This is a genomic window from Mycobacterium shottsii (assembly GCF_010728525.1).
GTDB lineage: Bacteria > Actinomycetota > Actinomycetes > Mycobacteriales > Mycobacteriaceae > Mycobacterium > Mycobacterium marinum.
The window spans coordinates 4,843,789-4,901,459 of the sequence record NZ_AP022572.1 but is presented as its reverse complement, the minus strand read 5'-3'; the positions used below and the strand labels follow the sequence as shown (position 1 = coordinate 4,901,459).

Genomic DNA, 57,671 nt, shown 5'->3' with positions numbered 1-57,671 from the left:
CACACCCCCCAGCTTGCCACGCCGGATCGGGTGTGCCCCGTGGCGTACGGTCGGAAAAATGAGTGCTCACAGAGCGAAAGCCATGGCCGCAGCATCCGCAACGTTGACCCTGGGTGGCGACCTGACCGTCCACCGGCTCGGGTTCGGCGCGATGCGCCTTACCGGCGACGGCGTCTGGGGCCCGCCCGCCGACCGTGCCGAAGCCGTACGGGTGCTGCGCCGGGCCGCCGAACTGGGCGTCAACTTCATCGACACCGCCGACTCTTACGGCCCCTATGTGTCCGAGGAGATCATTCACGAGGCGTTGCACCCCTACACCGGGCTGGTGATCTCCACCAAGGCCGGGCTGCTGCGAACCGGCCCAGGCGTGTGGGTGCCGCTGGGCAATCCGAGCTATCTGCACCAGGAATGCGAGATGAGCCTGCGGCGTCTGGGCGTGGACACCATCGACCTGTTCCAGCTGCACCGCATCGATCGCAACTATCCACTCGCCGACCAGGTGGGCGAGCTGCTCGCCCTGAAGAGCGAAGGCAAGATCCGCCACATCGGGCTGTCCGAGATCGACGTCGACCAACTCGAGGCGGCCCAACAGATCACCGAGATCGTGTCGGTACAGAACATGTACAACCTGGCCGCTCGTGGCGCCGAACCATTGCTGGAGGCGGCCACCAGCCAGGGCATCGCATTCATCCCATGGTTCCCGCTGGCCTCGGGCCCGCTGGCGGCTCCGGACGGTCCGTTGCGCAAGATCGCAGACGATCATCACGCGACGCCGTCGCAGCTCGCCCTGGCGTGGCTACTCAAGCGGTCGCCGGTGATGCTGCCGATTCCCGGCACCTCGCGGGTAGCGCACCTGCAGGAGAACGTCGCCGCTGCCGAAATTGTGCTCTCTGACCAGGAGTTCGAAGCATTGTCGGTGGCCGGCGCCGCCCACGGCGGGTAGGGGCGGGCGGCGACCCGCGAGCCCGGCTAGCCAGTCTCAGCCGCGGTGTCGCCCACTTGGCTGGCGGCAGGCAATACGGTGTTTGGGTGACCCGCGAACAGTCGCAACACCCTGGCGGCGGCTTCAATCCGCCGCAGCCAACCGACAAGGGCGGACCGGACTACGGCAGGTTCATTGATGCGGTGCGCAAGGTGCAGGACCACGCGCGTGCCGCCGACGCGCCTGACGAGGTGATCACCCAGGCCGCCGACCTGCTCGAACGGGTCTCCATACTGCTTGCGCCATTCGACGCCGACGAATGGGAGTCACCATCGGGGCGCCGAATGGACTTGCCGATGCGGGGCAACGTCACGACCATCCCGATGTCGGCGCGCAAGACGCAAGACGGCCGGATCGGTGGCTGGGCCCGCTTCGCCCGGTTCCACCTCGGACGCAATGGCGCGGTCCATGGTGGTGCGTTGGGCATGTTGTTCGACACGCTCCTGGGCTTGACGGCGTCGGTGCTCACCGGCAGTCGGCGCCAGCGCACCGCCTACCTCAAGATCGACTATCGCAACATCGTGCCCATCGAAAAGGAGCTGCAAATCGACGCCGGAGTGGACCGGGTGGACGGGCGCAAGATCTTCGTGTCCGGCCGGTTGAGCGACGGCGAGACCCTGCTGACCGAGGCGGATGCGTTGTTTGTGCGGCTCAAGCCCGGCCAGCCTTGATCCGGTTTCGGCCAAGATGCCGACCCAGACTTAGCACGCGGCTTGGGTTCGACCAGCTCCGCCCCGATAGCATGGTCGCGTTCCATTCGACATGCCCATTCACTCGCGAAACTTGGAGACCACCCCGATGAGCGTCCCCGCACAACCCGCCCCAGGAGCCGACGGCGATGACCCGCGGCAGCCGATCCGGGTTCCTGCCGGGACCACCGCGGCCGCCGCAATCGGTGAGGCGGGGCTGCCCAGGCGCGGCGCGCCGGACGCGATCGTCGTGGTGCGAGACGCCGAAGGCAAGCTGCGCGACCTGAGCTGGGCGCCCGACGCTGACGCCGAGGTCACCCCGATCGCGGCCAATACCGACGACGGTCGCAGCGTTATCCGGCACTCGACCGCGCATGTGCTCGCCCAAGCGGTTCAAGACCTCTTCCCACAAGCCAAACTGGGCATCGGACCGCCCATCGCCGACGGCTTCTACTACGACTTCGAAGTGCTCGAGCCGTTCACCCCTGACGATCTTCAGGCGCTGGAGAAGCGGATGCGCCAGATCGTCAAGGAAGGGCAGCTCTTCGACCGCAGGGTCTTCGAATCCAAGGATCAGGCGCGCGAGGAGTTGGCCAACGAGCCCTACAAGCTCGAACTCGTCGACGACAAATCCGGGGATCCCGATGTCATGGAGGTCGGTGGCGATGAGCTCACCGCCTACGACAACCTCAATCCCCGCACCCGCGAACGAGTCTGGGGTGACCTGTGCCGCGGACCGCACATCCCGACCACCAAGCACATCCCGGCGTTCAAACTGACCAGAAGCTCGGCGGCCTACTGGCGGGGCGACCAGAAGAACGCCAGCCTGCAGCGGATCTACGGGACGGCATGGGAGTCGCAAGAAGCGCTTGATACGCACATCGAGCTCATCGAAGAGGCACAGCGCCGCGACCATCGCAAGCTCGGTGTGGAGCTGGATCTGTTCAGCTTCCCCGACGAAATAGGCTCTGGCCTGGCGGTTTTCCATCCCAAGGGTGGGATTGTGCGGCGCGAGCTCGAGGACTATTCGCGTCGCAAGCACACCGAAGCCGGCTACCAGTTCGTCAACAGTCCGCATATCACCAAGGCCCAGCTGTTTCACACCTCGGGGCACTTGGACTGGTACGCCGACGGCATGTTCCCGCCGATGCAGATCGACGCGGAGTACAACGCGGACGGTACGGTGCGCAAACCCGGCCAGGACTATTACCTCAAGCCGATGAACTGCCCGATGCATTGCTTGATCTTCCGGGCGCGCGGTAGGTCCTATCGCGAACTGCCGCTGCGGCTCTTCGAGTTCGGCACCGTCTACCGCTACGAGAAGTCCGGTGTGGTGCATGGGCTGACCCGGGTGCGCGGATTGACCATGGACGACGCGCATATCTTCTGCACCCGCGAACAGATGCATGACGAGCTGCGTTCGCTGCTGCGGTTCGTGCTCGATCTGCTCAGCGACTACGGACTGACCGACTTCTATCTGGAACTGTCCACCAAGGATCCGGACAAGTTCGTCGGCTCCGATGAGGTCTGGGAGGAAGCCACCAACGTGCTCGCCGAGGTGGGCGCGGAATCGGGTCTGGAGCTGGTGCCCGATCCCGGTGGCGCGGCGTTCTACGGGCCCAAGATCTCGGTGCAGGTCAAGGACGCGCTGGGCCGTACCTGGCAGATGTCGACCATCCAGCTCGACTTCAACTTCCCGGAGCGATTCGGGCTCGAATACACCGCCGCCGACGGGACTCGCCAGCGCCCGGTCATGATCCACCGTGCCCTGTTCGGGTCGATAGAGCGGTTTTTCGGCATCCTCACCGAGCACTATGCGGGTGCCTTCCCGGCGTGGCTGGCGCCGATTCAGGCGGTCGGCATCCCGGTTGCCGACGAACACATCGCCTACCTGGAACAGGTTGCCGCACAGTTGAAGTCACATGGGGTGCGGGTCGAGGTGGACACCAGCGATGACCGCATGGCCAAGAAGATCGTGCACCACACCAACCAGAAGGTGCCGTTCATGCTGCTGGCCGGCGACCGCGATGTGCAGGCCGAGGCGGTGAGCTTCCGGTTCGGCGACCGCACGCAGATCAACGGCGTGCCACGCGAGGCTGCGGTAGCTGCGATCGTGGACTGGATATCCCGGCGCGAAAACGCCACTCCCACAGCTGAACTGGTCAAGGTGGATAGCGGTGAGTAACGGTGACTAACGAGGAAAGCGCGCAGCCGCAGGACAGCACCATCCTGGACCGCGGCGTCGGCGAGCGCGACCACCTGGAGCGGCTCTGGACGCCGTACCGGATGAACTACCTCGCCGAGGCTCCGCTCAAGCGGGAAGACTCCGCGCGCTCGCAGCCGTTCACCGAGATCCCGCGGCTGTCTGATGAAGAAGGTCTGGTGGTTGCCCGCGGCGAGTTGGTCTACGCCGTGCTCAACCTGTACCCCTACAACCCCGGCCACCTGATGGTGGTGCCGTATCGGCGGGTATCGGAGCTCGAAGACCTAACCGAGCCGGAGAGCGGCGAGCTGATGGCGTTCACCCAGAAAGCGATTCGCGTCATCAAGAACGTCTCGCGGCCACACGGCTTCAACGTCGGCATGAACCTGGGGACATCGGCGGGCGGATCGCTGGCCGAGCACCTGCATGTGCACGTTGTTCCGCGCTGGGGCGGGGACGCGAACTTCATCACCATCATCGGCGGATCCAAGGTCATCCCACAGTTGCTGCGCGACACCCGGCGGCTGCTGGCGACCGAATGGGCTCGGCAATCATGAGGCAACGATGAGCAAGGCGCCCTTCTTGTCCCGGGCGGCATTTGCTCGGGTCACCAATCCGCTGGCCAGGGGCTTGCTCCGGATCGGTCTGACCCCCGATGCCGTCACCATCATCGGCACCACCGCTTCGGTGGCGGGCGCGCTCGTACTTTTTCCGATGGGCAAGCTGTTTCCCGGCGCGTGCGTGGTCTGGTTCTTCGTGCTCTTCGACATGCTCGACGGAGCCATGGCACGGGAACGGGGCGGCGGCACCCGATTTGGCGCGGTGCTGGATGCGGCCTGCGATCGCATCAGCGACGGCGCGGTGTTCGGTGGGCTGCTGTGGTGGGTCGCGTTCGGCATGCGAGACCGATTGCTGGTGGTGGCGACGTTGGACTGCCTGGTCACCTCGCAAGTGATCTCCTATATCAAGGCCCGGGCGGAAGCCAGCGGGTTGCGTGGTGACGGCGGCATCATTGAACGACCGGAGCGGCTGATCATCGTGCTGGCCGGTGCGGGGGTGTCCGATTTTCCGTTCATCGCCTGGCCGCCGGCGCTGCCGGTGGCGATGTGGCTGCTGGCGGTGACCAGCGTGATCACCTGCGGACAACGGTTGTACACCGTGTGGACCTCACCGGGGGCCACCGATCTGCTGGTTCCCAGTGCGCCGGTGCGCGACGACGACGCGCAGTGCCATCCGAGGTCGGGTGACCCCGGAAAGACGCAGCGGTGATCTCCACCCCGGCCGGCCTGCGGTGGGTCAGGGCTCCGCGGCAGCTCCTGGTCGGCAACGCGACGGACTTGGCGTATGCGGCGGGATGGCGGATGGTGCGGGCGCTGCCCGAGTTCGCCGCGCGCAACGCCTTCGACGCCGGGGCGCACTACGCGGCCCGCCACGGCGGGCCCGAGCAACTTCGCAAGAACCTGGCCCGGGTAACCGGGGTGCGGGCCGGCGCGGTCCCGGACTCCCTGATGCGCGCGTCGCTGGAGTCCTACGCCCGCTACTGGCGGGAGGCTTTTCGGCTTCCGTCGATGAACCTGCGCAAGGTTGCCGCCCAGATTGACAGCTCCATCGGGGGCAAAGATCACCTCAATGCCGGGCTGGCCGCGGGACGCGGTGTGGTGCTGGCATTGCCACACAGCGGCAACTGGGACATGGCCGGGGTGTGGCTGGCGCAGCGGCACGGCACCTTCACCACCGTCGCCGAGCGGCTCAAGCCCGAGTCGTTGTACCGGCGATTCATCGACTATCGGGAAACCCTTGGCTTCGAAGTACTTCCGTTGTCGGGCGGTGCGGAGCCGCCCTTCGAGGTGCTGTGTGAGCGACTGCGGGACAACCGGGTGGTGTGCCTGATGGCTGAGCGTGATCTGACCCGCACCGGCGTTGAAGTCGATTTCTTTGGCGAGCCCACCTGGATGCCGGCGGGCCCGGCCAAACTCGCGATCCAAACGGGAGCCGCCCTGCTGCCGACCCACTGCTGGTTTGAGCCCAAGGGCTGGGGGTTTCAAGTCTATCCGGCCCTGGATTGCAGCAGCGGTGATGTGGAAGCGATCACCCAGGCGCTCGCCGATAGGTTCGCAGCCAACATCGCGGACCATCCCGAGGATTGGCACATGTTTCAGCCACAATGGTTGGCCGACTTGTCCGATGCCCGCCGCGCGCGGCTGAGGGAGCCCTGATGCGGATCGGAATGGTGTGTCCCTACTCGTTCGACGTGGCGGGTGGGGTGCAGTCACACGTCTTACAGCTTGCCGAGGTGATGCGGGCCCGCGGGCATGAGGTCAGCGTGCTGGCACCGGCGTCGCCGCACGCGGCCCTGCCGGACTATGTCGTCTCCGGCGGCAAGGCCGTTCCCATTCCCTACAACGGGTCGGTGGCGCGGCTGCGCTTCGGCCCCGCCACCCATCGCAAGGTCAAAAAGTGGCTTTCCGAGGGCGATTTCGACGTCCTGCACCTGCACGAGCCCAACGCGCCGAGCCTGTCGATGCTGGCCCTCAACATTGCCGAGGGCCCCATCGTGGCAACGTTTCACACCTCGACCACCAAGTCGCTGACGTTGACCGTCTTCCAGAGCATCTTGCGGCCCATGCACGAGAAGATCGTCGGTCGCATCGCGGTGTCCGATCTGGCCAGGCGTTGGCAGATGGAGGCGCTCGGCTCGGACGCGGTCGAAATTCCCAACGGTGTCGACGTCGGTTCTTTCGCGTCCTCGTCGTGTCTGGACGGATACCCCCGCCCCGGCAAGACGGTGCTGTTCTTGGGCCGATACGACGAGCCCCGCAAGGGGATGAGTGTCCTGCTCGAGGCGCTGCCCAAGCTGGTGGAGCGCTTCAGCGACGTGCAGCTGCTGATCGTGGGCCGCGGTGACGAAGACGAACTACGTGATCAGGCGGGTGAGCTGGCCGGGCACATGCGTTTTCTCGGTCAGGTCGACGACGCGGGCAAGGCATCGGCGATGCGCAGTGCGGACGTCTACTGCGCACCCAATACCGGCGGCGAGAGCTTTGGCATCGTGCTGGTTGAGGCCATGGCCGCCGGCACCCCGGTGGTGGCAAGCGACTTGGATGCCTTCCGGCGCGTACTGCGCGATGGCGAGATCGGGCGCCTGGTTCCAGTCGATGACAGCGACGCGCTGGCGGCCGCGCTGATCGAGGTGCTTGATAGCCAGGAGCTGCGAGAGCGCTATGTGGCGGCGGGCACCGAAGCGGTTCGCCGCTACGACTGGTCGGTGGTGGCCAGCCAGATCATGCGGGTCTACGAGACCGTCGCCGGGGCCGGGGTCAAGGTGCAGGTGGCCAGCTGATGACGTGGTTGCTTGTCGCCGGCATCGTGCTGCTCGTCGTGCTGGTCGTGTTCGGGGCCTGGGGATACCAGCGCGCCAACCGGCTGGATCGATTGCACGTGCGCTACGACTTGTCCTGGCAGGCGCTCGACGGTGCTCTGGCGCGCCGGGCCGTGGTGGCGCGCGCCGTCGCGATCGATGCCTACGGTGGCGCGCCCCAGGGCAGCCGGTTGGCGGGGCTGGCCGACGCCGCCGAGCAGGCGCCGCGACACGAACGAGAGAATGCGGAAAACGAACTGTCCGCCGCGCTGGCGATGGTTGATCCGGCGTCGTTGCCGTCGGCGCTGGTGGCCGAACTCGCCGATGCCGAGGCCCGGGTATTGCTGGCCCGCAGATTCCACAACGACGCCGTGCGCGACACCCTGGTGCTGGCCGAGCGGCGCATGGTGCGCGCCTTCCGTCTTGGTGGGCGAGCTCCGCGGCCGGCCTATTTCGAGATCGCCGAGCGGCCGCAGGCGCAGGCGCACAGCGACGACGGCGATATCGGCCGGCGTACCTCGGCGCGGGTGGTGCTGCTCGATGACCGCGGCGCGGTGCTGCTGCTATGCGGTTCGGACCCGGCCGCCGCGGCGTTCGACGAGGGCGGCGCGCCTCGGTGGTGGTTCACCGTGGGCGGCGAGGTGGGCAAGGGGGAGCGTCTGGCCCAGGCCGCGGCGCGTGAGCTCGCCGAAGAGACGGGTTTGCGGGTCGACCCCACCGACCTGGTGGGACCCATCTGGCGACGTAACGAGGTCTTTGAGTTCAACGGTTCGAAGCTCGACAGCGAGGAGTTCTATCTGGTGCAGCGCACCAGTCGGTTCGAGCCGTCCCTGGATGGCCGGACCGAGCTGGAACGGCGTTATGTTCACGGGGCCCGCTGGTGTGATGCCAGCGACATCGCCGCGCTCAACGCCTCCGGTGAGCAGGTCTACCCGCGCCAACTCGGGGAGCTATTGTCCGAGGCCAATCGCATTGTCGACGCCGCTTGCGGCGGCGCGGGAGGCGACCACGGTGTCCGCACCGCATATGTTCCCCGATCGATTCGCTAGTCGGAATATCGGGCGGGATTGCGGTCACGCAAACTTGCTTGTGGTTCCCATTAAAGTAAGACTCCAACAGTTGAAGGAGAAAGACAGTGGACAGCGCTACCCAGCCCAGTGGGGACCGGCCAGATCCGGCATCGTCCAAGCAGGCTCAGTCGGGTTCGAGCCAGACCGGAACGGCGAGGGTCAAGCGTGGCATGGCCGAGATGCTCAAGGGCGGCGTCATCATGGACGTCGTCACCCCCGAGCAGGCACGCATCGCTGAAGGGGCCGGCGCCGTCGCGGTCATGGCCCTAGAGCGGGTGCCCGCCGACATCCGCGCCCAGGGCGGGGTGTCGAGGATGAGCGACCCCGACATGATCGAGGGCATCATCGAGGCGGTCACCATTCCGGTAATGGCTAAAGCGCGTATCGGACATTTCGTCGAGGCGCAGATCTTGCAAAGCCTCGGGGTGGACTACATCGACGAATCCGAGGTCCTCACGGCCGCGGACTACACCCACCACATCGACAAGTGGAAGTTCACCGTGCCGTTCGTGTGCGGGGCGACGAATCTGGGCGAGGCGCTGCGGCGCATCGGCGAGGGGGCGGCGATGATCCGCTCCAAGGGTGAGGCCGGCACCGGTGACGTTTCCAACGCGACGACGCACATGCGCTCCATCGCCGGCGAGATTCGCCGGCTGACGTCGATGTCCGAGGACGAGTTGTTCGTCGCGGCAAAGGAATTGCAGGCGCCCTACGAACTGGTCGCGGAGGTGGCCAGGGCGGGCAAGTTGCCGGTCACCCTGTTCACGGCCGGCGGTATCGCCACTCCTGCCGATGCCGCGATGATGATGCAGCTCGGCGCCGAAGGCGTCTTCGTGGGCTCGGGCATCTTCAAGTCCGGCGCCCCGGAGCACCGGGCCGCCGCGATCGTCAAGGCCACCACGTTCTACGACGACCCCGATGTGCTGGCCAAGGTGTCACGCGGGCTGGGCGAGGCAATGGTGGGCATCAACGTGGAGGAGATCGCGCAGCCGCACCGCCTGGCGCAGCGCGGGTGGTAAGAATCTTTCGTGGCAATCGAGGAGATTCTTGATCTCGAGCAACTCGAGGTCAACATCTATCGCGGTAGTGTCTTCAGCCCGGAATCAGGCTTTCTGCAGCGCACATTCGGCGGGCATGTGGCCGGGCAGTCACTGGTGTCGGCGGTGCGCACGGTAGACCCGCGCTATCAGGTCCACTCGTTGCACGGGTACTTTCTGCGCCCCGGGGACGCCCAGGAGCCCACGGTTTTTCTGGTCGAGCGCACTCGCGATGGCGGATCGTTTGTGACCAGGCGGGTCAACGCCGTTCAGCACGGCGAGGTCATCTTCAGCATGGGGGCTTCGTTTCAGACCGCGCAGAACGGCATCAGCCACCAGGACGCGATGCCGGCGGCACCACCGCCCGACGAACTACCCGGATTGAGGTCGGTGCGGGTCTTCGACGACGCCGGGTTCCGGCAGTTCGAGGAGTGGGATGTGCGCATCGTGCCGCGGGACCTGCTCGCGCCGCTGCCGGGTAAGGCATCCCAGCAGCAGGTGTGGTTTCGCCATCGTGACCCGCTGCCCGATGACCCGGTGCTGCACATCTGTGCCTTGGCCTACATGAGCGATCTGACCCTGCTGGGTTCGGCGCAGGTCACCCACCTGGCGGAGCGTGAGCATCTGCAGGTGGCGTCCCTGGACCACGCGATGTGGTTCATGCGGGGGTTTCGGGCCGACGAGTGGCTGCTCTACGACCAGTCATCGCCGTCGGCAGGCGGGGGTCGCGCACTTACGCACGGCAAGATCTTCACCCAGGGAGGCGAGTTGGTGGCCGCGGTCATGCAGGAAGGGCTGACCCGCTACCCAAGCGGATATCAGCCGGGCGAAAAGTGAGCGGGTTGTGAGTATTCCGAGGGTTGGGGTGCTGGCGCTGCAGGGCGATACCCGCGAGCACCTGGCGGCGCTGGGCGAAGCCGGCGCCGAGCCGATGACCGTGCGCCGCCGCAGCGAACTCGACGCGGTGGATGGGTTGGTGATTCCGGGTGGCGAATCCACCACCATCAGCCACCTGCTGTGCGGGTTCGATCTGCTCGAGCCGTTGCGTGCCCGATTGGCTGCCGGGCTTCCGGCCTATGGCGCGTGCGCGGGGATGATCATGCTGGCCAGCGAGATCCTCGACGCCGGTGTCCGAGGACGCCAGGGGCTGCCACTGCGCGGGATCGATATGACGGTGCGGCGCAACGCTTTCGGACGCCAAGTCGACTCTTTTGAAGGCGATATCGCGTTCACGGGTCTTGATCATCCGGTGCGCGCGGTGTTTATCCGGGCGCCCTGGGTCGAGCGCGTCGGGGAGGACGTGCAGGTGTTGGCCCGGGCAGCGGGCCACGTCGTCGCGGTGCGCCAGGGGTCCGTGCTGGCCACCGCGTTTCACCCGGAAATGACCGGAGATCGGCGCGTTCATCGGTTGTTCGTCGACATCGTGTGCGGTCGGCACTGATCCCTTATTCAGCACGGGCCCAGAACCGCTCGTCGGCATACCCGTAGACTCGGCAGGCGAACTTTCGAGCAAACAGAAGAGGTAAGAGACTTCGATGAGCGGCCATTCCAAGTGGGCCACCACCAAGCACAAGAAGGCCGTCATCGACGCCCGCCGCGGCAAGATGTTCGCACGGCTGATCAAGAACATCGAGGTCGCGGCTCGCGTCGGTGGCGGTGACCCGGCGGGAAACCCCACCCTCTACGACGCCATCCAAAAGGCCAAGAAAAGCTCGGTGCCCAACGAGAACATCGAGCGGGCCCGCAAGCGCGGTGCCGGTGAAGAGGCCGGTGGGGCGGACTGGCAGACCATCATGTACGAGGGTTACGCGCCCAACGGTGTGGCCGTACTGATCGAGTGTCTGACCGACAACCGCAACCGCGCTGCCAGCGAGGTGCGGGTGGCGATGACGCGCAATGGCGGCGCCATGGCTGATCCGGGGTCGGTGTCCTACCTGTTTTCCCGCAAGGGTGTGGTGACCCTGGAGAAGAACGGTCTGACCGAAGACGACGTGTTGGCGGCCGTGTTGGAAGCCGGCGCCGAGGACGTCAACGACCTCGGGGACAGCTTCGAGGTGATCTCCGAACCGGGTGAACTGGTCGCGGTACGCTCCGCGCTGCAGGATGCCGGCATCGACTACGAATCGGCCGAGGCGGGCTTTCAGTCGTCGGTGACCGTGCCGGTGGACGTCGACGGGGCCCGCAAGGTTTTCAAGCTGGTCGACGCGCTGGAAGAAAGCGACGACGTTCAGAACGTGTGGACCAACGTGGACGTGTCCGACGAGGTGCTGGCGGAGCTCGACGAGGAGTAATCCCGGTGCCCGGGCTTAGGTGATGGCCCGAAGGGAGTCGCCATTCCGATCGCTGCGCCACTGTAGGACTTCCAGTGCCACGGCAATGTGAACGATGTTTGCCTCGACCGGCTGGGGCAGGAGTCGGTGCGCGGTCTCGAGCCGGTGGACCAGCGTATTGCGGTGGATGTAGAGGGCCTTTGCGGTGCGTGCGGCATTGCATTGCTGGTTGATGTAGGTCAGCAAGGTGGCGTGCAGTACCGGGCTGGCCGACTGGAATTCCCCGAGCGTGCATTCGATGAACTCGTCGACACCCTCTAGGTCTTGGGTGAGCAACTCGACCATTTGGGTGTCCGCAAAGTGGGCGGTGCGCTGGGGTGCCCCGAGCCGGGTCAGCATGCGCTGCGTCGTCTCTGCGTCGCGGTGACTGCGTCGGAACCCCTCGATTCCTCGCCTGGTGTTGCCGACGGCAAGCCGTACCGTTGGCGCGTCGGTGAGCACCTGTTGGATCCGGTCTCCGACCGGGGTGGCGGCGTCGCTCACCCATACCCAACGAGTCGCGGAATTGGTGACCACGATCAGTGGTGCCCGACAGCCGAGCGCCGTGCAGAACGCGTCGGCAGCCTGGTCCAGTTGGCCGTGGTCGCCGTCGGGCTCGTCGGACCAAACGATGGCGGCGGTATGGGCGCGATCCAGGAGATAGCCCAACTGCGCCTCGGCGCGTTCCCGGTTGACGGGGGCGCCGCTGAGGATCTGTTCGACGACTTTGCGGCGCTGGGCGCTGACTTCGCGGGTCAGCGCATCGTATTCCAGGGGTAGCTGTGCGGGGATGCCGGCAATGGTGGCGTCGATGAAGTCGTTGGATGAGCGGAACGCCACATCGAGGAGGTCGCGCAGTTCTTGGGGGTTGGACGTCAGGCCGAACGCGATGTCGGTCCAGCGCTCCCAGGCCACGTTGTGCGCGATTCGGTAGATGTCGGCGGCGAGCGCCTCCAGGCCGCGGTTGAGCAGCTCTTGGGCCATCCGCAGCGGTTCGGGCCCGAAGTTTGCTGGCACCGGGCCGCCGGGATCGCGCAAGATGGCAACGGCGAAATGGATCAGGTTGGCACGGTTTGCGCGGCTGATGATTTCGACCAGGGCGGGATCATCGGAAAGGGCCGGATTGGCGGCCAAGGTGGTGCGGTCGAGTTCATCGAGCCATTGCTGGGTGGGGTTGAGAGCGATGCGCGCGGTGTGGCGGATCAGCTCGCGCATGCGTGGGGAGAGTGATGGATTGCTTGGGCTCGCCACGGTCCCGATGGTAGGGGAGAGCGGGGCTTGACACAGTCGCAGCGATCCGTGGCTGACGGTGCCCGCCGGGGGCTGCCGCCGCATCCGAGGTTGTTTAGCGGCACGTTTGTTGTTTGCGGGACGGCCGCAGATATCCACGCCGGTAATTCGTGCCGGGCGAGGCTTGTTGGACTCGGGTCCGCCACTAGCACGTAGCCGCGTGAATTGGTAGGTGCACTTCTGCCGGTCTTCTACGGCCGGTTCGGAGTTTTTGTCCATTGGGCTGCACTCGAGCAACCGGGATCGTTGGGGGCGCAGGTCGTAGGTCGCCAGCTCTACAGGGTCTTGAACTGGCTGTATAGCTTTCGCACTTCCCTTTGTCGGCAACCGCTGGCAAAGGGTTGATCGGCGTGGGTACTGGTGGGTTAACGGGAGGGTGGGGCACATGTCATTTGTCAGTGTGACGCCGGAGCTGGTGGTTGCGGCGGCTTCGGACTTGTCGGGAATCAATTCGGCGATAGCCCAGGCGAATTCGGTTGCTGCGGCAGCGACAACAACGGTATTGCCGGCCGCCGCCGATGAGGTGTCGGCGGCGATCGCGGCCTTGTTTGGCACCCACGCACAGCAATACCAGGCGATCAGTGCAGAGTTGGCGGCCTTCCATGACCGATTCGTGCAAAGCCTGAACACCGGCGCCGGTTCGTATTTGCGGGCCGAGGCGGCCAATGCCGAGCAGGGTTTGCTGGGGTTGGTGAATGCCCCGACCCAGGCGCTGTTTGGACGTCCGCTGATCGGAGACGGCGCCAACGGGGCGCCCGGTAGTGGCCAAGCCGGTGGAGCCGGTGGGTTGCTGTACGGAAACGGTGGTGTCGGTGGCTCAGGCGGGGTTGGTCAAGCTGGCGGGGCCGGTGGAGCTGGCGGTGCCGGCGGCTGGCTCTACGGCAATGGTGGCGCCGGCGGGGTGGGCGGTGCCGGCGCGGTCGGTGGGGCCGGTGGCAACACCTGGCTCTGGGGTAATGGGGGTGTCGGCGGAAGCGGTGGTGTGGGCAGCGGCTCCGGTGGTGCCGGTGGCTCCGGTGGCTGGCTGTATGGCAACGGCGGCGCGGGTGGGACCGGTGGGGTCGCTGACGGCGTGGGTGAGGGCGGCGGCCACGGTGGCGCCGGTGGTAGTGCCCGGCTGTTGGGCACTGGCGGTGCCGGCGGTGACGGCGGGGCCGGGTTGGCTGGCGCCTCCGGCATTTCGGGCATCGCGGCCGGCGAGGCCGGAACGGGCGGCGGTATCGGCGGTGACGGCGGTGTTGGCGGTGACGGCGGGGCCGGCGGGTGGCTGTTCGGCAATGGTGGCGCCGGTGGAATCGGCGGCACGGGCGGTGCGGGTGGTGCGGGTGGCTTCGGTGCCTCGGGTGACCTCGCCATCAACCAGGGTTCGGGCGCCGATGGCGGTGCCGGTGGAGCGGGTGGTGCCGGCGGCAGTGGCGAGGCCGGTGGGTGGCTGTTCAGCGCTCACGGGGCCGGCGGGGCCGGCGGCACCGGCGGGACCGGCGGGACTCCTGGTGATGGAGGCGGCGGCGAGCACGGCTCCATGGCGGTGAACCCGGGTGGCGGATTTGGTACCGGCGGTAACGGCGGAACCGGCGGTGACCCCGGCGCCGGCGGCGCGGGCGGGACCGGCGGTTCCGGCGCTGGCGGCAGTCGCGCCTCGGCTGGCGCGACCGGATCTACCCCGAGCAGCGGTGGCAACGGTGGCGTCGGCGGTGCTGGTGCGGACGCGATCACTACCGGCGGCGCCGGTGCGGCCGGCGGCACCGGCGGTGATGGCGGTCTGGTCGGCGATGGTGGCGCGGGTGGTGACGGTGGTGCCGGACTGGGTGGAGTTCCGGGAACATCGGTGATTTTCCCGGGCGGACAGCCCGGGAGCTCGGGCGGTGACGGTGGTGCCGGTGGCGCCGGCGGCGCTGGCGGTGACGGCGGATTGGACGCTGGAAACGGTGGTGCCGGCGGGGTCGGCGGAATCGGTGGCGCCGGTGGGTCCGGCGGTGATGGTTCGGTCGGTGTCGATGCCACTGGCGCGGGCCAGGATGGCGGGGTCGGCGGAGCCGGTGGTGCCGGTGGCGCCGGCGGCGCCGGTTGTGATGGTGGCGCGGGCGGTCACGCGTTGGCGGCCGGCTATGCCGACGGTAGCCAGGGTGCCGGCGGTGCCGGCGGTGCGGGCGGGATTGGTGGTGACGGTGCGGTCGGAGGCAAAGGCGCCGAGGGGTCGGCGGCCGCCGGTGCTGGCGCGGATGGCAATGATGGCGGCAATGGCGGCCGAGGTGGAGCAGGCGGTCGTGGCGGTCATGGTGGTGTAGGCGGGGCCGGACCGGAGGGCCAGACCGGGACGCAAGGGGTCGGCGGCGACGGCGGCGATGGAGGTCTGGGCGGACAGGCCGGTAACGGTGGCGACGGGGCCGACGCCATTGTCGGCGGTGGCAACGGCGGCGACGGTGGTGACGGCGGCGACCCAGGTCTTGGAGGCGCTGGCGGACAGGGTGGCGCCGGCTCGACCGCGGGGATGGAAGGCCTCACCGCCGGCGATGACGGGCCGGGTCACGGCGGCGATGGCGGGGCCGGCGGCAACGGCGCGGGCGCTGTCACCACCGGCAGCACCGGCGGTGACAGCGGGGCCGGCGGCGACGGCGGTCTGGTTGGTGACGGTGGTGTCGGCGGGAACGGGGGTGCCGGCGCAAAAGGTAGCCCCGGCATTACGTTCATCAGCCCGGGTGGACTCTCCGGCACCGACGGCGGTGCCGGGAGCATGGGCGGAACTGGCGTTGCCGGCGGTGCCGGCGGCCTGCACGCCGGTGATGGTGGTGCCGGTGGCATCGGTGGCATCGGTGGAACCGGAGGCGACGGAGGCCACGGCGGCAGCGGGTCGGCGGGCGCCGATGCCACCGTAGCTGGAGCGGCCGGTCAAACCGGTGGTGACGGCGGAGACGGCGGGGCCGGCGGGGCCGGTGGCGCCGGTGGGCTGGCGCAGGCGACCGGGTACCTGGACGGCAGTCACGGTGCTGGCGGTTCCGGCGGTGCCGGCGGGCAGGCAGGCAACGCCGGCGACGGCGGCGACGGTGCCGATGCCACGGGTGCCGGCGGCAAGGGCGGAGCCGGCGGCAACGGCGGTGACGCAGGCGTTGGAGGCAGTGGTGGCCTCGGCGGCGACAGCGGCAATGGCACCCACGCCGCCAACGGCGCATCCGCCAACGCATACGGAACCGGAGGTAACGGTGGGGCTGGCGGCGACGGTGCCGACGCCACCGCTGCGGGGCAGGCCGGCGGCGCCGGCGGCGCCGGCGGGGACGGTGGGGTGGTCGGCGATGGTGGTGTTGGCGGTGCTGGTGGTGATGGCAAGGCCGGTGTGGACGGCACCTCGGCCGTGACTTCCGGGGCCTCGGGTGCTGACGGTGGTGAGGGCGGTGCTGGTGGTGTTGGCGGTGCTGGTGGTGACGGCGGGGCCGTTGCCGGTGACGGTGGCCGCGGCGGTGCTGGTGGCGACGGCGCGATGGGCGGGGACGGCGGTAGCGGCTTCGACGGACTTCACGGCACCACTCCAGGTGCGAATGGCCAATACGGCGGGGATGGCGGCGAGGGCGGTCGCGGCGGGGCCGGCGGGGCCGCGGTTGCGGGCCAGACGGGTAGCCAAGGTGACGGTGGCAACGGCGGTGACGGAGGTCACGGCGGTACTCCCGGCAATGGTGGTAGCGGTGCCGATGGCGCAAATTCCGCTATCGGCGTCAGTGCCGGGGACGGCGGGTACGGCGGAGCTGGCGGCAATGCCGGCGCTGGCGGGCTCGGTGGGGCAGGCGGTGCCGGCTCAACCTCGGGCACATCTGGACTTGACGGCAGCCGGGCCGCGGGCGGCAACGGTGGCTTCGGTGGAACCGGTGGCCTCTTCGAGGCCGCAGGGTCCGGCGGCGCGGGTGGCGTGGGCGGAGATGGCTCCCAAGGTGGCGACGGCGGGGACGGCGGTCTCGGCGGCAGCTCTCCCGGCGCTACGGGAGGCTGGGGCGGCCAGGGCGGTCTCGGCGGCGTAGGAACGGCCGGGGTGGGCGGCCACGGAGGAGACGGAGGCGACGCCGGTGACTCCGGCAGCTCCGCCTTTGGTGTGGGCAGCCCGGGTGGGGGCGGCGGTCAGGGCGGCTTTGGTGTCGCCGGCGGCGGAGACGGCGGCGACGGCGGGAACGGCGGGGCCGGCGGGTTTGGCCAGAATGGGGGTCCCGGCGGCGGGGGCGGTGGGGGCGGCCACAGTCTGGTCGGCCCCGGCGGGGATGGCGGGGTGGGCGGCACCGGCGGCAACGGTGGGAACGGCTCCCAACCGCCTTTCGGTTCCACTCCGGCCGGCAGCGGCGCTGACGGCGGAAATGGCGGTAACGGCGGGTCGAGCGGGTTCATTAGCGGCCAGCCGGGAACCGACGGCCAAGACGGCGGCAACCCCAGCGGACAGTTTGGCGGAACCGGCGGAACCGGCGGCGTCGGCGCCGGCACGTGATCACCACGCGCGTCGGCATCAACCACTTCAGTATCTTTGACCCCACCTAGCGCCTCTGTGCATTCGGGACGACGGCACGGTCGCGCTCGGTTTGGTCGGCCTGCCTTCGAGGCACCTAAGCACGCCATGAGGACATTACGCCGGAAACCCGCAGCAGGCACACGGAGTGAGGAAGATAGAGATGTTTACGATTGCCGCAGTTCTCGTTGCGGTGGTCGGCGGCTTCGTCCAGAGCTGCGCAGCAAGGACCGACTGGTCGCCGACGTTCACATGGTGTGGTGGATGGTTGCGGTGGTGGGGTTCAACTCACTGTTGGGAGCCGGCTTTCACGTCCTGGATGTCGCCCACATCGCCACATTGATCGGATACACCCGCGGTGACGGCGGCTTCCAGTGGGAGAACGCCATGGGTGACCTGGCGATCGGCGTGGTGGGGATCATGGCGTACTGGTTTCGAGGCCACTTCTGGCTCGCAACGATCGTGGTGCTCAGCGTACAATACCTAGGCGATGCCGCCGGACACATCTATTTCTGGATTGCTGAGCACAACGTCGAGCCGGACAACATCGGGGTTCCGCTGTGGATCGACGTTGTGCTGCCCATCATCGTGTGGGCGCTGTATGTCGGGTCCCGACGACACGGTGGTGACGCTGTGCCCGACCGGCCGGTACTCGGCTAGGCCGCACCCAACCTTTTCCGGCAAGCCCCGCGTGGGCATTTGTGCACATTGCCATTGGTAGGCGCATTGGTTAGGGGGATTTTGCCCTTGGCCGCCCGTAACCCGAGCAGCAACCATGGCGCGGTGTTGTGTCGCCTGACACGGCTTTGACGTGTCGGTGACCGCTGGCCAGGGGCGGGTTGCGGGAAGGTGCGAGATGTCTTTTGTGGGTGTGGCTCCCGAGATGGTGGCGGTCGCGGCATCGGATTTGGAGCGGTTGGGGTCGACGATCGGCGCGGCCAATGTGGCGTCGGCGGGGTCGACCACGACCATATTGGCCGCCGGCGCCGACGAGGCATCAGCGGTGATCGCGGCGTTGTTCGGCACGCACGCGGTGGAGTACCAGGCGATCAGCACGCAGCTCTCGGTCTTTCATGAGCAGTTTGTGCAGACGCTGACCGACGGTGTCGGCGCCTATTCGGCCGCCGAACTGGTCAACGTGTCGCCGCTGCAGAACGTCGAGCAAGACCTGCTGAACCTGATCAATGCTCCCACCCAGGCATTGTTCGGGCGGCCGCTGATCGGCAAAGGTGCTGACGGGGCCGCAGGGACCGGGCAGGCCGGTGCGGCCGGGGGCATCTTGTGGGGCAACGGCGGTAGCGGTGGCTCGGGTGCGGTGGGCCAGGCCGGCGGGGCCGGAGGGCGTGGCGGGTTGTTTTACGGCACCGGCGGCGATGGCGGTGCCGGTGGCACCGGGACAGGAACTCCGCCGCCTTTCGGCACGGGTGCCCCCGGCGGAAGTGGTGGCACGGGCGGCCATGGCGGCGAGAGCGGCTTTGGATGGTCCGGCCAGGTCGGCTCTGCGGGCGCCGGCCCCAACGGGGTCATCGGTGGCAGCGGTGGCGGTGGCGGAACCGGGGGCGGCTGAACACGTTGCGGCCGCCGCGAATTCTAGAGCCGGCCGCGATCTACCTATATCCCCGGCGCATGTCCTCGACGATGCGCGGATTGTCCAGGGTGGACGGCTCGAGCATGGTGGGTCCGACGTCGCTGGAGAACACGGTGGCGGCGTTGAGCACCGGCTGGTTGAGGAAACGCAGCGACGGCGCGTCGGCCGGTACGGCGGGGATGGGCGCGGTGCCGCCGCGCCTGGCCAGGGCGAATCCCCAGTCGCCGAAGGTGGGCACGTGGACGTGGTAGGGCGTGACCGCATATCCGGCGGCCTTGATGGTCGAGACGGTGCGCCAGAACGCGGTCGGGGTGGAAAACGGGCTGCCGGCCTGCACCACCATCAAGCCATCGGGGGCAAGGGCGCGGGCGGCAAGCGCATAGAACTCGGCGGAATACATCCGCCCCAACGCCGGAGTATCCGGATTGGGCAGTTCAACGATGATCGTGTCGAAGCGGCGGGACTGGCCCGAGTCAGTCCCGCGCAGCCATTTCATCGCGTCGCCGATCACCACCTGCACGCGCGGGTCATCCAGCGCACCACCGTTGGCCTCGCGCATGGTGGTGCGCGCCAGCTCGATGACCGCGGGGTCCAGTTCCACCTGCACGATCCGCTCGATGCGGGGCAGGCGCAGCAGTTCACGGGCCGCCAGTCCGTCACCGCCGCCCAGCACCAGCACCGAGCGGGCGCCGTCACCCAGTGCCGGGTAGACCAGGCTTTCGGTGTAGCGGTACCCGTCTCGGGTGGAGAACTGTAGCCCGCCATCGAGGTACAGACGCAGGTCGTTGCCGCGCCGGGTCACCACGATCTCCTGGTAGGAGGTGTGCCGGTAGGCGATGATCGGGTCGGCGTAAAGCTCTTTGCGGCTGGTGGTCTCGATGTCGCGGGCATGGACCAGCAGCGTGATCAGCAGCCCGAGCGCGGCAAGCAGACAGCACAGCGCCATCGCCAGCTGCCGGGTAGAAACGACCTGACGGAGCAGGAAGATCGACACGACGGCCGCCGCCACCAGGTTGACGATGCCGGTGGCGGCCGCACCGCGGATCATCCCCAGATGCGGCAGCAGGACGAAAGGCCAGACCAGTCCACCGATCAGGGCCCCCAGGTAGTCGGCGGCGTTGAGGTTGGCCAGGGTGCGGCCGGTGTCGGCCGCCCGGGCCAACCGGCCGCGCTGCAGGAGCGTCATCAGCAGTCGGACCTCGGCACCGACCAGTCCGCCGATCAGGGCGGTGCCCAGCGCAAGCACCCAGGTCGACCCATCGATGAAGGCGAACGCCACGTAGAGCGCCGCCGCGGACAGCCCGCCGATGATGCCCAGCAGGACTTCGACCGCGATGAAGGCGATGGCCGCGTGCGCCAGCAGCGGTTTGACCAGCAAGGCACCGGCACCCAGCGCGGCGATGTAGCCGGCCACGATCAACGAGGTGGCCACGATGCCGCCACCATCCAGGCTGGTCGACAGCGTGAGCAGCGCGAGTTCGTAGATGATGCCGCACGCCGCACATGCCGCGACGGCCGCCAGCAGCAGTGCCCGCCAGCGTCCCGAGGCCGTCACGGTCCCGACGGTGTCGGGTGCCGGTGCGTGATCAGTCGCGGTCATGACAGCGCGGCAGGGATCACACCTCCCACCGACAGCAGCATCACCGCGGTGGCAAAGGCTGCTGGATGCAGTTGGGTCGCCTCGATGTGACCCCGAAAGCGGCCCGGCACTGCAATTTCGAGGACTACCAGCGCCGCCCCTTGCAGGGCGACGCCGACGAGCCCGTAGAGCGCGACCCAGAGCAGGCCCTCGCCGAGCTGGTTGGAGCTGGTGAAGATGGCGCTGATGATGACCAGGGCCAGCGCGGCGTACATGGAGCAGGCCAGCACGACCGCGTTGGGGCGACGTTCGACGAACACCAGGGTGCGCAGGTTTCCCGGGGTCAGCAGGTTGACCATCACGAAGCCGACGATCAGGATGGCGAAGGCGACCAGGAAGTACAGAACGCTGGCGACCACGCCCCGCAGGAGCGGATCGACGCTGAGGGTGCCGAACTGGACTCCGGCCTGGTTGATGGCCTGGTAAATGGCTGTCTCCTTTGCGTGTGCGCCAAGTGGATCTTACTTGCTGCCGCCCGGGCCGCCGGGGCTGCCGGCCGAACCACCCGACGGAGATCCGGGATAGAACCCGGGGCCGAGAAAGATGTACGAGTCGTGGTTGTATCCGGCGCTGAGGTTTTCGACTTTGATGATGCACGGATGGGTGCCAGCGGGGCCGACGCTGACAATGTTGTGCCGGTAGCGCAGGTAATCGGTTTCGCCATAAGACGCGCGCGCGGCCGGTGACTTGTATCTTGACAGTGTGTTGGCCACCTGCTTGGGCGATCCTTCGCAGAGGTAGCGCGTTGCGTTGACGTCACGTGATTCTTACTGATAGTGCGAGGCGATATAGGAGCCGATGTTGCGGTTCAACAGGGATACTCCGAAAACCATGGCCACCAAGGCGGGGACGGCCAGCGCGCTGGCGATGACGAACAACCGGTTGCGGCTCATGGATGCCACCGACTCGTAGTGTGCACGACGGTCCCGCCGGATCCGCCGGGGTGCAGCGGGTACAGATGCCAGGTATGCCAGCGCCAGCCCTTGCCCTCGGGTTCGGCGCGCAGTGCGGTCAACGCGGCCTCGTCGCCGGGAAACACGCCGCCCAGCCAACCGTTGTCGCGGCTGCAGCGCTGTCGCAGGTCGTGCGCAAGGCTGCGGAAGCTCGATTCATCGTGCGTCTCGGTGCGCGATTCCAGGAGATAGCCGGGCGCCTCGGTGCGCTCGGGAAGGCTTTCACCGTGGCCGCCAACCGCGCAGGAGACCTGTTCGGAAAAGTCGCCGTCGCGGTGCGCCACGGTGATGACGTGTGATGCGCCCAGCACACCGAGCAGCAACGTACCCCCATCGGGGTGGTCCATCCGGCAGGTAGCCAGCGGCGGCGGCGCGGGCACGTTGAGCGCAAGCCCAAGGCGCGCCCCGGATACGTCGGCCGGAACCACGGCGAGCTGATGAAGCGGCACCGATCTAATCCCTAGCCGGCGGCCGGGGGCGCGGGGTAGACGGTCAGCTCGCCGGTCAGCACGGTCTTACCCGTGGAGATCTCCCACGGCATGTCCGGGGCCCAGCGCTCGAAACCCAGCAGCGCGGACTCGTCGGCACTGACGTAGTCGACATAGTCCATGTCCCCGCCGGCCGGCAGCCCTGTCGTTCCCTCGGTGGTGTAGCCGGCACGTCCCCGCTCCTCTTCCCGGAACGTGACGCCGTCGACCACGTGAACGCCGCTGGGCTGCAACGCAAGATCGGTGCGCTTGGTCCACATCGCGAGCTCCAGCCGCCCCTCATCCTCTTCGACACTGAACCAGATCGGCTCGTCGCCGCCTTCGAGCAGATGCTCCCACCACACGAAGGGGCCCTCGCGGAACGTCACCGATCCGCGCACCACATAGTCGACGCCGCCGTAACTGACGATCGCACCCGGGCCCAGTTGCCGTGGTCCGAACTGCGGCATCGCGTTGAAGGCGAGCGGATCTTGGCGCTGGCCGGGTTTGGCTGGTGTCTTGGGCCGCCGCAGCGCCACCGTGAGAACGATGATGGAGGCGATGAATAGCATCACGGCCAGCAGAACCAGCAGAGTTCCCACGCATACCCTCCAGTACCGCGCTGCCGTGCAGTGGTTTGCCAATCACGGCGCATCGATGGTGCTTAAACGTAACAGCTTCGCCGGGGCCGGGTGCAGCCAAACCGCATTGATCGGGTGAGCAACTCGCGCGTGTCCTGCCGGCCGGTGTCGCGGCCAGCCGCTAGGCTATCGAACAATTGTTCGGACTCGGCAGGGCGGAAGGCGGGAGCATGCAGTGCGGGTGATGGGCGTCGACCCCGGGTTGACGCGGTGTGGGCTGTCTCTGATCGAGAGCGGCCAGGGTCGGCAGCTCACTGCGCTGGACGTCGACGTGGTGCGCACGCCGTCAGATGCCCCGTTGTCGAGTCGGCTGCTGGCCATCAACGAGGCCGTTGAACACTGGCTGGAAACGCATCGTCCGGATGTGGTTGCGATCGAGCGGGTGTTCTCCCAGCAAAATGTGAAGACCGTGATGGGCACCGCGCAGGCCGGCGGCGTGGTCGCACTGGCGGCGGCCAAGCGCGGTGTGGAGGTGCACTTTCATACCCCGAGCGAGGTGAAGGCGGCGGTCACCGGCAACGGTACTGCCGACAAGGCGCAGGTCACCGCGATGGTCACCAGAATTCTTGCGCTGCAGACCAAACCGACGCCGGCCGACGCCGCCGACGCACTGGCGTTGGCAATCTGTCATTGCTGGAGGGCGCCTATGATCGCCCAGATGGCCAAAGCACATGCGCTGGCCGAACAACAACGGCGCAGCTATACCGCCAAACTCAAGGCCGCCCGATGATCTCGTCGCTACGTGGTGAGGTACTCGAGGTGGCACTCGATCACGTGGTCGTCGAGGCCGCCGGTGTCGGCTACCGGGTGAACGCGACGCCGTCGACTCTGGCGACGCTGCGGCAGGGGACCGATGCCCGCCTGATCACCGCGATGATCGTGCGCGAGGATTCGATGACCCTGTACGGCTTCGTTGACGGTGAGACCCGCGATCTGTTCCTGACACTGCTGTCGGTGTCTGGAGTGGGGCCCCGGTTGGCGATGGCGACGCTGTCGGTGCACGACGCCAACGGGCTTCGGCAGGCGTTGGCCGACGGCGATGTCACCGCGCTGACCCGGGTACCCGGAATTGGTAAACGCGGCGCCGAGCGCATGGTGGTGGAGCTGCGCGACAAAGTCGGTCCAGCGGGCTCGGCCGCCACCGCGCCCGCGGCAAACGGTCACACCGTGCGTGCTCCGGTGGTCGAAGCCCTGGTCGGCCTCGGGTTCGCCGCCAAGCAGGCCGAGGAGGCCACCGACAAGGTGTTGGCCGGCGACGGCGAGGCGACGACATCTAGCGCGCTGCGTGCCGCCCTGTCGTTGTTGGGGAAGGCCCGATAGCCGATGAGCACCGATCCCGATGAGCGCGAGGTCTCACCGGCGCTGACCGTTGGCGATGGCGATGTCGACGTCAGCCTGCGGCCGCGCTCATTGCGTGAGTTCATCGGCCAGCCACGGGTGCGCGAACAACTTCAGCTGGTGATTCAGGGCGCCAAGAATCGCGGCGGCACACCGGATCACATTCTGTTGTCCGGTCCGCCCGGGCTCGGGAAGACCTCGCTGGCGATGATCATCGCCGCCGAGCTTGGTTCCTCCCTGCGGATGACATCGGGTCCCGCGCTCGAGCGGGCCGGCGATCTGGCCGCTATGTTGTCCAACCTGGTCGAGCATGACGTGCTGTTCATCGACGAGATTCACCGCATCGCCCGGCCCGCCGAGGAGATGCTCTATCTGGCCATGGAGGATTTCCGGGTCGACGTGGTGGTCGGCAAAGGGCCGGGGGCGACATCGATTCCGCTGGATGTTGCGCCGTTCACCCTGGTCGGTGCCACCACCCGATCCGGCGCGTTGACGGGTCCGCTACGTGACCGGTTCGGTTTCACCGCGCACATGGATTTTTATGAGCCAGCCGAGCTGGAGCGAGTGCTGGTCCGTTCCGCCGGAATTCTGGGCATCCAACTCGGTGCGGACGCGGGGGCCGAGATCGCCCGCCGATCACGCGGGACGCCGCGGATCGCCAACCGGCTGCTGCGCCGCGTCCGTGACTTTGCCGAGGTTCGTGCCGACGGGGTGATCACCCGTGATGTCGCCAAGGCGGCGCTGGCGGTTTACGACGTCGACGAGCTGGGCCTGGATCGGCTGGACCGTGCCGTGCTTTCCGCCCTGACCCGCAGTTTCAGTGGCGGTCCGGTCGGTGTGTCGACGCTGGCGGTGGCGGTAGGGGAGGAGGCCAGCACCGTGGAGGAGGTGTGTGAGCCGTTCCTGGTCCGTGCCGGCATGGTCGCGCGGACTCCACGCGGCCGGGTGGCCACCGCGTTGGCCTGGACCCACCTGGGGATGACGCCACCGGCGGGAGCGAATCAGCCGGGGCTGTTCGAGTAGCGAGTGGGCCGGGCGGCGGTGCTGGCTAGGGAGAGCCGTTCGTCCCATCGGTGCCGATCAGCGTACCGCCGCTGCCGCCGGTACCGCCGGTTCCTCCATTGACGCCGTTGCCTCCGTTGCCCCCGTAGCCCACGGGTGTCGGGGTAAACGAGCCGTCGGAAATCACCCCGACGCTGCCGCCGGTGCCGCCGTTGGCCGCCCCCACGCCACTGCCGGCGTTGCCACCGTGTCCACCGGCGCCGATGCCGAACAACGCGCCCGCGTTGCCGCCGTCGCCGCCATTGCCCACGGCGTTGACGGTTGCCGAGCCGCCGTCGCCGCCCGCACCGCCGAAGCCCGCGCCGATGAGCACGGCGCCCTGACCGCCCTGGCCACCGGCGCCGCCGAAGTCGTTGGCGAATCCGCCGATGCCGCCGGCGCCGCCGACGCCGACGCCGACGAGTGCGACACCCTCACCGCCGTCGCCGCCGGCACCCGCGGTGGAGTTGGCGGCCCCACCGATGCTGCCGGCGCCGCCGACGCCCAAGCCCATCACGGCCGCGCCGGAACCACCCGCGCCCCCGGCGCCGCTGGTGCCGTTTGCGAAGCCACCGATACCACCGATACCGCCGACGCCGACACCGACGAGTGCGGCTCCTGCGCCGCCCGCACCGCCCGCGCTGGCGGCGGCGTTGCCGGCGCCGCCGATGCTGCCGGCGCCGCCAACTCCGACACCAAGCAGCGCTGTGGCGTCACCGCCCTGGCCGCCCAGGCCGCCGGTGTCGTTGGCGAAACCGCCGATGCCGCCGGTGCCGCCCTGGGCGTAGCCGAACACGGCGCCGCCCTCACCGCCCACACCGCCGGTACCTCCGGTGTGGCGGGTAACGGCGGTGGCTGAACCGCCCATGCCGCCGGCGCCGCCCAGGCCATAGAACAGACCGCGCCCGGCGCCGCCAGCGCCGCCGTCCCCTCCGGCCACGCCGCCGCTCCCGCCGGTTCCGCCGCTGCCGCCGACGGCCGAGAGCGCGCCGCCGGCTCCGCCGGCGCCGCCGATACCGCCGGTGCCCTGGGGAGCGTTGCCGCCGACCCCGCCGTTGCCGCCCCAGCCCAGCAAGGGCGCGTTGCCGCCGGCCCCGCCTGCACCCGCGATCTCGCCGATGCCGCTCACCGAACCGCCGGCACCGCCGTTGCCGCCGCTGCCGGCGAGCCAGCCGCCGCTGCCACCGGCTCCGCCGGTCCCGCCGAGGAAGCCGTTGCCGCCGTTGCCGCCGTTGCCGATCAATCCGGCCGAGCCGCCGCTGCCGCCGTTTTGGAGCCCCCCGCTGGTGAAGCTGTAGCCGTTGCCGCCGTTGCCGTACAGGATGCCGCCGGCACCGCCGTTGGGGCTTGTCGCGGTTCCGTTGGCGCCGTTGCCGATCAGCGGGCGTCCGAACAGCGCCTGGGTGGGTGTGTTCACCGCGTCCAGCACGGTGGATTCCAGGGTCTGCAGTGGGGAGGCGTTGGCGGCCTCTGCGCTTGCGTAGGCTCCGCTGGCCGAGTTGAGCAGCTGGACAATGCGCTGGTGTACCTGGGCGCCCTGGGCGCTGAGCGCTTGGTATTGCGCTCCGTGATTCCTCAGCATTGTGGCGATGGCGTGCGACACATCATCGCCACCCGCTGCCAGCACGCTGGTGGTCGGTGCTGCGACGGCGGCGTTGGCCGCGCCCAACGATGTGCCGATGTTTGCCACATCTTGCGCCGCCGCGCTCACTAGCTCCGGAGTCGCGAACACAAACCCCATCTAGGCCTCCACCCAAGTCAGGTCACCCGCACCAACAAGCTAAAGAAGCCATTTTTACTGAACTTGGTTGGGGTTGCCTTCGTTTGGTGAGACTTTTTGTCTCAGGTTTTGTGCCGCCCCGGCCGACCTGGGTCAACCGGCGCTTTTGTCCGCCAAATGGGTGTGACGAGTGGCCGCAGCGGGGTGTCGCGTGTGTCCGCGCGCCGCGGCCAGCCCGATATCAGGATCCGTTCGTCCCGTCGGCGCCGATCAATATGCCGCCGGTGCCGCCGGTGCCGCCGTTGCCGCCGGTGCCAGGGGTGCCGCCGTTGCCACCGGTGGCACCGGCATTGCCGCCGTTGCCGCCGTCCCCGCCGCGCCCGATGTTGAACAGTCCGCCGCCGTTGCCGCCGTCACCGCCGTTGCCGCCTGCTCCGACGAAACTGTTGCCACCGACAGCACCGTCGCCGCCGAAGCCCGCGCCCCACAGCGCGGCGCCTTGGCCGCCCGCACCGCCGTCCCCGCCAGTGGCGGTGCCGAATCCGCCAACTCCGCCGATGCCACCGACGCCCAGTCCCGTGAGTGTGACGCCCTGGCCGCCGACACCGCCCGCGCCACCGGTTGTGCCGGCGCCGCCCATCCCGCCGAACCCTCCGACACCCGCGCCGACGAGCACACCGGCCACGCCGCCGTCGCCGCCGGTGCCACCGATGTCGCCGCCGTAGCCACCGATGCCGCCGGCCCCGGACTGGGCGTAGCCGATGATCACGCCGCTCTCGCCGCCGGCCCCACCGGAGCCGCCCAGGCCGAACAGCAGGCCGCCGCCCGCACCGCCGTCGCCGCCGACACCGCCGGAGGTTGTGCCGGTTCCGCCGGCGCCGCCGGCGCCACCCAGACCAAACAAACGACCGGATCCTTCGCCGCCGACTCCGCCGTCCCCTCCGGCAGTAGCGCCGGTCCCGCCGGCGCCGCCGGCCCCGCCGGCGCCCTGAGTGGAGTCACCGCCAGCCCCGCCATTGCCGCCCCAGCCCAGCAAGGGGGCGCTGCCGCCAGCCCCGCCTGCGCCGCCGATCTCGCCGACGCCGGTCACCGAGCCCCCGGCACCTCCGTTGCCGCCGCTACCGGCGAGCCAGCCGCCGCTGCCCGCGGCTCCGCCGGCCCCGCCGAGGAAGCCGTTGCCGCCGTTGCCGCCGTTGCCGATCAGTCCGGCCGAGCCGCCGGTGCCGCCACTCTGGGTGCCCCCGCTGGCGAAGCTGTAGCCGTTGCCGCCGTTGCCGTACAAGAATCCGCCGGCACCGCCGTTGGGGCTCGTCGCGGTTCCGTTGGCGCCGTCGCCGATCAGGGGCCGTCCGAAGATCGCCTGGGTGGGTGTGTTCAGTGCGCCCAACACGTTGGATTCCAAGGTCTGCAGTGGGGAGACGTTGGCGGCTTCTCTGCCGGCGTAGGCTCCGCCGGCAGAGTTGAGTAGCTGCATGAAGCCCTGGTGGAACTGCGCGGCCTGAGCGCTGAGCGCTTGATATTGCGCGCCGTGACTACTCAGTAGTGCGGCGATGGCCTGCGACACGTCATCGGCGCCCGCCGAGAGCACGCTGGTGGTCGACGCCGCGACGGCGGCGTTGGCCGCGCCCAACGAGGTGCCGATACTCGCCACGTTCTCGGCTGCCGCGCTCACCAGCTCCGGGGCCGCGATCACAAACGCCATTTGAACCTCCACCTGTGTGATGTGCCTTACACATAATAGGAATGCCTGGGCCTTTTGGGGCGGCGTTGCCCGATCTGCTCCCAACCTGGCGTTTCGAGCCTGGTCCGGGTCGGTATGGTCGCGCATACCCGACTCCACCCGCCGGGTGAACCGAGCCGGTGCCGTTCGAGTAGTTCGAGTGGAAGGCCGTGATGATGATCATCGCCGGGTTGATATTCGCCGCGCTGGCGGGACTACTGCACGTCTACATCTTCACCATGGAGTCGCTGACCTGGACCTCGCCGCGCACCCGCGCGACGTTTGGCACGACGGCGGAGGAAGCTGAAACCACCAAGCTGCTGGCCTTCAATCAGGGTTTCTACAACCTGTTTCTGGCGATTGTCAGCGGATTGGGCATCGCTGGTGTGGCCATGGGCCACAACGGGATCGGAGCCGCACTCATCTTCGCCGGCATCGGATCGATGGCCGCGGCGGCGGTCGTGTTGTTGATCTCGGCGCCGGACAAGGCACGAGCCGCGGTGACACAGGGCCTGTTCCCGGTGATCAGCCTGGTCCTGCTCGGGCTCGGGCTCGCGTCGTAGTGTGATTCGCTGCTGCCTTGATTCTGTGACGGGTGTTACATCGCCTCGGCTTTCGGGTACCCGAAAAGGTATCGGAAGAGGAGATTGCGATGACGCACACAGAAGATCGCCCCGCCCGGTTGGGCATGCCACGCTCACGCGGCGCGGTGACCGGGATACTTCTAGTGGTTCTGGGCGCCTGGGGAGCGCTGATCCCATTTGTCGGGCCTAGCTTCGATTTCGGCTATACCCCTGGCCACGCGTGGACCGCCGCCCGAGGTTGGCTGGAGGTGTTGCCTGGCATCGTGACCGTGGTCGCTGGGCTGCTATTGATCATTTCCACAAACCGCGCCAGTGCGGTGTTCGGTGGCTGGCTGGCCGGTCTTGCCGGAGCCTGGTTTGTGGTCGGCGTGTCGCTGGCCCCACTGTTGAGGATCGGCTCCGTTGGTGACCCGGTCGCGGCCACGAACTTCAAACGCGCCCTCATCGAGGTCTCGTACTTTTCGGGCCTGGGTGTGGTGATCGTGTTCTTGGCCGGTGCCGTCTTGGCAAGGCTGGTGGCGCGATTGGCGCGCGATGTCCAACCGGTACCCGCGCCGGCCGAGGCGCCGGCCTATGCGGCCTACGCGCCCGAGGCGGACCAGACAGCCGAGGAGGAGCCGCAGGACGAGCCCGAGTCCAAGGATCCCGAGTCAAAGGACGAGGCAACGGAAGAGGAAGCGCCGAAGGAACCCGAGGAGAGCGAGGCCGGGACCGAGCATCACGGCCTGGCGTTTCACCCGTTCCGGCGACACCGCGCCGGCGTGTAGCCGGCGGTTAGAGCGACCTGGCCGCCGGCCGGCGCCGGTACTAACCGGACTGGCCGGCGCCGCCCGCGGCGCTGGGCACAAATTGGAAGGAATTGCCGCCCTGGCCGCCCGCGCCCGCACCCGTGCCGCCCGAGCCGCCGCTGGTGGTGTCCGTTCCTCCGTTGCCGCCGTTGACTCCATCGGCGCCGTTACCAGCGTCAAGGCTCAAGGTGGAGGCCAGGGGACCGCCGCCGCCACCGCCGCCGGTGCCCCCGGGAGCCCCGGTGCCTCCGGAGCCGCCGAAGGCGCTGCTGAAGGTGGTGCTGCCGGCGAACGCTATGGCGTTGCCTCCCGCGCCTCCATTTCCGGCGGTGCCACCGGCGCCGCCGGCGGCGCCTCCTCCGCCGCCGCCCCCGCCGACGGCACCCGTCCCGGCGGCGGCACCCGCGCCGCCTCCTCCTCCGCCGCCGCCGGTACCGCCTCCGCCGGTACCGGCGCTGGGGGTCGGGCCGGTGTTGCTACTGGATGCCGTGCCGCCGGTGCCGCCGGTGCCGCCGGTGCCGCCTTGGCCGCCGAGGGCACCGTTGCCTCCGCCGTTGCCGCCGTGGCCGCCCGCGCCACCTCCTCCGCCACCGCCGGCATATCCGACGGCGGTATCGATGCCAGAGGTGTTGTTGCCGCCATTTCCGCCATTTCCGCCAATACCGCCTTGGCCGCCCTGACCGCCGATGGCGTTGGCGGCCCCGGGCGGCCGCCGGCCCCGCCGTTGCCGCCGGTACCGCCGCTCGCGCTGGCGGTGCCGCCGGTGCCGGTGTTGATACCGCCGTGGCCGCCGGCGCCACCGTTGCCGCCGAGACCGCCGTTGCCACCGGACCCGCCGCCGACCCCACCGATGCCGGCGCCGCCAGCGCCTCCGTCACCCCCGGCGCTCCCAGCGCCACCGGGGCCGCCCGTGGTCGGCGATGTGCCGTCGGTGCCGGTGGTGCCGATGCTGCCGGCCCCACCGTTGCCGCCGAGACCGCCGTTGCCGCCGGTACCGATGTCGCCGTCGGAGCCGGCATGCGCCAAGAAATTGACTGGTACGGTCACGGCGCCGGCGGCCCCCGCGGCGCCGGCGGCGCGGCCGGTGCCGCCCATTGCGCCGTCGCCACCGGTCATGCCAAAGCCCGTTGCGACGCCGCCGTTGCCGCCCAGGCCGCCGGCCCCGCCCAGGCCCCCGGCCCCGCCGCCACCACTGGACCCACCGATCAGCGACTGGTCGGCACCACCGGCCCCGCCGGTCCCGCCGGCCCCACCGAAACCACCGATTTGTCCGGTCACGCCGGCTGAGCCCAACGTTCCCGCGGCTCCGTCCGCGCCGGCCCCGCCGGCCCCGCCGGCCCCGCCGGCCCCGCCAGCCCCGCCGGCCCCGAACAACGACACCAGTTGCCTATTGGCCCCACCGGCCCCGCCGTCACCGCCAGCCCCACCCGCTTGCGCGGTGCTGCCGACCGCACCGGCTCCACCGGCCGCACCCGCTCCACCGGCGCCACCGACCCCGCCGTTGCCGCCGCCGATGAGCCCGTTGGCGCCGCCGGTCCCGCCGGCTCCGCCAGCCCCGCCGGGAGTGGTCGCGCTGCCGCCGGCGCCGCCGGCCCCGCCGGCACCCCACAGGCCCGCTGATCCGCCCGCGCCGCCGGCCTGCCCGGGCGCGCCCGACCCGCCGATGCCGCCGTTTCCTACCAGCCACCCGCCGTCCCCACCGGCCGCCCCGGTGCCGTCCACCCCATTGGCGCCGTTGCCGATCAGCGGGCGCCCGGTCAGCATTTGGCTGGGGGCGTTGATGCCCGCCAGCAGGTCCTGCTCCAGGGTTTGCAGCGGCGAGGCGTTGGCGGCCTCAGCCCCCGAATAGGCTCCTGCGCCGGTAAGTAGTGCCCGGACAAAGTCGGTATGGAACTGCTCCATGCGCGCGCTGAGCGTTTGAAATTCTTGCGCGTAGGCGCCAAACATTCGGGTGACAGCCGCTGATACCTCGTCGCCGGCCAGTGGGGCTATCGCCGTGGTCGACGGCGCCACTGCCCCGGTAGCCGCCCGCACGGCATCCCCGATCCCACTCAAATCGTTTGCTGCCGCGGTCAAGAACTCAGGTGTTGCGATTACAAAAGACGACATCGTCGGCGCTCCTGCGGTAGGGCGGTCAGTCTCCTATAAGAATGTGACACCCGCCTCACGCGCAGCGCATAGAAAATTCACATTGTTAGCAAAAAATTTGCAAACACCGCCCAGCTCCACGATGGGTTCGGGCCGTTGGACTTCTTCCCGCCCTCAGAGCAGGCTGAGTAGGCGCAGGTCGCTGACGTACTTCACGATGATCGGCGCGCCGACGTGCGGAATGTCTTTTTCGGGGCCGATCTTCGCCTCTTGCACCGCCGCCCGGAAGCGATCGGTAGGGGCGATCGACCCGCGGACGGGCCGCTCCGGCTGCCGATAGTTGTGCAACAGCGGCAGCAGTGAGCTGTGCCGCTGCCGATCGGGCAGCGCGCGCAGTGCGGTTTCGAAGCGCTGCAGCCAGTCGCCATAGTCAGCGATGCGCTGGATGGGGCAACCGGACTCGTTGAGCCAGTCGACGAACTCGTCGAGTCCGATGCCGTCGTCGTAGGGGTTCATCACGTGATACGTGTGGAACCCATCCTGGCTCTGCGCACCCAAAGTCGAAATCGCCTCGGCGATGAACTCGACGGGCAGACCGTCATAGTGGGCGCGTTGCCGGGCGCCGTCGGCCGCAAGCTCATAGAACGAACCCGGCGCGATACCGGTGGCCGCCAGGCTCAGGATCATCCGGGTGAACATGTCCGGCACATTGAGCTGACCCGCCCATGTGGTGTCGGCCAGGATCATGTCGCAGCGGAACACCGCAACCGGCAGGCCACACAGGTCATGCGCCTCGCGCAACAGCACCTCGCCGGCCCACTTGCTGTTCGAGTAGCCATTGGCGTAGCTGTCGTCGACCGCGCGGGTGGCGCTGATGACCCGGATGTCGGCGTCCTCGGTGAACGCCGACGGCGGGATTTGGTCGGCGACACCGATTGTCGAGGTGTAGCTGTAGGGCTTGATCTTGGAGGTGAGCGCCAGCCGCAGCAGCTCGGCGGTGCCCAGCGCGTTGGGCCCGAACAGCTGGCTGTATGGCAGTACGTGGTTGACCAGGGCCGCGGGGTCGACGATCAGGTCGACGGTGTCGGCCAGGCGTTGCCAGGTCTGTCGGTCCAGTCCGAGGTCGGCTTCGCCCTTGTCACCGGCGAGCACCTCGAGGTGGTCGGTGGCCAGTGCACGGTAGTGGGCCAGCAGTTCGGGGTCGCCGCTGTCGAACGTCTTGTCCAGCCGCGCCCGTGCCTCGGTGTCGGACTTGGCCCGGACCAGGCAGATCAGTTTGCCGTCGACCAGGTCCATCCGCTCCAGCCATTCCAGGGCCAGGTAGCGCCCGAGGAAGCCGGTGGCGCCGGTCAGCAGAACGGTGCGCACTTGGGCGTTTGCGGCGGGCAGCCGGGGAGCTTCGGCCAGGGTTGCGGCATCGATGAACTTGTCCAGGGATAGGTCACCGGCATGCACCTGGGTGACCTGCTCATTCGAGGCGCCGTGGACTGAGGCGAAGGTCGGCCGTGTCGAGCCGGGTTTGCGAGCCGCCTCGACGTAATCGGCCAGGGCCTGCAAGTCGTTGGCGGGGCTGACGATGACGCCCACCGGCACTTCGATGTCGAAGATCTCGTGCAGCAGGTTGGTGAACGACAGCGCCGACAGCGAGTCGCCGCCCAAATCGGTGAAGTGCGCATCGGGCTGGACGTCAGAGGCGCTGCCGCCCAACAGCGCGGCCGCCGCACGGCACACCGTCACCAGCACCGGCGCATCGGCACCGCTTTGGCGCAGCGAGCGCAGTTCGTTGGCCTGGCCGTGTGCCAGGTCCGTGTAGATCTGCTCGAGAAGCTCGCCGTAGTGCTTCTTCAGCTGCGGCCGGGCCAACTTGCGGATGCCGGTGAGCAGGCCGTTCTCCAGCGTCCATGGCGTTGTCTCGATGATGAAGTCGCGCGGGATCTCGTAGGACTGCAGCCCGGCGGCCTTTGCGACCTCTTGCAGCGAGTCGCCCAGCCGCGCCTTGAGCTCCTCGACGGGCACGGCGTCCAGCGCCTCCTGGGTAGGGACGATCACCGCCAACAGGTAGGCACGGGCGCTGTTGCCGTAGATGTAGATCTGCCGTACCAGTGGGCTGTCGCCAAACACCGCTTCGAGTTTGGAGATGGTGACGAACTCGCCCTGCGACAGCTTCAACACGTTGTTGCGACGGTCGAGGTACACGAACTGTTCGGGGCCGACCTCGGCCATGATGTCGCCGGTCCGGTAGAAGCCGTCAGCATCGAACACGTCGGCGGTGACTTCGGCTCGCTGATAGTAGCCCGGGAACAAACTATCGGTCTTGACCAGCAACTCGCCTCGCGGATGCGGCCGGTCGGTCAGGAAGTAACCCAGGTCGGGAACATCGACCAGCTTGTAGTCGAGTACCGCCGGGCGCCGAATGGCTCCGTCGATCAGGATCATGCCGGCCTCGGTGGAGCCGTAGCCCTCGACCAGATGCATGTCGAGCAGCTCCTCGACCCACGCCTTCATCTCGTCGGAGATCGGGGCGGAGCCGGTCAGTGCGCTGGTATACCGTCCACCGATCACGTCGTTGCGTATCTCGGCCTTGACCCGGGCTTCGAGCGCGACCCGGTCGGTGCCGTCGACCAGGCGGCGGTCGACCTCACTCTGGAACTCGTCGAACACCATGTCCCAAACGCGTGGCACAAAGGTCAGCTCGGTGGGCCGCACCAGCGCCAGGTCTTCGAACAAGGTGGAGAGATCGCTCTTGGCCACGAAGTAGGCGGTGCCGCCATTGCACAGCGTCCCGTACAGGATTTGGCGGCCCATGACGTGACTCATTGGCATGAAGTTCAGCGTGATCGACGGCTCGTAGCCGCCTTCGAACCAGGTGCGCTTGCGCCAGAAGGTCGCAACGTTGCGTCGGGGGTACATCGCGCCCTTGGGCGCACCGGTGCTGCCCGAGGTGTAGATCAGTAGCGCGAGCGACTCGTCGGACACATCGGTGCCGGGCGCCGAACCGGCGGACGCACCGCGGGACGCGTCGCCGCGCGTGATGGCCTCGGCCAGGGTTTCGACGACCGCCGAGCCGGCCAGGCGCTCCCGGGCGGATTCGACCGCTGCGCGGTGTGCGTCAACCTGCCGGTAGTGGTCGAACACCAGGACTCGGGTAGCGGTCTGACCGGACAGAGCCAATTCGGTGGCGTCATCGAGTGCGTCGACGCTGGCCGCGATCATGGTGGGCTGGGTCTCGGCGACGATCGGCCGCAGCTGGGTTATCGCCGCGCTGGTCTGCAGCGGTACGGCCACCGCGCCCAGTCGCGCCAAAGTCATGTCGATCGTGGCGTAGTCGACGCTGTTGAAGCCCAACAAGCAGACCCGGTCGCCCGGTCGCACCGTCTGTTCGGCGCTGAGCACGTCGGCCAGTGCACTGATGCGGTCCCAAAGCTCGCCGTAGCTGATGGTTTCGAAGTGGGGGAGCAGCCGCAGCGTGGTGTGGCCGGTGCCGGCGTCGGTCACGAATTCGACCGAACGGTGAGCGAGCGCCGGCCGATCGGCGTATCCGGTCATGACGCTCTCGATGATCTGGGGTAGCGGTAATCCCGGCCGCTCGATCGCTGCGGTGATCGCCGTGGCGGGTTTGGCGGCGGCGAACTGCGGGTCGTTGGCGTAGAGGTCCTGGATGCGGCGCTCGAGCCGCTCTTCACGCGTGATTGGCGACATGGCAGATCCTTGCAAAGGCTCAGAAATCGAGAATTTGACCGCGCGACGTTGCGCTAGACAACTAGAATGTTAGCTAAAGTAAATAACTTTCTCAATGCCTCGGCCCGGCCAAGTGCCGCCAAATGGTGTGATCTACCCCACCGCCGAATCCAGGTGTCGACGGATGGGGGACGGGCCGGTCAGAGGTCGGCCAGGATCTGGCACAGGATGTCGAGGCCTTCGGACAGCAGCTCGTCGCTGATCGTCAGCGGGGGCAGCAGCCGGATCACGTTGCCGAACATTCCGCACGTCAAGACAATTACGCCGGCGGCATGGGCGGCGGCGGCCAGCTTTTGGGTGAGTGCAGCGTCGGGTTCGGCGGTGCCCGATTTCACCAGCTCCATGGCGATCATGGCGCCGCGGCCGCGCACATCGCCGAGGCGGTCATCGGCGGCTTGCAATCGCAGCAATCGGTCCATCACCAGTCGTTCGATCTGGCGGGCCCGTTCGACCATGCCTTCGCGTTCGATCGTTTCGATGGTGGCCAGGGCCGCCGCACATGCGACCGGGTTGCCCCCGAAGGTGCCGCCCAAGCCGCTGGTGTGCGGGGCGTCCATGATCTCGGCCCGGCCGGTGACCGCGGACAGGGGGAATCCGTCGGCGATGCCTTTGGCGGTGACGATCAGGTCGGGCTCGACGTTCTCGTGGTCGCACGCGAACATGGCGCCGGTGCGGGCAAATCCGGTCTGCACCTCGTCGGCGATGAACACCACGTCGTTGTCGCGGCACCACCGCTGCAGCGCGGGCAGGAAACCGTCGGCCGGAACGATGAAGCCGCCCTCGCCCGCGATCGGTTCGATGATGACCGCGGCCAGGTTGGCGGCGCCGATCTGCTTGTCGATGAGGTTGATGGCGCGTTCGGCGGCAAGTTCACCGTCGGTGGCGATGTCTTTGTCGAGCAGGTTGTCGCGGTAGGGGTAGGACACCGGTGCGCGGTAGATCTCCGGCGCAAAGGGGCCGAAGCCGCTCTTGTACGGCATGGACTTGGCGGTCAGGGCCATCGTCAGGTTGGTGCGGCCGTGGTAGGCATAGTCGAACGCGACCACGGCCTGCTTGCGGGTGTGTGCGCGGGCGACCTTGATGGAGTTCTCCACCGCCTCGGCGCCGGAGTTGAACAGCACCGTCCGTTTCTCGCCGGAGCCCGGGGTGATCCGATTGAGCTCTTCGGCGACGGCCACGTATTGCTCGTAAGGGGTCACCATGAAGCAGGTGTGGGTGAACTGCTCCACCTGGGCCTGTACCGCGTCCACGACGCGGGGCGCCGCATTGCCGATAGTCGTGACGGCGATGCCGGAGCCGAGGTCGATCAGCCGGTTGCCGTCGGCGTCCTCCACGATTCCGCCACCCGCGCGAACCACGAACACCGGCAGGGTGACCCCGACGCCACCCGACACCGCCGCGGCCCGGCGCTTGTTGAGCTCCAACGATGCGGGGCCGGGGATTTCGGTGACCAAGAGACGACTTTGATCGAGGCTGGCCACGAGTGTTCTCCTCTCGCGCGGCGCGGCGGTCGCGTCGCGGGTAAAAGCGTATCTGCTCACCCCAGCCCGGCGATCCCTGTGGGGCGGGACGGCAATGGGGCGGGTGCCCGTCGGGGTACGACCTGCGGGAATGGCAGACTGGACCGTTACGAGGCGCGCGAGCCCGGTGTCACGCTCGGCGCCGCCCTCGAATACCGAGGGAATACCGATTCGAAAGACAGGCGTGTTGATGGAGAGTTTCGTCCTATTTCTGCCGTTCCTGCTCATCATGGGCGGCTTCATGTATTTCGCTTCGCGACGGCAGCGCAAGGCCATGCAGGCCACCATTGACCTGCACGAGTCGCTCGAGCCTGGCGACCGGGTGCACACTACTTCTGGCCTACAGGCCACCGTCGTCGGAATCACCGAGGACACCGTCGACCTCGAGATCGCCCCCGGTGTGGTCACGACCTGGATGAAGCTGGCCGTACGCGACCGGATCCTGCCCGATGACGACTCCGACGGCGAGCTCGATGCAGAAAGCCCGGAAATCTCGGAAATCTCGGAAAGCCACACAGCCAAGGAGTTGTGATCGGGGTTCGGGGTCCGAACACGGCAAGCCGCGTGCGTGACGCACGCGCCCCGCAGCGCCACGTAGGCTCTGTCGGGGGTAAGAACGGAATTTCAAGGAGATAAACGGAACGTGGCGTCGTCTTCTGCGCCGGTGCATCCTGCCCGCTACCTGTCGGTGTTTCTGGTCCTGTTGATCGGCGTCTACCTGCTGGTTTTCCTCACCGGGGACAAGAAGGCGGCCCCCAAACTGGGTATTGACCTGCAGGGCGGCACTCGGGTCACGCTGACCGCGCGGACCCCGGACGGCTCGGCCCCCAGCCGCGAGGCGCTGGCCCAGGCCCAGCAGATCATCAGCGCCCGGGTCAACGGGCTCGGTGTGTCTGGCTCCGAGGTCGTTGTGGACGGTGACAACCTGGTCATTACGGTGCCCGGAAACGACGGCAACGAAGCTCGCAACCTCGGGCAGACCGCGCGGCTGTACATCCGGCCGGTGATGAACTCGATACCGGCCCAGCCCGCTGCCCAAGAACCGCAGCAGGAACCGCAGCAGCCGGGCGGCACTGCGCCCGCCCCAGGCGGACCGGCACCGAATGCGGGGCAACCGCCCGAATCCGGTGCTCCCGCTGCGCCACAACCCGGCGCGCCGGCTGCCCCGCAATCGGGAGTTCCGGGCCGCCCGGGGGCGCAGCCGCGGCCCTATCCGCAGGACCCACCGGCGTCGCCGGCTCCCGCTCCCAGCCCGACCCCGACGGGCAGCCCCGCGCCGCCCGCCACCGGGGCCCAGCAGCCGGCGGACTTGCCGCCGGGCGAAGAGCCCGCGCTGCCGGATCCGCGCAAGGATCTCGCTGAGCGCATTGCGCAGGAGAAGAAGTGGCGGCAGAGCACCAACCAGTACATCCAGATGGTCGCTCTGCAATTTGAGGCCACCCAGTGCGGCAAGGACGACATCCTGGCCGGCAACGATGACCCGAAGTTGCCCCTGGTGACCTGCTCCACCGACCACAAGACCGCCTACCTGCTGGCGCCGTCGATCATCAGCGGCGATCAGATTCAAAACGCCACCTCCGGAATGGATCAGCGCAGCATCGGCTACGTGGTGGATCTGCAGTTCAAGAGCCAGGCGGCCAACACCTGGGCTGACTACACGGCCGCCCACATCGGTACTCAGACCGCCTTCACCTTGGACTCACAGGTCGTGAGCGCACCGCAGATTCTGGAGGCGATACCCGGCGGCCGGACCCAGATCAGTGGGGGAGAGCCACCATTTAGCGCATCGACCGCACGCCAGCTGGCCAACGTCCTGAAATATGGTTCGCTGCCGCTGTCTTTCGAATCGTCTGAGGCGCAAACGGTTTCGGCGACACTGGGTTTGACGTCGCTGCGGGCGGGCCTGATCGCGGGCGCGATCGGTCTGGCGTTGGTGCTGCTCTACTCCCTGCTGTATTACCGGGTGCTCGGGTTGCTCACGGCGCTATCGCTAGTTGCCTCTGGCGCAATGGTTTTCGCGATCCTGGTGTTGCTGGGTCGCTATATCAACTACACCCTGGACCTGGCGGGTATCGCGGGTCTGATCATCGGTATCGGCACCACCGCCGACTCGTTCGTGGTGTTCTTCGAGCGAATCAAGGACGAGATCCGTGAGGGTCGTTCGTTCCGCTCGGCGGTGCCACGAGGTTGGGCGCGCGCCCGCAAGACGATCGTGTCGGGTAACGCGGTCACCTTCCTGGCCGCCGCGGTGCTGTACTTCCTGGCAATCGGGCAGGTGAAGGGTTTCGCATTCACGCTGGGCCTCACCACGATTCTGGACATCGTCGTGGTCTTCCTGGTGACCTGGCCGCTGGTCTACTTGGCCTCTAAGTCGCCACGGTTGGCAAAGCCGGCTTACAACGGCTTGGGTGCGGTTCAGCAGGTTGCTCGCGAACGGCGTGCCTCCGACTCGAGGACTCGATCGGGCATCGCAAAGACGGGACGGGGATAACGCCATGGCGTCGGAGACCAAGGCCGAAACCACAGCCAAGAACACCAAGAAGGACGCTTCGGCGGTCGAACTCACCCAAGCCTCCGAGGGCTCGGCCGAACTGAGCGGCTCGGGCAGCGTGAAGGCCACTGGGCTGCCGCACCACAACCTGCTCTCCCGGCTCTACACGGGTACCGGGGCCTTCGAGGTGGTGGGACGGCGCAAGCTCTGGTACGGCATCAGCGGGGCGATCATGGCGATCGCGATCCTGAGCATCATCGTGCGCGGCTTCACGTTCGGGATCGATTTCAAGGGCGGCACCACGGTGTCGTTCCCGCGTGGTGACAGCCAGGTCACTCAGGTCGAAGAGGTTTTCCACAACGTCGTGGGCAGCGATCCCGAGTCGGTCGTCACCGTGGGTAGCGGCGCTTCGGCGACCGTGCAGATCCGGTCCGAGACGCTGTCCAACGAGCAGACGGAAAAGCTGCGCGACGCCCTGTTCGACGCGTTCCACCCCAAGGGGGCCGACGGCAAGCCCAGCAAGAAAGCCATCAGCGACGCCGCGGTATCGGAAACCTGGGGTGGGCAGATCACCAAGAAGGCGGTGATCGCCCTGGTGGTGTTCCTGGTGCTGGTCGCCATCTACATCACCGTGCGCTACGAGCGGTACATGACGATCTCGGCGATCGCGGCGATGATTTTCGACCTGACCGTCACCGCAGGGGTGTACTCCCTGGTGGGCTTCGAAGTCACCCCAGCCACCGTCATCGGACTGCTGACGATCCTCGGGTTCTCGCTCTACGACACCGTCATCGTGTTCGACAAGGTCGAGGAAAACACGCACGGCTTTCAGCACACCACTCGGCGCACCTTCGCCGAGCAGGCCAACCTGGCGGTGAACCAGACATTCATGCGCTCGATCAATACCAGCCTGATCTCCGTATTGCCGGTGCTGTCACTGATGGTGGTGGCGGTCTGGCTGCTGGGCGTCGGGACGTTGAAGGACCTGGCGCTGGTGCAGTTGATCGGCATCATTGTGGGCACCTACTCATCGATCTTCTTCGCCACTCCGTTGCTGGTGACCCTGCGTGAGCGCACCGAGCTGGTGCGGTCCCACACCTGCAAGGTGATCAAGCGTCGCACTCCGGCTTCGCGTGCGGCCGGCGAGCGCGCCGCAGCCGATGCCGAGTCGGGGCAGGAGCTCACCGAGACCGCGGCCGCCGAGACGCCGACAGAGACTGCGCGCCCGGATGAGAAGGCTGACGCGAAGCCGGCCGCATCGAACAAGCCGGCGCCAGGTGCGCGCCCGGTGCGCCCCACCGCTACCAAACGTCCGACCGGCAAGCGCAACGCCGGCCGTGGGTAGTCGCGATGGCCAGCTGTCGTCGTGAACGCAACTTCAGCCGGTGGTCGGGATTGCGCAATGTCCTGCGGCGCGGTTTCGGGGGCAATGGGCACAAGATCGCCGCTGTCGGGGTCGCCGCGCTGGCTGCGGCATCCTCGCTGAGCGCGTGCTCGGGTAGCGCGGCGGGGCAGATCGACTATGTGGTCGATGGTCCGCTGCCCACCTACAACACCAACACCGTCACCGGAGCCGCATCCGCCGGAGCGCAGGCGTTTGCCCGAGTGCTGACGGGGTTCGGGTACCACGGACCCGACGGCCAGGTGGTGGCCGACCACGACTTCGGAACGATCTCGGTGGTGAGCGGCGCGCCCTTGGTGCTCGATTATCAAATCGCCGACGACGCCGTCTATTCCGATGGCAAGCAGGTTACTTGTGACGACCTGGTGCTGGCCTGGGCCGCAGAATCCGGGCGTTACCCGGGTTTCGATGCCGCAACGCAGGCCGGCTACGTCGACATCGCCAACATCGAATGCACGCGCGGGCAGAAGAAGGCCCGAGTGTCCTTCATCCCGGACCGCGCGGTCGTCGACTACGCCCAGCTGTTCACCGCGACATCATTGATGCCGTCGCACGTCCTGGCCGATGAGCTTGGCATCGACGTCACCTCGGCGCTGCTGGACAACAAGGCTCCCCAGGTGGAGCAGATCGCGCGACTGTGGAATACCACCTGGGATCTCAAGCGGGGTGTGGATCTCAAACACTTTCCGTCTTCGGGGCCGTACAAGATCGAGTCGATTCTCGACGATGGTGGCGTGGTGCTCGTCGCCAACGACCGTTGGTGGGGCGCCAAGGCGATCACCAAGCGGGTCATCGTGCGGCCGCAGGGTCCCGACATCCAAGACCGGGTCAATAATCGTGACGTCGACGTCGTCGACGTCGCGGCCGGGTCCTCGGGGACCTTGACCACCCCCGACAATTACCAGCTCACGGATTCGCCATCGGAGGGAATCCAACAGCTGATCTTCTCGCCGAAGGGGCCGCTGGCCGATGTTCGCAATCGTCGCGCCGTCGCGTTGTGTACGCCACGGGACGCGATTTCGCGCGACGCCGGAGTTCCGATCGCCAACTCGCGGCTCAATCCGGCCACCGAGGACGCCATCGCTGGGGCCGACGGCACCGCGGAGGGGGGCAAGTTCACCAAGGGTGATTCGGGCGCCGCACGCGATGCGCTCGGCGGTGCGCCGCTGACCCTGCGCATCGGCTACCACGGGCCCAATGCACGGCTGGCGGCCATCATCGGCGCCATCGCTAAATCGTGCGGGCCGGCCGGCATCTCGGTTTCTGATATGACGCTGGACACAGCGGGGCCCGGGGCGCTTCGGGACGGCAAGATCGATGTTTTGCTGGCCAGTACCGGTGGGGCCTCCGGTAGCGGGTCCACGGGTTCGTCGTCGATGGATGCATATGACCTGCACAGCGGTAACGGAAACAACCTGTCGGGCTACGCAAATCCGCAAATTGACGGCATCATCAGTGCACTTGCGGTGTCCGCTGATCCGGCAGAGCGTGTCAGGTTGCTCGCCGAGGGGGCGCCGGTACTCTGGGACGAGATGCCAACGTTGCCGTTGTACCGGCAGGAGCGCACGTTGCTGATGTCAAAAAAAATGTATGCCGTGAGCAGGAATCCGACTCGCTGGGGGGCAGGCTGGAACATGGACCGATGGGCGTTGATGCAGTGACAGATTTAGTGGTAACTGGGCGGGGGAGCGCCCCCGTCGCGGATCTGATCTCGTCGCTGACCAGGGACGTGGCGGATTTCCCCGAGCCTGGAATTCAGTTCAAGGATCTGACTCCGCTGTTTGCCGACCGTGAGGCGATGGCTGCGGTGATCGACGCGCTGGCCGACATCGCGGCCGGCACCGACCTGGTGGCCGGTATCGAGTCGCGTGGGTCGCTGGTTGCCGCGGCCCTGGCCGCACGCCTGGGCACCGGCGTGCTGTCCATTCGCAAGAGCGGCAAGCTGCCACCGCCGGTGCTCACCGAGGAATACGACAGGGAATATGGCGCTGCCAGCATGGAGATTCCCGCCGACAGTCTCGAGCTGCGGGGACGTAGCGTGGTTATCATCGACGATGTGTTGGCCACGGGTGGGACCCTCGGGGCGGCAACCCGCTTGCTGGAGCGCACTGGTGCCAAGGTGACCGGGGCGGCGGTGGTGGTCGAACTGACGGCGCTGGGCGGTCGCAAGGCGATCGCGCCGTTGCGGGTGCACAGTCTGAGCCGGGCCTAGTCTGCGCCGGCAGCGGCCGAGAACGAGCGGGGCAAGTCCAACTTTGGAGATATCCTCTAGGTCGGAGGTGACGACGGTGGCCGATGACCAAAGCACGACGCAGGCAGTCGTGCCGTCCGTCGAGTCGCCACCGGTTGTAGAGGCGCCCGAGGCGGCGCCGGCTGAGACCCTCAAGACAACCAGCAGCGCCTCCCGTCGGGTGCGGGCCCGGCTGGCCCGCCGGATAACCGCTCAGCGCAGCGCCATCAACCCGGTTCTCGAGCCATTGGTGGCGGTGCACCGCGAGGTGTACCCCAAGGCCGACCTTTCGCTGCTGCAGCGGGCTTACGAGGTCGCCGACCAGCGCCACGCCGGCCAGTTCCGGCATTCCGGTGATCCTTACATCACCCACCCGCTGGCGGTTGCCAACATCCTGGCCGAGTTGGGCATGGACAGCACCACCCTGGTGGCGGCGCTGCTGCACGACACCGTCGAAGACACCGGATACACCCTCGAGGCGCTTTCCGAAGAGTTCGGCGAGGAGGTGGGCCATCTTGTCGACGGGGTGACCAAGCTGGACCGGGTCGTGCTCGGTAGCGCTGCCGAAGGCGAGACCATCCGCAAAATGATCACCGCCATGGCTCGCGATCCGCGGGTGCTGGTGATCAAGGTGGCCGACCGGTTGCACAACATGCGCACCATGCGCTTTCTGCCCCCGGAGAAGCAGGCGCGCAAGGCCCGCGAGACACTGGAAGTCATTGCCCCCCTGGCGCATCGACTGGGTATGGCCAGCGTCAAGTGGGAGCTCGAAGACCTGTCGTTTGCCATCCTGCATCCCAAGAAGTACGACGAGATCGTGCGCCTGGTGGCCGGCCGAGCGCCGTCGCGCGACACCTACCTGGCCAAGGTCCGTGCCGAGATCATCGCCACGCTGAGTGCATCGAAGATCAAGGCCACCGTGGAGGGACGCCCCAAGCACTATTGGTCGATCTACCAGAAGATGATCGTCAAGGGCCGCGACTTCGACGACATCCACGACCTGGTCGGCATCCGCATCCTGTGCGACGAGATCCGGGACTGCTATGCCGCGGTGGGCGTGGTCCATTCGCTGTCGCAGCCGATGGCGGGACGGTTCAAGGACTACATCGCCCAGCCCAGATACGGTGTGTACCAGTCGTTGCACACCACCGTGGTCGGCCCGGAGGGTAAGCCGCTGGAGGTGCAGATCCGCACCCGCGACATGCACCGCACCGCCGAATACGGCATCGCCGCGCACTGGCGCTACAAAGAGGCCAAGGGCCGCAACGGTGTTCCCCATCCACATACGGCGGCCGAGATCGACGACATGGCGTGGATGCGTCAACTGCTCGACTGGCAGCGGGAGGCCGCCGACCCGGGCGAATTCCTGGAGTCGCTGCGTTACGACCTTGCCGTACAAGAGCTTTTCGTGTTCACGCCCAAGGGCGATGTCATCACCTTGCCCACCGGATCGACACCTGTGGACTTCGCCTATGCGGTACACACCGAGGTTGGTCACCGCTGCATCGGCGCCAGGGTCAACGGGCGGCTGGTGGCACTGGAACGCCAGCTGGAAAACGGCGAAGTGGTAGAGGTTTTCACCTCCAAGGCGCCCAATGCCGGGCCATCGCGGGACTGGCAGCAGTTCGTCGTCTCGCCACGCGCCAAGACCAAGATCCGGCAGTGGTTCGCCAAAGAGCGGCGTGAGGAGGCGCTGGAGGCGGGTAAGGAGGCGATCGCGCGCGAAGTGCGCCGCGGTGGGCTTCCGTTGCAGCGCTTGGTCAATGGCGAGTCCATGGGGGCGGTCGCCCGTGAGCTGCACTACACTGATGTGTCGGCGCTCTACACCGCCATTGGCGAGGGGCACGTGTCTGCCCGCCATGCCATGCAACGGCTGCTGGCCGAGCTTGGCGGCATCGACCAGGCCGAGGAGGAGCTCGCCGAGCGGGCGACGCCGACCACCATCCCGCGCCGTCCGCGCAGCTCCGACGACGTCGGGGTCTCGGTGCCCGGTGCCCCCGGCGTGATGACCAAGCTGGCCAAGTGCTGCACACCGGTTCCCGGTGACAACATCATGGGTTTTGTCACCCGCGGCGGCGGAGTCAGCGTGCATCGCACCGACTGCACCAACGCGGAGTCGCTCAAACAGCAGTCCGAGCGCATTATCGAGGTGCATTGGGCGCCGTCGCCGTCGTCGGTGTTCCTGGTCGCCATTCAGGTGGAGGCACTGGACCGGCACCGGTTGCTGTCGGATGTGACCCGGGTGCTGGCCGACGAGAAGGTCAACATCCTGTCGGCGTCGGTGACCACCTCGGGGGACCGGGTGGCGATCAGCCGGTTCACCTTCGAAATGGGCGACCCCAAGCACCTGGGGCATCTGCTCAACGTCGTGGGCAACGTGGAGGGCGTGTACGACGTCTATCGGGTGACTTCGGCCGCCTAGGGCGTGTCTGCTTAATGTGAATGGTGTTTTGGCTGATGCTGTTTGGGTGATGCGGACGCATGCGATTTCTGATGATTTGTGGTCGCTGATCGTGGCGGTGTTGCCTGCGGGGCGGCGGCGTGGCCGGCCGTGGAACGATCATCGACGTACTCTGGAGGGCATTATCTGGCGTTACCGTGCGGGATCTCCGTGGTGTGACCTGCCCGAGCACTTCGGTCCCTGGCAATCGGTGGCCGAGAGGCATCTACGCTGGTCGGTCGATGGCATCTACGCGCGGATCTTCGCGGCGATCGCCTCTGACCTCGACGCCGAGGACGCCGACCTGGGCGCACTGTTGTCGGTCGATTCGACCAGTGTGCGCGCCCACCGACACGCAGCCGGAGCGCGCCCCGGGCGCCGCACAGGGGGATCTGTCGAATTACAAGAAATATCTCGATGAGCCCGATGACCACGCCATTGGGCGTTCCCGCGGCGGGCTGACTACCAAGATCCACGCCTTGACCGACCAGCTGTGCAGTCCGGTCACCCTGGCACTGTCGGCCGGTCAAGCCGGTGATAATCCGATGCTTTGGCCATTGCTGGCCGCCCGGTGCAGCAACTCATACGCCCCGTTTCGCCTGCTGGCGGACAAGGCGTACTCCCATGACTCGACGCGGGCACAGCTGCGCCGGCTCAAGATCGCCCATACCATCCCCGAGCGCAGCGACCAGATCACCCGCCGCAAAGCCAAAGGCCGCAACAGAGGACGGCCTCCGGGGTTCTCAGGCCGAATCTACAAGCACCGCAACACCGTCGAGCGAAGCTTCAACCGGCTCAAACACTGGCGCGCGGTCGCCACCTGCTACGACAAATACGCCCTGACCTACCTCGGCGGTGTCACCTGGCCGCCATCATCACCTACCACCGCGTCCGCAATTAGCAGACAGGACCTAGGGCGTGTCTGCTTAATGTGAATGGTGTTTTGGCTGATGCTGTTTGGGTGATGCGGACGCATGCGATTTCTGATGATTTGTGGTCGCTGATCGTGGCGGTGTTGCCTGCGGGGCGGCGGCGTGGCCGGCCGTGGAACGATCATCGACGTACTCTGGAGGGCATTATCTGGCGTTACCGTACGGGATCTCCGTGGTGTGACCTGCCCGAGCACTTCGGTCCCTGGCAATCGGTGGCCGAGAGGCATCTACGCTGGTCGGTCGATGGCATCTACGCGCGGATCTTCGCGGCGATCGCCTCTGACCTCGACGCCGAGGACGCCGACCTGGGCGCACTGTTGTCGGTCGATTCGACCAGTGTGCGCGCCCACCGACACGCAGCCGGAGCGCGCTCCGGGCGCCGCACAGGGGGATCTGTCGAATTACAAGAAATATCTCGATGAGCCCGATGACCACGCCATTGGGCGTTCCCGCGGCGGGCTGACTACCAAGATCCACGCCTTGACCGACCAGCTGTGCAGCCCGGTCACCCTGGCACTGTCGGCCGGTCAAGCCGGTGATAATCCGATGCTTTGGCCATTGCTGGCCGCCCGGTGCAGCAACTCATACGCCCCGTTTCACCTGCTGGCGGACAAGGCGTACTCCTATGACTCGACGCGGGCACAGCTGCGCCGGCTCAAGATCGCCCACACCATCCCCGAGCGCAGCGACCAGATCACCCGCCGCAAAGCCAAAGGCCGCAACGGAGGACGGCCTCCGGGGTTCTCAGGCCGAATCTACAAGCACCGCAACACCGTCGAGCGAAGCTTCAACCGGCTCAAACACTGGCGCGCGGTCGCCACCCGCTACGACAAATACGCCCTGACCTACCTCGGCGGTGCCACCCTGGCCGCCATCATCACCTACCACCGCGTCCGCAATTAGCAGACAGGACCTAGTCGAGGAACACCGACTTGATGGTCACATCAAGTGCTGGCGGTCCGTCCTCGCCGCCACCGGCGACACCGGCCTTGGCGATCTTGTCCAGCGTTTCCAGCCCGTCGGCTTGGATGGTGCCGAACACGGTGTACTGGGGCGGTAGCTGCGAGTCGCGATAGACCATGAAGAACTGGCTGCTGTTGGTATCCGGGCCGGCATTGGCCATGGCCAGAGTGCCGCGCGGATAGATCACCGGCTGGCGCAGTGCCGGGTCGTTGGGCGGGTACTGGTCGGTGGGGTACTCGTTGGCGAATTGGTAGCCCGGACCGCCGGTTCCGTCGCCCTTCGGGTCGCCGCACTGCAGCACCGACAGCGTCGGCGAGGTGGTCAGCCGATGGCATTTGGTGTCCTTGAAGAAGCCCTGCTGCGCCAGGCTCGCGAAACTGTTTACCGTGCAAGGTGATTCGTTGTTGGCCAGCATGAGGCCGACCTTTCCTTGGCTGGTCATCATGCTCGCGCTCACCTGGGTCGGTTCGGTCGGCACCTTGCCCGACCGCGGCGGCTTGGCCGGCTTGGCGGCCTTGTCCGGGGACGCCGGGTATTGGCAGTTGGCGCCGAGGTTGGCCGAAGGCTTGAACGCCGGCAGCGGCGGTACCGAGTCGTCGGTGGGCGCAGCGGCGGAGCTGGTCGGCTCGGAACTGCTGGGGCTCGCGGAGGCGGTGGTCTTGTGATCGCCCTTGTTCATCACCACAACGACCACTACGGCGGCGATCACGGTGACCGCAGCCACTGCGCTACCCACGATCATCAGGATCCGTCGGCGCTTGGCCTGCTTGGCGCGGCGCTCCAGCTGCCGCTCTAGTTTGCGCTTGGCTGTGGCACGTCGCTGCTGGTTGGTCGGCACGGCCGATGTCCTCCCTGCTTGTCCGGTGAATCGGGCCGAGTGGCCAGCTCAGGCTAATGTGAGCGCCGAAACCCTTGTCACGCACCCCACGGTGTTGGCCCATATCGTCGCCGGACCGAGGGAATGGGAAACTGGGAATCGTGTTGATCACCGGATTTCCCGCCGGCGTGTTGCAGTGCAATTGTTACGTGCTGGCCGAGCGGCCTGGAACGGACGCCATCATCGTCGACCCCGGCCAGCGTGCGATGGGCCAACTGCGTCGTATCCTCGACAAGAACCGGCTGACTCCGGCCGCGGTGTTGATCACCCACGGGCACATCGACCACATGTGGTCGGCTCATAAGGTCTCGGATACGTTCGGCTGCCCGACCTACATCCATCCCGAGGACCGATTCATGCTCAAAGACCCCATCTACGGCCTGGGGCCGCGGGTGGCACAGCTGTTCGCCGGTGCCTTCTTCCGTGAGCCCAAACAGGTCGTCGAACTGGACCGCGACGGCGACAAGATCGACCTCGGCAACATCTGCGTCAACGTGGATCACACACCCGGGCACACCCGCGGATCGGTGTGCTTCCGGGTGCCGCTGGCGGCCAAAGACGACCGCGACGTCGTATTCACCGGCGACACGCTGTTCGAGCGCTCCATCGGCCGCTCCGATCTGTTCGGAGGCAGCGGCCGTGAACTGCTGCGCTCGATCGTCGACAAGTTGCTGGTGCTCGACGACAAGACCGTGGTGCTTCCCGGGCACGGCAACTCCACCAGCATCGGTGCCGAGCGGCGGTTCAACCCGTTCCTGGAAGGGTTGAGCACGTGACGGAATTCTGTGCTCCCAAAGGCGTGCCGGACTACGTGCCACCGGACTCGGCGCAGTTTGTGGCGGTGCGCGACGGCCTGCTGACGGCCGCCCGCCGGGCCGGCTACGGCCACATCGAACTGCCGATCTTCGAGGACACCGCGCTGTTTGCCCGTGGCGTGGGTGAATCGACCGACGTGGTGTCCAAAGAGATGTACACGTTTGCCGACCGTGGTGACCGTTCGGTGACGCTGCGGCCCGAGGGCACCGCTGGGGTGGTGCGGGCGGTGATCGAACACGGCCTGGACCGTGGGGCGCTGCCGGTAAAGCTGTGTTACGCGGGTCCGTTCTTCCGCTACGAGCGTCCGCAGGCCGGGCGGTATCGCCAGTTGCAGCAGGTTGGTGTGGAGGCGATCGGCGTGGACGATCCGGCGCTGGACGCCGAGGTGATCGCCATCGCCGACGCGGGCTTCCGTTCGCTGGGGCTGGACGGGTTCCGGTTGGAAGTCACTTCGCTCGGTGATGAGACCTGCCGGCCGCAGTACCGAGAACTGTTGCAGGAGTTTCTGTTCGGTTTGGACCTTGACGAAGAGACCCGCCGGCGCGCTGCGCTCAATCCATTGCGGGTGCTCGACGACAAGCGCCCGGAGGTGCGGGCGATGACCGCCGAGGCCCCGGTGCTGCTCGACCACCTCTCCGATGTCGCCAAGCAGCACTTTGACACGGTGCTGGCGCATCTGGACGCGCTCAGGGTGCCCTATGTCATCAACCCGCGCATGGTGCGCGGGCTCGACTACTACACCAAGACCACCTTCGAATTCGTGCACGACGGGTTGGGCGCGCAGTCCGGCATCGGCGGCGGGGGCCGCTACGACGGCCTGATGAAGCAGCTGGGCGGGCAGGACCTGTCGGGCATCGGGTTCGGGCTGGGTGTCGATCGGACGATGCTGGCGTTGCGCGCCGAAGGCAAGAGCGTGGGGGAGAGCGCCCGCTGCGACGTGTTCGGGGTGCCACTGAGCGAGCAGGCCAAGCTGACGCTGGCGGTGCTGGCCGGGCAGCTCCGCGCCTCGGGCGTTCGCGTCGACCTCGCCTACGGTGATCGCGGGCTCAAGGGTTCGATGCGTGCGGCCGACCGCTCCGGTGCGCGCGTTGCGCTGGTCGCCGGGGATCGCGATATCGAGGCGGGCACGGTCGGGGTGAAGGACCTCGGTACCGGCGAGCAGGTCTCGGTGTCGACCGATTCGGTTGTCGACGACGTGATTGCCAAGCTCGGACGCTAGCCCGGCCGCGCCCCCGTCGGGGCGATCGCCGTTCGTGTCGTACCCCCGTGGCATTATCGAAGGTATGTTCGAATTCTGATACGCCAGTCGTGCGACATCCGAGTCGGCGGCGTTGCTGGATCGGGTGGGTGAGGCCGCGCGTTCAGAGGCGCAGTCAGCGGCCGGGCGCCTGGTGGCGATCGGGGAGTTGTTCGTACTGCGGTGCCGCGAGTCGGGGGAGCGGGCCCAGTGGGCAACCGATACCTGGGAGGCAGTCGCCGCCCAGGTCGCGGCCAGATTGCGCTGCAGCGTGGCGATGGGGGCGAGCTATCTGCGCTATGCGATTGCGATGCGGGATCGGCTGCCGCTGTTCGGCAAGGTGTTCGAGTCCGGTGACATCGACTATCGGAGCTTTCAGACGATTGTGTTTCGCACCGATCTGATCGCCGATGCCGACGTGTTGGTCAAGGTGGATGCCCAGGTGGCGGCGCTGGTATCGCGTCGCCCCTCGCTGACGCGCGGTGGGCTGGGCGCGGCGGTCGACCAGATTGTCACCAAGGTCGATCACGACGCGGTGCGCCAGGCGCACAAGGCGGCCTCGGACCGGTACGTCGACGTCATTGGCAGTGGTTCGGGAATGGCCTGGGTGGAGGGCAGTGTGGTTGCCACCGCTGGGCAAGCCCTTGATCGGCGACTTGATGAGTTGGCGGCCACCGTGTGTGCGGCCGATCCGCGCACGCGCAAGCAGCGGCGCGCCGACGCGTTGGGGGCGCTGGCCGCCGGTATCGAGCGGCTGGTGTGTGGTTGTGGGTCGGCTCAGTGCGCGGCGTCGGAACCGGCCCGCTCGAGCAACATCGTGATACATGTCATCGCCGAGCGGGCCAGCGTCGAGGGCGCGGGCACCGCGCCGGGCGTGCTGGCGGGGTCGGAGTGGCTTGTCCCGGCCGAGTTGGTCGCCGAGCTGGCCAAGTCCGCCAGGCTGGTGCCCGTGATCCGGCCGGCCGAGATTGCCGAACCGAGATACACCCCATCGGCGCAACTGGCTGACTTTGTGCGCTGTCGCGATCTCACTTGCCGGGCCCCCGGGTGTGACCGCCCGGCCGCCGACTGCGACGTCGACCACACGGTGCCCTACGCGGCTGGCGGCCTCACGCACCCCTCGAACCTGAAATGCCTATGCCGCAAACACCATCTGCTGAAGACGTTCTGGGGTTGGCGCGACCAGCAGTTGCCCGATGGAACCGTGATCTGGGGTCTGCCCGACGGGCATGTCTATGTCACCACCCCGGGTAGCGCGTGGTTGTTCCCCTCGCTGTGTGCACCCACCGGCCGCGTACCCGCGAGGTCGGCCGCGCAGGGCGCTTGTGGCGACGGTCGGGGCGCGATGATGCCCCAACGGCGTCGCACTCGGGCTCAGCAACGGGCCCATCTGATCGCTACCGAACGCCGTCGCAACCGGCAGGCGCGCCAACCCCGCTCCGTGTTCGCGCAGGGTTCGGACTTGCAGACCCGCACCTGCGCCGCTGCCGAGAAACCGCCGCCCTTCTAGCTGGCTCGTTGCGCCGTCAAAGATGCGTGCTAGCTGTGTAATAGCCCGAGGGCTGCCGGTGGGGCGGCTTCGTTGCGGTAGTAATCCCGATAAAAGGGGATTGAGTTCGCAAACCAAGAAAGGACTTCGGGCTGCTCGGCCAATAGTAGGTGCGTGGCGGAAAGTGCCAGGCCTTCGCGACGGCATCGAAGAGGGCATCGAGGGTTGTGATGTTCGCCCCGTTCACTGTTCGAAACTCGACTCCCGACGGAGGCATCAGTGGCGTCGGTGTGGTGGAGTATGCGCCGACGCACGGTCCGTGACCGGCGGCCCCTACGATGAATTCCTCTAAATTCACAATCCGTGCTCCTCGCTATCGAGTCCGATGAAATGTGCCGTAGTGATCAGCGGTATGCCACGCCGATCCTTCACTACCGGTACGATGCGCTCATCGTCGCGGTCGTCGCCAGCCATCTTCGGGTTAACATCCCACTCTTGCTTGATAGGTGATTGGCTTGCCGAAGTCGTCCGTATTTGGCAGATGTCCATCTTCATTTCGGTAAGGTTTTCCGCCCTCGGTGCCCGGTGCTTTCACCTCCTGTGGCCATTCCCTCATTGATCTGCTTAAGAACGTCCTGAATGCTCTGCGGTACGTGCGGCCCTGGGGGCTCCGGTTGTTCAGGTGCTGGCTGTGGCCGGGGTGGTATTTCAGTGCGAGTTGCTGGTGAGGTGGGCGTGTATTTCGCGTTTCCCGCATCTAATTGGGACTCGAGTTGCGTCTTTAGGGTGTTGTAGTTGCCGAATCTGAAAGTCCGTGACACCCAGGACGCCCGGGAGGCGTTGCACCCGTTCAAGGACCTGGCCACCAAGACCTAGGCGACCATCATGCTGCTCACCCACACTAATTGGCTGGCCTCGGCCAATCCTCGCGACTTCTACGGGGTCACCGCGGCCCTGCGTCAGAAGTGCCGCATGGTGCTGTTCGCCCTTGAGGACGACGAGGGCCGCCAGCTCGAATGGACCGAGCAAGGTGGCCCTGGAACGCGCCATCGAGTGCGCCGACCGAGGCGACCAGATGCGCCCGCGGGTCGACGCCGCGCTGGCCGGCCCCCAGTCCCGGGGCCACCAACGTCACCAACAGCGCCGAGGTCAGGTTGTTGAACAATGCCTTGATGGACTACATCTGGCGGCTGAGCCCCGGCCCAGGCATCTCCAAATCCGAGCGCCATCAACGCGCCGGGGGGATGCGTCACGAGACGCACGTGCCGGAGCGTGGTGCCTGATGCGCATCGCTGAGCAGACCGGGAGCCCCACCTGCGAGCTGTACCGCTGGCTACGGAGCGCGAAGAAGCCCCCCGCATGCCCCAGGCGGGCGTGCTGCTGTGGACACCCGAGTGCCCGACCTACGACGGCACCCCCGAGCGCCTGGCGGCGCCGTGGCCCGGGCGGGCGGTCGCGGTGAATGCCGGATACCTGCCGCGCTGGTCTCGTCGCGGCCTCGGTGTGAACGTGACCGTGCTGATCTGCGGGTTAGCGCCGACGGCGGCGTAGAACTCCTCGACGACGAGGGGCCCGGCTGTTCTGCGAGGAAAACGAGCAGGAGGGAAAGCTCTCAGCGAACTCGGCTCACGTCAATTCACCTGTTTTATAAGTGAATTCACTCAACGGAGCCTCTTCTTCAGTTCGCTTGTAGGCCGCTGCAAGCGCTGGCCGCTTCTGGTGCTTCATGTACTCCGCGCCGTCGCCGAGATATGCCCTGCCGTACTTGTCGAGTTGATCTACCAGAATCAGGTATTCGAAAATGCGCTCGGCCCAGACTGATAGATCCGCGTTGTCCACGCGAGGCGAGATTGGCAGTACCGTACTGCCACCGGTAGGTGTCTGGACGACAGCAGTGCCCTTGATCGGGGATTCGAAATTTATGTAATGCGAATGTGTTTCAACGTCGGTAAGCAAGTCCACAAGATCTGTTGCAAGCAGCGAAGAGAACTTCAGAATGTTCTCAACGTTCAGGCGAGTTCGGGCGAGCCGATCCGAGATCATGCCTGCAACGGTCCGGTCCATCAGATGCTGCAACTCGACAGGGGCTACAGATGGCACTTCATCCTTAGGTCCGATCGTGCTGCACATTTCCTTGATGTTCTCCCATGTGTTCGGGCGGCGTGCTGGTTGCATCTTTGCTGTCACGTTGCAGATTCGAATGAAATCGTTTGTGTGGGTGACGATCATGCCGATCATGGGTCAGATATGCGGATAGATGTTCCGCCGGTCACGGCGCAGCGGCAGCCGGATATTCAAGAGGTAGAACACAAACGCGCCGACGTATGCGATTGCAAGGTCGTAGAAGAGTTCCCCGAGCTGGGCCCCTCCGCGAAACAATTGCGGCTTGTCGATCAAGAGGACATGCTGGGCGACTGCGTACATCAACGCTAAGACAAGTAGTGTCGAGAGGGTCCTGTTCATCCGCCGTTCACCACGGCTCAGGGCGGCAAATCGTCTCCGCTTTCGGTACCAACGCCGCACAATCTCCACAAGACTGGATTGTCCCGCTCCTACCGTTGTCCGGCGCGCACCGCCACGCCGGACACTGGGTCAGGACATCCCGGTGTTCTAGCGCCCAACCAACACCCCAGTGCGCTAAGTGCCCGCTGTCGAAACGAGAGCCAATGAGTTCCTCATCATCCACGACGGTGGCCTCGACCGATCCGAGTTCCGCTGGGGTGTGCGGGCTCAGACGAGGTTCGCCAGGACAGCCCGGGAGGTGATGGACCCACGGCGCGGAGGTGGCCGCCGCGTACGCGGTGGGGATAGTACTGCGGCCCGGCGTACGACCACGACACCGAGCAGCAGCGCTACCGGGGATTAGCCCCCGTTAGTGCTGGCTAGTTCCGGCTAGCCCTGGTTGACACGCAGAAACACCCAGAAACACCCAGGTGACTTCCCGGCAATTGGTAGACGGTGGGCTACCGTAGCGGACGAAAGCGAAAAAAAGGAGGGCGGAGTGGCCCGCCCCGGCAAGGACTAACCACTTCGCCCAAACCGGACTCGATGCAGCGGGACGCACAGACAAGGTGCGGCACCCGCCTCGGCGGTTCCCGCGCGAGAGCGTCAGGGCCCACTAACCCGGTGGGTCGTCTGGCGATTTCGCCTGTGGATAACCCTTGCACGGTTCGTTGGGGTGGTCACGGCAGACACGCCGACAGCGTTGAGCAACTCGTGAATAATCTGATATCCCCCTGAAGAGATCACTATGGATCACGACCCGGCCCGCCGGGGAACGGGTCCGCTGGTATCTGGCGGAGACTGGCCCGGCAACCGGGCCGGGTGCGGACGGCTCACTGTCGTCTGAAGGCTCTGACGACCCAGACGTCCATCGGCCCACTGCGATGAGGCTGCTCGCTAAGCCGGTGTAGACCACGACGAATGCGGAGAACATCAGGGTCAGCGCGACGACGGTGATGGCGGCGATAGCGCGGTGCTCATTAAATGGGTTCACAGAAGTTAAATGGGTTCACAGAAGTTCTGGGTCGAAGTGGCCCGATTTCCAGGGCCGGCCCCAATTTGCGGCCTTTTGCGCCGTTGCCCGATGGAACCGTGATTTGGGGTCTGCCCGACCGGGATGTCTATGTCACCACCTCGGGTAGTGCGTGGTTGTTCCCGTCGTTGTGTGCACCCACCGGCCACGCACCCGCCAGGTCGGTCGCGCAGAGCGCTTGTGGCGACGCTCGGGGCGCGATGATGCCCCAACGGCGTCTTACTAGGGCTCAGCAACGGGCCCATTTGATCGCTACCGAGCGCCGTCGCAACCGGCAGGCGCGCCAACCCCGCCCCATGTTTTCGGAGGGTTCGGAGTTGTGTCAATGGCCAAGTTGAAGTATCCGCTGGTGGCCAGATAGAAGTATCCACCCCGGGCGGTAGTTCCTAGGTTGGTGTGGGTTGCTCCTTCCGGTGCTGGGCGTCCTTCATGCGGTAGGAGTCGCCGTCGGTGATGACGAGGCTGGCGTGGTGTAGCAGGCGGTTGAGGATGCTGACTGCGGTGGTCTGCTCGGGCAGGAACCGGCCCCATTGTTCGAAGGGCCAGTGTGACCCGATGGCCAGGCTGCGGCGTTCGTAGGCGCCGGCGACCAAGCGGAACAGCAGTTGGGTACCGGTGTCATCGAGTGGGGCGAAGCCGAGTTCGTCCAAGATGATCAGGTCGACCCGCAGCAGCGATTCGATGATCTTGCCGACGGTGTTGTCGGCCAGGCCGCGGTAGAGGGTCTCGACGAGATCAGCGGCGGTGAAGTAGCGGACCCTGAGCCCGGCGTGGATCGCCGCGGTCCCCAACCCGATCAGGGTGTGGGATTTGCCGGTGCCGGCCGGGCCGATGATCGCCAGGTTCTGTTGGGCCCGTATCCATTCCAGACTTGACAGGTAGTCGAAAACCTTCGGCGGGATCGACGAGGCGGCCACGTCGAAGGACTCCAACGTTTTCGAGACGGGGAACGCGGCGGCCTTGAGCCGGTTGACGATGTTGGAGGCATCCCGGGCGGCCAGTTCGGTCTCGACGAGCGTGCGCAGCACTTCCTCAGGAGTCCAGCGTTGGGTCTTGGCGGTCAGCAAGACCTCGGTGCGCTGCGCCGCACCGCGGCCAACTTCAACCGCCGCAGCCCGGCATCCAGATCAGCGGCCAGCGGCGGCACCGACGGCGGCGCCACGGGTTCGACGGCAGTCGTTGGTGATGTCGTGGTCATGAGATCACCTCGTCATCGGCTCCGACGGGTCCGATCTTGTAGGCGTCCAGGGAACGCATCGGGGCGACCGGTAGGTCCAGAATCAGCGCATCCCCGGCAGGGCGGGGTTGTGGGGTTCCGGTGCCCGCGGCCAGGATGGAGCGCACGTCGGCGGCCCGGAACCGGCGAAACGCTACCGCCCGGTGCAGCGCCGCGATCAGCGCGTCGGTGCCGTGGGCGGCCCCCAGGGCGAGCAGGATCTCCAGCTCTGCGGCTAGGTCCTGTCTGCTAATTGCGGACGCGGTGGTAGGTGATGATGGCGGCCAGGGTGACACCGCCGAGGTAGGTCAGGGCGTATTTGTCGTAGCAGGTGGCGACCGCGCGCCAGTGTTTGAGCCGGTTGAAGCTTCGCTCGACGGTGTTGCGGTGCTTGTAGATTCGGCCTGAGAACCCCGGAGGCCGTCCTCTGTTGCGGCCTTTGGCTTTGCGGCGGGTGATCTGGTCGCTGCGCTCGGGGATGGTATGGGCGATCTTGAGCCGGCGCAGCTGTGCCCGCGTCGAGTCATGGGAGTACGCCTTGTCCGCCAGCAGGTGAAACGGGGCGTATGAGTTGCTGCACCGGGCGGCCAGCAATGGCCAAAGCATCGGATTATCACCGGCTTGACCGGCCGACAGTGCCAGGGTGACCGGACTGCACAGCTGGTCGGTCAAGGCGTGGATCTTGGTAGTCAGCCCGCCGCGGGAACGCCCAATGGCGTGGTCATCGGGCTCATGGAGATATTTCTTGTAATTCGATAGATCCCCCCTGTGCGGCGCCCGGGGCGCGCGCTCCGGCTGCG

The 57,671-nt window shown here is 67.2% G+C and carries 44 protein-coding genes and 8 pseudogenes (2 of these 52 only partly in view); 32 read left to right on the top strand and 20 right to left on the bottom strand.

Going from position 1 to position 57,671, the window contains the following annotated elements:
* Window positions 1-3 carry the beginning of a DUF1990 domain-containing protein gene (locus G6N41_RS22635; protein WP_012393859.1) on the bottom strand. Its footprint begins 501 nt before the window's first position, so only the first 3 of its 504 coding nucleotides appear in the window; its start codon is at window positions 1-3; the stop codon falls past the left edge of the window.
* A gap of 79 nt (window positions 4-82) precedes the next feature.
* On the opposite strand from G6N41_RS22635, the gene G6N41_RS22630 reads away from it, so the two are divergent.
* From G6N41_RS22630 to G6N41_RS22575, 12 genes are all read left to right on the top strand, one after another.
* A complete protein-coding gene (locus tag G6N41_RS22630; RefSeq protein WP_407663663.1) occupies window positions 83-943 on the top strand; it encodes an aldo/keto reductase in 861 nt (286 codons plus the stop codon).
* Window positions 944-1,029: 86 nt separating this feature from the next.
* A complete protein-coding gene (locus tag G6N41_RS22625) occupies window positions 1,030-1,653 on the top strand; it encodes a PaaI family thioesterase (RefSeq protein WP_012393861.1) in 624 nt (207 codons plus the stop codon).
* 127 nt (window positions 1,654-1,780) lie between these two features.
* Window positions 1,781-3,856: a threonine--tRNA ligase gene (thrS, locus tag G6N41_RS22620; RefSeq protein WP_198965714.1), complete on the top strand. Its 2,076-nt coding sequence runs from the start codon at window positions 1,781-1,783 to the stop codon at window positions 3,854-3,856.
* Between the two features lie 2 nt (window positions 3,857-3,858).
* Entirely contained in the window at window positions 3,859-4,431 is a 573-nt protein-coding gene (locus G6N41_RS22615) for an HIT family protein (RefSeq protein WP_012393863.1), read from the top strand.
* Between the two features lie 7 nt (window positions 4,432-4,438).
* Window positions 4,439-5,143, top strand: coding sequence for a phosphatidylinositol phosphate synthase (gene pgsA / locus G6N41_RS22610; protein WP_198965713.1), 705 nt, complete (start codon window positions 4,439-4,441; stop codon window positions 5,141-5,143).
* Window positions 5,140-6,090, top strand: coding sequence for a phosphatidylinositol mannoside acyltransferase (locus G6N41_RS22605; RefSeq protein ID WP_198965712.1), 951 nt, complete (start codon window positions 5,140-5,142; stop codon window positions 6,088-6,090). Before pgsA ends, G6N41_RS22605 begins: the two co-directional genes overlap by 4 nt.
* The gene (locus G6N41_RS22600) at window positions 6,090-7,214 is read left to right on the top strand and encodes a glycosyltransferase family 4 protein (RefSeq protein ID WP_020728477.1); all 1,125 of its coding nucleotides are present in this window, start codon (window positions 6,090-6,092) and stop codon (window positions 7,212-7,214) included. Before G6N41_RS22605 ends, G6N41_RS22600 begins: the two co-directional genes overlap by 1 nt.
* Window positions 7,214-8,281 (top strand): NUDIX hydrolase, encoded by a 1,068-nt coding sequence (locus G6N41_RS22595; protein WP_198965711.1) that lies wholly within the window; start codon window positions 7,214-7,216, stop codon window positions 8,279-8,281. The genes G6N41_RS22600 and G6N41_RS22595 overlap by 1 nt, the downstream gene beginning before the upstream one ends.
* 86 nt (window positions 8,282-8,367) lie before the next feature.
* Entirely contained in the window at window positions 8,368-9,321 is a 954-nt protein-coding gene (gene pdxS / locus G6N41_RS22590) for a pyridoxal 5'-phosphate synthase lyase subunit PdxS (RefSeq protein WP_198965710.1), read from the top strand.
* Between the two features lie 9 nt (window positions 9,322-9,330).
* The gene (tesB, locus tag G6N41_RS22585) at window positions 9,331-10,176 is read left to right on the top strand and encodes an acyl-CoA thioesterase II (RefSeq protein ID WP_198965709.1); all 846 of its coding nucleotides are present in this window, start codon (window positions 9,331-9,333) and stop codon (window positions 10,174-10,176) included.
* A gap of 7 nt (window positions 10,177-10,183) precedes the next feature.
* Window positions 10,184-10,780, top strand: coding sequence for a pyridoxal 5'-phosphate synthase glutaminase subunit PdxT (gene pdxT / locus G6N41_RS22580; RefSeq protein ID WP_198965708.1), 597 nt, complete (start codon window positions 10,184-10,186; stop codon window positions 10,778-10,780).
* Window positions 10,781-10,874: 94 nt separating this feature from the next.
* Complete coding sequence (locus G6N41_RS22575) at window positions 10,875-11,630, top strand: YebC/PmpR family DNA-binding transcriptional regulator (RefSeq protein ID WP_011741062.1); 756 nt, start codon at window positions 10,875-10,877, stop codon at window positions 11,628-11,630.
* Window positions 11,631-11,645: 15 nt separating this feature from the next.
* Here the strand turns inward: G6N41_RS22575 and G6N41_RS22570 are convergent, their stop codons facing one another.
* Complete coding sequence (locus G6N41_RS22570; RefSeq protein ID WP_456320208.1) at window positions 11,646-12,899, bottom strand: Rv1453 family transcriptional regulator; 1,254 nt, start codon at window positions 12,897-12,899, stop codon at window positions 11,646-11,648.
* Window positions 12,900-13,323: 424 nt separating this feature from the next.
* Here G6N41_RS22570 and G6N41_RS22565 point away from each other — a divergent pair, with 424 nt between their 5' ends.
* The 3 genes and pseudogenes from G6N41_RS22565 to G6N41_RS22555 all read left to right on the top strand — a co-directional run.
* Window positions 13,324-17,400, top strand: a complete 4,077-nt coding sequence (locus G6N41_RS22565; protein WP_198965706.1) for a PE family protein — start codon at window positions 13,324-13,326, stop codon at window positions 17,398-17,400.
* Between the two features lie 181 nt (window positions 17,401-17,581).
* Window positions 17,582-18,078, top strand: a pseudogene (locus G6N41_RS22560) (DUF6790 family protein).
* Window positions 18,079-18,274: 196 nt separating this feature from the next.
* A pseudogene (locus G6N41_RS22555) lies at window positions 18,275-18,979 on the top strand (PE family protein); the annotation flags it as partial.
* 46 nt (window positions 18,980-19,025) lie between these two features.
* Here the strand turns inward: G6N41_RS22555 and G6N41_RS22550 are convergent.
* The 5 genes and pseudogenes from G6N41_RS22550 to G6N41_RS22530 form a co-directional block, all read right to left on the bottom strand.
* Entirely contained in the window at window positions 19,026-20,606 is a 1,581-nt protein-coding gene (locus G6N41_RS22550; protein WP_198965704.1) for a polyamine aminopropyltransferase, read from the bottom strand.
* On the bottom strand, window positions 20,603-21,061 hold the full coding sequence (locus G6N41_RS22545; protein WP_198967978.1) for a DUF350 domain-containing protein: 459 nt from the start codon (window positions 21,059-21,061) through the stop codon (window positions 20,603-20,605). Before G6N41_RS22545 ends, G6N41_RS22550 begins: the two co-directional genes overlap by 4 nt.
* 45 nt (window positions 21,062-21,106) lie before the next feature.
* Window positions 21,107-21,538 (bottom strand): annotated as a pseudogene (locus G6N41_RS22540) (DUF4247 domain-containing protein).
* Window positions 21,535-22,047 (bottom strand): DUF2617 family protein, encoded by a 513-nt coding sequence (locus G6N41_RS22535; protein ID WP_020728487.1) that lies wholly within the window; start codon window positions 22,045-22,047, stop codon window positions 21,535-21,537. The pseudogene G6N41_RS22540 and the gene G6N41_RS22535 overlap by 4 nt, the downstream one beginning before the upstream one ends.
* Before the next feature lie 11 nt (window positions 22,048-22,058).
* Window positions 22,059-22,667 (bottom strand): DUF4178 domain-containing protein, encoded by a 609-nt coding sequence (locus tag G6N41_RS22530; RefSeq protein ID WP_020728488.1) that lies wholly within the window; start codon window positions 22,665-22,667, stop codon window positions 22,059-22,061.
* Window positions 22,668-22,881: 214 nt separating this feature from the next.
* Between G6N41_RS22530 and ruvC the strand changes: the two genes are divergently transcribed.
* From ruvC to ruvB, 3 genes are read left to right on the top strand one after another with little or no spacing between them, the layout of a single operon-like run.
* Window positions 22,882-23,436 (top strand): crossover junction endodeoxyribonuclease RuvC, encoded by a 555-nt coding sequence (gene ruvC / locus G6N41_RS22525; RefSeq protein WP_011739820.1) that lies wholly within the window; start codon window positions 22,882-22,884, stop codon window positions 23,434-23,436.
* Window positions 23,433-24,026: a Holliday junction branch migration protein RuvA gene (ruvA, locus tag G6N41_RS22520; protein WP_198965703.1), complete on the top strand. Its 594-nt coding sequence runs from the start codon at window positions 23,433-23,435 to the stop codon at window positions 24,024-24,026. Before ruvC ends, ruvA begins: the two co-directional genes overlap by 4 nt.
* Window positions 24,027-24,029: 3 nt before the next feature.
* On the top strand, window positions 24,030-25,067 hold the full coding sequence (gene ruvB / locus G6N41_RS22515; RefSeq protein WP_012393880.1) for a Holliday junction branch migration DNA helicase RuvB: 1,038 nt from the start codon (window positions 24,030-24,032) through the stop codon (window positions 25,065-25,067).
* Window positions 25,068-25,092: 25 nt separating this feature from the next.
* On the opposite strand, the gene G6N41_RS22510 is transcribed toward ruvB, so the two are convergent.
* A complete protein-coding gene (locus tag G6N41_RS22510) occupies window positions 25,093-26,826 on the bottom strand; it encodes a PE family protein (protein ID WP_198965702.1) in 1,734 nt (577 codons plus the stop codon).
* 220 nt (window positions 26,827-27,046) lie between these two features.
* Window positions 27,047-28,507, bottom strand: coding sequence for a PE family protein (locus G6N41_RS22505; protein ID WP_198965701.1), 1,461 nt, complete (start codon window positions 28,505-28,507; stop codon window positions 27,047-27,049).
* Window positions 28,508-28,701: 194 nt separating this feature from the next.
* Here G6N41_RS22505 and G6N41_RS22500 point away from each other — a divergent pair, with 194 nt between their 5' ends.
* Complete coding sequence (locus G6N41_RS22500; RefSeq protein ID WP_036455822.1) at window positions 28,702-29,088, top strand: DUF1304 domain-containing protein; 387 nt, start codon at window positions 28,702-28,704, stop codon at window positions 29,086-29,088.
* Window positions 29,089-29,177: 89 nt separating this feature from the next.
* Entirely contained in the window at window positions 29,178-29,876 is a 699-nt protein-coding gene (locus G6N41_RS22495) for a hypothetical protein (protein WP_036455824.1), read from the top strand.
* A 40-nt stretch (window positions 29,877-29,916) separates the two neighbouring features.
* Here the strand turns inward: G6N41_RS22495 and G6N41_RS29135 are convergent, their stop codons facing one another.
* From G6N41_RS29135 to gabT, 4 genes are all read right to left on the bottom strand, one after another.
* Complete coding sequence (locus G6N41_RS29135) at window positions 29,917-30,084, bottom strand: hypothetical protein (RefSeq protein WP_231608674.1); 168 nt, start codon at window positions 30,082-30,084, stop codon at window positions 29,917-29,919.
* A 107-nt stretch (window positions 30,085-30,191) separates the two neighbouring features.
* Window positions 30,192-32,006 carry a PE family protein gene (locus G6N41_RS30370; RefSeq protein WP_263013093.1) on the bottom strand — a complete coding sequence of 605 codons (1,815 nt, stop codon included), beginning with the start codon at window positions 32,004-32,006 and terminating at the stop codon, window positions 30,192-30,194.
* A gap of 153 nt (window positions 32,007-32,159) precedes the next feature.
* On the bottom strand, window positions 32,160-35,684 hold the full coding sequence (gene car, locus G6N41_RS22485; protein ID WP_198965700.1) for a carboxylic acid reductase: 3,525 nt from the start codon (window positions 35,682-35,684) through the stop codon (window positions 32,160-32,162).
* Window positions 35,685-35,863: 179 nt separating this feature from the next.
* On the bottom strand, window positions 35,864-37,204 hold the full coding sequence (gene gabT, locus G6N41_RS22480; protein WP_198965699.1) for a 4-aminobutyrate--2-oxoglutarate transaminase: 1,341 nt from the start codon (window positions 37,202-37,204) through the stop codon (window positions 35,864-35,866).
* Between the two features lie 229 nt (window positions 37,205-37,433).
* On the opposite strand from gabT, the gene yajC reads away from it, so the two are divergent.
* From yajC to G6N41_RS22440, 8 genes and pseudogenes are all read left to right on the top strand, one after another.
* Window positions 37,434-37,775, top strand: a complete 342-nt coding sequence (gene yajC, locus G6N41_RS22475) for a preprotein translocase subunit YajC (RefSeq protein ID WP_036455828.1) — start codon at window positions 37,434-37,436, stop codon at window positions 37,773-37,775.
* Window positions 37,776-37,886: 111 nt separating this feature from the next.
* Window positions 37,887-39,734, top strand: coding sequence for a protein translocase subunit SecD (secD, locus tag G6N41_RS22470; protein ID WP_198965698.1), 1,848 nt, complete (start codon window positions 37,887-37,889; stop codon window positions 39,732-39,734).
* Between the two features lie 4 nt (window positions 39,735-39,738).
* Window positions 39,739-41,079, top strand: a complete 1,341-nt coding sequence (gene secF, locus G6N41_RS22465; protein ID WP_198965697.1) for a protein translocase subunit SecF — start codon at window positions 39,739-39,741, stop codon at window positions 41,077-41,079.
* Window positions 41,080-41,084: 5 nt separating this feature from the next.
* Window positions 41,085-42,797, top strand: coding sequence for an ABC transporter substrate-binding protein (locus G6N41_RS22460; RefSeq protein WP_231608673.1), 1,713 nt, complete (start codon window positions 41,085-41,087; stop codon window positions 42,795-42,797).
* Window positions 42,779-43,348, top strand: coding sequence for an adenine phosphoribosyltransferase (locus tag G6N41_RS22455; protein WP_166436491.1), 570 nt, complete (start codon window positions 42,779-42,781; stop codon window positions 43,346-43,348). Before G6N41_RS22460 ends, G6N41_RS22455 begins: the two co-directional genes overlap by 19 nt.
* 76 nt (window positions 43,349-43,424) lie before the next feature.
* Complete coding sequence (locus tag G6N41_RS22450; RefSeq protein WP_198965695.1) at window positions 43,425-45,788, top strand: RelA/SpoT family protein; 2,364 nt, start codon at window positions 43,425-43,427, stop codon at window positions 45,786-45,788.
* 46 nt (window positions 45,789-45,834) lie between these two features.
* Window positions 45,835-46,741 (top strand): annotated as a pseudogene (locus G6N41_RS22445) (IS5 family transposase).
* Between the two features lie 26 nt (window positions 46,742-46,767).
* Window positions 46,768-47,641 (top strand): annotated as a pseudogene (locus G6N41_RS22440) (IS5 family transposase).
* A 10-nt stretch (window positions 47,642-47,651) separates the two neighbouring features.
* Here G6N41_RS22440 and G6N41_RS22435 read toward each other — a convergent pair.
* The gene (locus tag G6N41_RS22435; RefSeq protein ID WP_198965694.1) at window positions 47,652-48,539 is read right to left on the bottom strand and encodes a peptidylprolyl isomerase; all 888 of its coding nucleotides are present in this window, start codon (window positions 48,537-48,539) and stop codon (window positions 47,652-47,654) included.
* Window positions 48,540-48,679: 140 nt separating this feature from the next.
* Between G6N41_RS22435 and G6N41_RS22430 the strand changes: the two genes are divergently transcribed.
* The 3 genes from G6N41_RS22430 (at window position 48,680) to G6N41_RS22420 (ending at window position 52,141) form a co-directional block, all read left to right on the top strand.
* Window positions 48,680-49,354, top strand: a complete 675-nt coding sequence (locus G6N41_RS22430) for an MBL fold metallo-hydrolase (RefSeq protein WP_198965693.1) — start codon at window positions 48,680-48,682, stop codon at window positions 49,352-49,354.
* On the top strand, window positions 49,351-50,613 hold the full coding sequence (gene hisS, locus G6N41_RS22425; protein ID WP_116267798.1) for a histidine--tRNA ligase: 1,263 nt from the start codon (window positions 49,351-49,353) through the stop codon (window positions 50,611-50,613). The genes G6N41_RS22430 and hisS overlap by 4 nt, the downstream gene beginning before the upstream one ends.
* 112 nt (window positions 50,614-50,725) lie before the next feature.
* Complete coding sequence (locus G6N41_RS22420; RefSeq protein ID WP_231608672.1) at window positions 50,726-52,141, top strand: HNH endonuclease signature motif containing protein; 1,416 nt, start codon at window positions 50,726-50,728, stop codon at window positions 52,139-52,141.
* Window positions 52,142-52,474: 333 nt separating this feature from the next.
* Here the strand turns inward: G6N41_RS22420 and G6N41_RS22415 are convergent, their stop codons facing one another.
* Entirely contained in the window at window positions 52,475-52,675 is a 201-nt protein-coding gene (locus tag G6N41_RS22415) for a hypothetical protein (protein WP_231608671.1), read from the bottom strand.
* Window positions 52,676-53,479: 804 nt separating this feature from the next.
* Between G6N41_RS22415 and G6N41_RS22410 the strand changes: the two genes are divergently transcribed.
* Window positions 53,480-53,671, top strand: a complete 192-nt coding sequence (locus tag G6N41_RS22410) for a hypothetical protein (RefSeq protein WP_198965692.1) — start codon at window positions 53,480-53,482, stop codon at window positions 53,669-53,671.
* 75 nt (window positions 53,672-53,746) lie between these two features.
* Here the strand turns inward: G6N41_RS22410 and G6N41_RS22405 are convergent, their stop codons facing one another.
* The 5 genes and pseudogenes from G6N41_RS22405 to G6N41_RS22385 all read right to left on the bottom strand — a co-directional run.
* Window positions 53,747-54,358, bottom strand: a complete 612-nt coding sequence (locus G6N41_RS22405) for a hypothetical protein (RefSeq protein WP_198965691.1) — start codon at window positions 54,356-54,358, stop codon at window positions 53,747-53,749.
* A gap of 3 nt (window positions 54,359-54,361) precedes the next feature.
* Window positions 54,362-54,517: a hypothetical protein gene (locus G6N41_RS22400; protein ID WP_198965690.1), complete on the bottom strand. Its 156-nt coding sequence runs from the start codon at window positions 54,515-54,517 to the stop codon at window positions 54,362-54,364.
* Between the two features lie 1,524 nt (window positions 54,518-56,041).
* Window positions 56,042-56,853, bottom strand: a pseudogene (gene istB, locus G6N41_RS22395) (IS21-like element helper ATPase IstB).
* Window positions 56,850-57,110, bottom strand: a pseudogene (locus G6N41_RS22390) (IS21 family transposase); the annotation flags it as partial. The pseudogenes istB and G6N41_RS22390, both read right to left, overlap by 4 nt.
* A 10-nt stretch (window positions 57,111-57,120) precedes the next feature.
* Window positions 57,121-57,671: pseudogene (locus G6N41_RS22385) on the bottom strand (IS5 family transposase) (it continues 326 nt past the right edge of the window).

Coding starts and splice junctions, on each gene's coding strand:
- G6N41_RS22455 (WP_166436491.1), top strand. CDS start 42,779: ATGGGCGTTGATGCAGTGACAGATTTAGTGGTAACTGGGCGGGGGAGC.
- G6N41_RS22565 (WP_198965706.1), top strand. CDS start 13,324: ATGTCATTTGTCAGTGTGACGCCGGAGCTGGTGGTTGCGGCGGCTTCG.
- G6N41_RS22600 (WP_020728477.1), top strand. CDS start 6,090: ATGCGGATCGGAATGGTGTGTCCCTACTCGTTCGACGTGGCGGGTGGG.
- G6N41_RS22495 (WP_036455824.1), top strand. CDS start 29,178: ATGACGCACACAGAAGATCGCCCCGCCCGGTTGGGCATGCCACGCTCA.
- secF (WP_198965697.1), top strand. CDS start 39,739: ATGGCGTCGGAGACCAAGGCCGAAACCACAGCCAAGAACACCAAGAAG.
- G6N41_RS22505 (WP_198965701.1), bottom strand. CDS start 28,507: ATGGCGTTTGTGATCGCGGCCCCGGAGCTGGTGAGCGCGGCAGCCGAG.
- G6N41_RS22410 (WP_198965692.1), top strand. CDS start 53,480: ATGCCCCAGGCGGGCGTGCTGCTGTGGACACCCGAGTGCCCGACCTAC.
- G6N41_RS22510 (WP_198965702.1), bottom strand. CDS start 26,826: ATGGGGTTTGTGTTCGCGACTCCGGAGCTAGTGAGCGCGGCGGCGCAA.
- G6N41_RS22460 (WP_231608673.1), top strand. CDS start 41,085: ATGGCCAGCTGTCGTCGTGAACGCAACTTCAGCCGGTGGTCGGGATTG.
- G6N41_RS22630 (WP_407663663.1), top strand. CDS start 83: ATGGCCGCAGCATCCGCAACGTTGACCCTGGGTGGCGACCTGACCGTC.
- pgsA (WP_198965713.1), top strand. CDS start 4,439: ATGAGCAAGGCGCCCTTCTTGTCCCGGGCGGCATTTGCTCGGGTCACC.
- yajC (WP_036455828.1), top strand. CDS start 37,434: ATGGAGAGTTTCGTCCTATTTCTGCCGTTCCTGCTCATCATGGGCGGC.
- ruvA (WP_198965703.1), top strand. CDS start 23,433: ATGATCTCGTCGCTACGTGGTGAGGTACTCGAGGTGGCACTCGATCAC.
- ruvB (WP_012393880.1), top strand. CDS start 24,030: ATGAGCACCGATCCCGATGAGCGCGAGGTCTCACCGGCGCTGACCGTT.
- thrS (WP_198965714.1), top strand. CDS start 1,781: ATGAGCGTCCCCGCACAACCCGCCCCAGGAGCCGACGGCGATGACCCG.
- car (WP_198965700.1), bottom strand. CDS start 35,684: ATGTCGCCAATCACGCGTGAAGAGCGGCTCGAGCGCCGCATCCAGGAC.
- G6N41_RS22595 (WP_198965711.1), top strand. CDS start 7,214: ATGACGTGGTTGCTTGTCGCCGGCATCGTGCTGCTCGTCGTGCTGGTC.
- G6N41_RS22500 (WP_036455822.1), top strand. CDS start 28,702: ATGATCATCGCCGGGTTGATATTCGCCGCGCTGGCGGGACTACTGCAC.
- G6N41_RS30370 (WP_263013093.1), bottom strand. CDS start 32,006: ATGTCGTCTTTTGTAATCGCAACACCTGAGTTCTTGACCGCGGCAGCA.
- G6N41_RS22415 (WP_231608671.1), bottom strand. CDS start 52,675: ATGAAGATGGACATCTGCCAAATACGGACGACTTCGGCAAGCCAATCA.
- G6N41_RS22405 (WP_198965691.1), bottom strand. CDS start 54,358: ATGATCGGCATGATCGTCACCCACACAAACGATTTCATTCGAATCTGC.
- G6N41_RS22575 (WP_011741062.1), top strand. CDS start 10,875: ATGAGCGGCCATTCCAAGTGGGCCACCACCAAGCACAAGAAGGCCGTC.
- G6N41_RS22550 (WP_198965704.1), bottom strand. CDS start 20,606: ATGACCGCGACTGATCACGCACCGGCACCCGACACCGTCGGGACCGTG.